57 protein-coding genes and 1 riboswitch (2 of these 58 cut by a window edge) are annotated in these 54,524 nt (G+C 66.2%); of the genes, 32 read left to right on the top strand and 25 right to left on the bottom strand.

Annotated features, from left to right (window positions below):
* Window positions 1-315: the 5' portion of a flagellar basal-body rod protein FlgG gene (gene flgG / locus BMW90_RS17730; RefSeq protein WP_048535270.1), read on the bottom strand. 471 nt of this gene lie to the left of the window's left edge; the window shows 315 of its 786 coding nt (coding positions 1-315); it begins with the start codon at window positions 313-315; its stop codon lies beyond the left edge, outside the window.
* A 14-nt stretch (window positions 316-329) separates the two neighbouring features.
* A complete protein-coding gene (locus tag BMW90_RS17725; protein WP_074837719.1) occupies window positions 330-1,079 on the bottom strand; it encodes a flagellar hook-basal body complex protein in 750 nt (249 codons plus the stop codon).
* Between the two features lie 95 nt (window positions 1,080-1,174).
* Between BMW90_RS17725 and BMW90_RS17720 the strand changes: the two genes are divergently transcribed.
* The 4 genes from BMW90_RS17720 (at window position 1,175) to BMW90_RS17705 (ending at window position 6,995) form a co-directional block, all read left to right on the top strand.
* Window positions 1,175-3,025, top strand: coding sequence for a hypothetical protein (locus tag BMW90_RS17720; RefSeq protein ID WP_074837718.1), 1,851 nt, complete (start codon window positions 1,175-1,177; stop codon window positions 3,023-3,025).
* A 155-nt stretch (window positions 3,026-3,180) separates the two neighbouring features.
* Window positions 3,181-4,482, top strand: coding sequence for a flagellar hook protein FlgE (locus tag BMW90_RS17715; protein ID WP_048535264.1), 1,302 nt, complete (start codon window positions 3,181-3,183; stop codon window positions 4,480-4,482).
* 45 nt (window positions 4,483-4,527) lie between these two features.
* A complete protein-coding gene (flgK, locus tag BMW90_RS17710) occupies window positions 4,528-5,937 on the top strand; it encodes a flagellar hook-associated protein FlgK (RefSeq protein WP_074837717.1) in 1,410 nt (469 codons plus the stop codon).
* Between the two features lie 11 nt (window positions 5,938-5,948).
* Entirely contained in the window at window positions 5,949-6,995 is a 1,047-nt protein-coding gene (locus BMW90_RS17705; protein ID WP_074837716.1) for a flagellin, read from the top strand.
* Here the strand turns inward: BMW90_RS17705 and BMW90_RS17700 are convergent.
* Window positions 6,960-7,715: a winged helix-turn-helix domain-containing protein gene (locus tag BMW90_RS17700; protein WP_244526543.1), complete on the bottom strand. Its 756-nt coding sequence runs from the start codon at window positions 7,713-7,715 to the stop codon at window positions 6,960-6,962. The two genes, BMW90_RS17705 and BMW90_RS17700, sit on opposite strands and share 36 nt — an antisense overlap.
* A 192-nt stretch (window positions 7,716-7,907) precedes the next feature.
* Here BMW90_RS17700 and BMW90_RS17695 point away from each other — a divergent pair, with 192 nt between their 5' ends.
* The 7 genes from BMW90_RS17695 to BMW90_RS17665 all read left to right on the top strand — a co-directional run bounded on the left by BMW90_RS17695 (window position 7,908) and on the right by BMW90_RS17665 (window position 12,583).
* The gene (locus BMW90_RS17695; protein WP_074837715.1) at window positions 7,908-9,020 is read left to right on the top strand and encodes a flagellar basal body P-ring protein FlgI; all 1,113 of its coding nucleotides are present in this window, start codon (window positions 7,908-7,910) and stop codon (window positions 9,018-9,020) included.
* 9 nt (window positions 9,021-9,029) lie between these two features.
* Window positions 9,030-9,353, top strand: a complete 324-nt coding sequence (locus tag BMW90_RS17690) for a hypothetical protein (RefSeq protein ID WP_139211450.1) — start codon at window positions 9,030-9,032, stop codon at window positions 9,351-9,353.
* 5 nt (window positions 9,354-9,358) lie between these two features.
* Complete coding sequence (locus BMW90_RS17685; protein WP_139211448.1) at window positions 9,359-9,760, top strand: hypothetical protein; 402 nt, start codon at window positions 9,359-9,361, stop codon at window positions 9,758-9,760.
* 112 nt (window positions 9,761-9,872) lie between these two features.
* Window positions 9,873-10,817 carry a flagellin N-terminal helical domain-containing protein gene (locus BMW90_RS17680; RefSeq protein ID WP_074837714.1) on the top strand — a complete coding sequence of 315 codons (945 nt, stop codon included), beginning with the start codon at window positions 9,873-9,875 and terminating at the stop codon, window positions 10,815-10,817.
* Between the two features lie 143 nt (window positions 10,818-10,960).
* Window positions 10,961-11,398, top strand: coding sequence for a flagellar biosynthesis regulator FlaF (locus tag BMW90_RS17675; RefSeq protein ID WP_074837713.1), 438 nt, complete (start codon window positions 10,961-10,963; stop codon window positions 11,396-11,398).
* Window positions 11,367-11,771, top strand: coding sequence for a flagellar biosynthesis repressor FlbT (locus tag BMW90_RS17670; protein WP_048535251.1), 405 nt, complete (start codon window positions 11,367-11,369; stop codon window positions 11,769-11,771). Before BMW90_RS17675 ends, BMW90_RS17670 begins: the two co-directional genes overlap by 32 nt.
* Entirely contained in the window at window positions 11,768-12,583 is an 816-nt protein-coding gene (locus BMW90_RS17665; protein WP_074837712.1) for a DUF1217 domain-containing protein, read from the top strand. The genes BMW90_RS17670 and BMW90_RS17665 overlap by 4 nt, the downstream gene beginning before the upstream one ends.
* On the opposite strand, the gene BMW90_RS17660 is transcribed toward BMW90_RS17665, so the two are convergent.
* From BMW90_RS17660 to fliF, 5 genes are read right to left on the bottom strand one after another with little or no spacing between them, the layout of a single operon-like run.
* Window positions 12,584-13,633 (bottom strand): flagellar motor switch protein FliG, encoded by a 1,050-nt coding sequence (locus BMW90_RS17660; protein WP_048535247.1) that lies wholly within the window; start codon window positions 13,631-13,633, stop codon window positions 12,584-12,586.
* A 22-nt stretch (window positions 13,634-13,655) separates the two neighbouring features.
* Window positions 13,656-14,474 carry a flagellar type III secretion system pore protein FliP gene (gene fliP, locus BMW90_RS17655; RefSeq protein ID WP_074837711.1) on the bottom strand — a complete coding sequence of 273 codons (819 nt, stop codon included), beginning with the start codon at window positions 14,472-14,474 and terminating at the stop codon, window positions 13,656-13,658.
* Window positions 14,471-14,848: a FliM/FliN family flagellar motor switch protein gene (locus BMW90_RS17650; protein ID WP_048535381.1), complete on the bottom strand. Its 378-nt coding sequence runs from the start codon at window positions 14,846-14,848 to the stop codon at window positions 14,471-14,473. Before BMW90_RS17650 ends, fliP begins: the two co-directional genes overlap by 4 nt.
* 5 nt (window positions 14,849-14,853) lie before the next feature.
* The gene (locus BMW90_RS17645) at window positions 14,854-15,528 is read right to left on the bottom strand and encodes a FliH/SctL family protein (RefSeq protein WP_074837709.1); all 675 of its coding nucleotides are present in this window, start codon (window positions 15,526-15,528) and stop codon (window positions 14,854-14,856) included.
* Window positions 15,525-17,207, bottom strand: coding sequence for a flagellar basal-body MS-ring/collar protein FliF (fliF, locus tag BMW90_RS17640; protein ID WP_074837742.1), 1,683 nt, complete (start codon window positions 17,205-17,207; stop codon window positions 15,525-15,527). The genes BMW90_RS17645 and fliF overlap by 4 nt, the downstream gene beginning before the upstream one ends.
* Window positions 17,208-17,354: 147 nt before the next feature.
* On the opposite strand from fliF, the gene BMW90_RS17635 reads away from it, so the two are divergent.
* The 5 genes from BMW90_RS17635 to BMW90_RS17615 all read left to right on the top strand — a co-directional run bounded on the left by BMW90_RS17635 (window position 17,355) and on the right by BMW90_RS17615 (window position 20,401).
* Window positions 17,355-17,915 carry a flagellar basal body-associated FliL family protein gene (locus tag BMW90_RS17635; RefSeq protein ID WP_074837708.1) on the top strand — a complete coding sequence of 187 codons (561 nt, stop codon included), beginning with the start codon at window positions 17,355-17,357 and terminating at the stop codon, window positions 17,913-17,915.
* Complete coding sequence (locus BMW90_RS17630) at window positions 17,912-18,853, top strand: flagellar motor switch protein FliM (protein ID WP_074837707.1); 942 nt, start codon at window positions 17,912-17,914, stop codon at window positions 18,851-18,853. The genes BMW90_RS17635 and BMW90_RS17630 overlap by 4 nt, the downstream gene beginning before the upstream one ends.
* Window positions 18,837-19,229: a hypothetical protein gene (locus tag BMW90_RS17625; RefSeq protein ID WP_048535237.1), complete on the top strand. Its 393-nt coding sequence runs from the start codon at window positions 18,837-18,839 to the stop codon at window positions 19,227-19,229. The genes BMW90_RS17630 and BMW90_RS17625 overlap by 17 nt, the downstream gene beginning before the upstream one ends.
* Complete coding sequence (locus BMW90_RS17620) at window positions 19,229-19,843, top strand: MotE family protein (RefSeq protein ID WP_074837706.1); 615 nt, start codon at window positions 19,229-19,231, stop codon at window positions 19,841-19,843. The genes BMW90_RS17625 and BMW90_RS17620 overlap by 1 nt, the downstream gene beginning before the upstream one ends.
* Before the next feature lie 120 nt (window positions 19,844-19,963).
* On the top strand, window positions 19,964-20,401 hold the full coding sequence (locus BMW90_RS17615; RefSeq protein WP_048535233.1) for a PACE efflux transporter: 438 nt from the start codon (window positions 19,964-19,966) through the stop codon (window positions 20,399-20,401).
* 146 nt (window positions 20,402-20,547) lie between these two features.
* On the opposite strand, the gene BMW90_RS17610 is transcribed toward BMW90_RS17615, so the two are convergent.
* From BMW90_RS17610 to BMW90_RS17600, 3 genes are all read right to left on the bottom strand, one after another.
* Window positions 20,548-21,867 (bottom strand): type II toxin-antitoxin system HipA family toxin, encoded by a 1,320-nt coding sequence (locus BMW90_RS17610; RefSeq protein WP_074837705.1) that lies wholly within the window; start codon window positions 21,865-21,867, stop codon window positions 20,548-20,550.
* A complete protein-coding gene (locus tag BMW90_RS17605; RefSeq protein ID WP_074837704.1) occupies window positions 21,867-22,133 on the bottom strand; it encodes a helix-turn-helix transcriptional regulator in 267 nt (88 codons plus the stop codon). The genes BMW90_RS17610 and BMW90_RS17605 overlap by 1 nt, the downstream gene beginning before the upstream one ends.
* 81 nt (window positions 22,134-22,214) lie before the next feature.
* Window positions 22,215-22,877: a TetR/AcrR family transcriptional regulator gene (locus tag BMW90_RS17600; protein ID WP_048535379.1), complete on the bottom strand. Its 663-nt coding sequence runs from the start codon at window positions 22,875-22,877 to the stop codon at window positions 22,215-22,217.
* A 120-nt stretch (window positions 22,878-22,997) separates the two neighbouring features.
* Between BMW90_RS17600 and BMW90_RS17595 the strand changes: the two genes are divergently transcribed.
* Window positions 22,998-25,034 carry an NADH:flavin oxidoreductase gene (locus BMW90_RS17595; RefSeq protein WP_074837703.1) on the top strand — a complete coding sequence of 679 codons (2,037 nt, stop codon included), beginning with the start codon at window positions 22,998-23,000 and terminating at the stop codon, window positions 25,032-25,034.
* Between the two features lies 1 nt (window position 25,035).
* Window positions 25,036-26,064: a trans-3-hydroxy-L-proline dehydratase gene (locus BMW90_RS17590; protein WP_074837702.1), complete on the top strand. Its 1,029-nt coding sequence runs from the start codon at window positions 25,036-25,038 to the stop codon at window positions 26,062-26,064.
* Window positions 26,065-26,103: 39 nt separating this feature from the next.
* On the opposite strand, the gene BMW90_RS17585 is transcribed toward BMW90_RS17590, so the two are convergent.
* Entirely contained in the window at window positions 26,104-26,460 is a 357-nt protein-coding gene (locus BMW90_RS17585; RefSeq protein ID WP_074837701.1) for a VOC family protein, read from the bottom strand.
* A 146-nt stretch (window positions 26,461-26,606) separates the two neighbouring features.
* On the opposite strand from BMW90_RS17585, the gene BMW90_RS17580 reads away from it, so the two are divergent.
* Window positions 26,607-27,305, top strand: a complete 699-nt coding sequence (locus tag BMW90_RS17580; RefSeq protein ID WP_074837700.1) for a helix-turn-helix transcriptional regulator — start codon at window positions 26,607-26,609, stop codon at window positions 27,303-27,305.
* A gap of 58 nt (window positions 27,306-27,363) precedes the next feature.
* Here BMW90_RS17580 and BMW90_RS17575 read toward each other — a convergent pair whose 3' ends face one another.
* The 4 genes from BMW90_RS17575 to BMW90_RS17560 form a co-directional block, all read right to left on the bottom strand.
* Window positions 27,364-28,308 carry a D-ribose ABC transporter substrate-binding protein gene (locus tag BMW90_RS17575; protein WP_074837699.1) on the bottom strand — a complete coding sequence of 315 codons (945 nt, stop codon included), beginning with the start codon at window positions 28,306-28,308 and terminating at the stop codon, window positions 27,364-27,366.
* 95 nt (window positions 28,309-28,403) lie between these two features.
* The gene (locus BMW90_RS17570) at window positions 28,404-29,468 is read right to left on the bottom strand and encodes an ABC transporter permease (RefSeq protein ID WP_048535221.1); all 1,065 of its coding nucleotides are present in this window, start codon (window positions 29,466-29,468) and stop codon (window positions 28,404-28,406) included.
* 15 nt (window positions 29,469-29,483) lie between these two features.
* Window positions 29,484-31,802 (bottom strand): sugar-binding domain-containing protein, encoded by a 2,319-nt coding sequence (locus tag BMW90_RS17565; protein WP_170850579.1) that lies wholly within the window; start codon window positions 31,800-31,802, stop codon window positions 29,484-29,486.
* Complete coding sequence (locus tag BMW90_RS17560) at window positions 31,802-32,383, bottom strand: DUF2291 family protein (protein WP_244526542.1); 582 nt, start codon at window positions 32,381-32,383, stop codon at window positions 31,802-31,804. Before BMW90_RS17560 ends, BMW90_RS17565 begins: the two co-directional genes overlap by 1 nt.
* Window positions 32,384-32,845: 462 nt before the next feature.
* On the opposite strand from BMW90_RS17560, the gene BMW90_RS17555 reads away from it, so the two are divergent.
* From BMW90_RS17555 to BMW90_RS17535, 5 genes are all read left to right on the top strand, one after another.
* A complete protein-coding gene (locus BMW90_RS17555) occupies window positions 32,846-34,414 on the top strand; it encodes an FGGY-family carbohydrate kinase (protein WP_074837697.1) in 1,569 nt (522 codons plus the stop codon).
* Window positions 34,415-34,417: 3 nt separating this feature from the next.
* The gene (locus tag BMW90_RS17550; protein WP_074837696.1) at window positions 34,418-35,926 is read left to right on the top strand and encodes a glycerol-3-phosphate dehydrogenase; all 1,509 of its coding nucleotides are present in this window, start codon (window positions 34,418-34,420) and stop codon (window positions 35,924-35,926) included.
* 1 nt (window position 35,927) lies between these two features.
* Window positions 35,928-36,860, top strand: a complete 933-nt coding sequence (locus BMW90_RS17545; RefSeq protein ID WP_074837695.1) for a sugar phosphate isomerase/epimerase family protein — start codon at window positions 35,928-35,930, stop codon at window positions 36,858-36,860.
* 52 nt (window positions 36,861-36,912) lie between these two features.
* A riboswitch (FMN riboswitch) is annotated at window positions 36,913-37,051 on the top strand.
* 70 nt (window positions 37,052-37,121) lie between these two features.
* Window positions 37,122-37,559 (top strand): 6,7-dimethyl-8-ribityllumazine synthase, encoded by a 438-nt coding sequence (locus BMW90_RS17540; protein ID WP_074837694.1) that lies wholly within the window; start codon window positions 37,122-37,124, stop codon window positions 37,557-37,559.
* Window positions 37,560-37,725: 166 nt separating this feature from the next.
* A complete protein-coding gene (locus BMW90_RS17535) occupies window positions 37,726-38,700 on the top strand; it encodes a sugar-binding transcriptional regulator (RefSeq protein WP_074837693.1) in 975 nt (324 codons plus the stop codon).
* 21 nt (window positions 38,701-38,721) lie between these two features.
* Here BMW90_RS17535 and fsa read toward each other — a convergent pair whose 3' ends face one another.
* Window positions 38,722-39,375: a fructose-6-phosphate aldolase gene (gene fsa, locus BMW90_RS17530; protein WP_074837692.1), complete on the bottom strand. Its 654-nt coding sequence runs from the start codon at window positions 39,373-39,375 to the stop codon at window positions 38,722-38,724.
* Between the two features lie 315 nt (window positions 39,376-39,690).
* Between fsa and BMW90_RS17525 the strand changes: the two genes are divergently transcribed.
* The 3 genes from BMW90_RS17525 to derI are packed head-to-tail and all read left to right on the top strand — an operon-like array spanning window position 39,691 to window position 41,708.
* Complete coding sequence (locus tag BMW90_RS17525) at window positions 39,691-40,470, top strand: DeoR/GlpR family DNA-binding transcription regulator (RefSeq protein ID WP_048535204.1); 780 nt, start codon at window positions 39,691-39,693, stop codon at window positions 40,468-40,470.
* Window positions 40,467-41,234, top strand: coding sequence for a triose-phosphate isomerase (locus tag BMW90_RS17520; RefSeq protein ID WP_074837691.1), 768 nt, complete (start codon window positions 40,467-40,469; stop codon window positions 41,232-41,234). Before BMW90_RS17525 ends, BMW90_RS17520 begins: the two co-directional genes overlap by 4 nt.
* An 18-nt stretch (window positions 41,235-41,252) precedes the next feature.
* Window positions 41,253-41,708, top strand: a complete 456-nt coding sequence (gene derI / locus BMW90_RS17515) for a D-erythrulose-4-phosphate isomerase (RefSeq protein ID WP_048535199.1) — start codon at window positions 41,253-41,255, stop codon at window positions 41,706-41,708.
* Between the two features lie 158 nt (window positions 41,709-41,866).
* On the opposite strand, the gene BMW90_RS17510 is transcribed toward derI, so the two are convergent.
* From BMW90_RS17510 to dctP, 6 genes are all read right to left on the bottom strand, one after another.
* Window positions 41,867-42,463, bottom strand: coding sequence for a carboxymuconolactone decarboxylase family protein (locus BMW90_RS17510; protein WP_074837690.1), 597 nt, complete (start codon window positions 42,461-42,463; stop codon window positions 41,867-41,869).
* Window positions 42,460-42,969 (bottom strand): OsmC family protein, encoded by a 510-nt coding sequence (locus tag BMW90_RS17505; RefSeq protein WP_083416109.1) that lies wholly within the window; start codon window positions 42,967-42,969, stop codon window positions 42,460-42,462. The genes BMW90_RS17510 and BMW90_RS17505 overlap by 4 nt, the downstream gene beginning before the upstream one ends.
* A gap of 11 nt (window positions 42,970-42,980) precedes the next feature.
* Window positions 42,981-43,871: an SMP-30/gluconolactonase/LRE family protein gene (locus tag BMW90_RS17500; RefSeq protein WP_074837689.1), complete on the bottom strand. Its 891-nt coding sequence runs from the start codon at window positions 43,869-43,871 to the stop codon at window positions 42,981-42,983.
* A gap of 15 nt (window positions 43,872-43,886) precedes the next feature.
* Window positions 43,887-45,197 carry a TRAP transporter large permease gene (locus BMW90_RS17495; RefSeq protein ID WP_048535192.1) on the bottom strand — a complete coding sequence of 437 codons (1,311 nt, stop codon included), beginning with the start codon at window positions 45,195-45,197 and terminating at the stop codon, window positions 43,887-43,889.
* A 9-nt stretch (window positions 45,198-45,206) separates the two neighbouring features.
* Window positions 45,207-45,755, bottom strand: a complete 549-nt coding sequence (locus BMW90_RS17490) for a TRAP transporter small permease subunit (protein ID WP_074837688.1) — start codon at window positions 45,753-45,755, stop codon at window positions 45,207-45,209.
* Window positions 45,756-45,845: 90 nt separating this feature from the next.
* A complete protein-coding gene (dctP, locus tag BMW90_RS17485) occupies window positions 45,846-46,850 on the bottom strand; it encodes a TRAP transporter substrate-binding protein DctP (protein ID WP_074837687.1) in 1,005 nt (334 codons plus the stop codon).
* A gap of 208 nt (window positions 46,851-47,058) precedes the next feature.
* Between dctP and BMW90_RS17480 the strand changes: the two genes are divergently transcribed.
* The 5 genes from BMW90_RS17480 to BMW90_RS17460 all read left to right on the top strand — a co-directional run bounded on the left by BMW90_RS17480 (window position 47,059) and on the right by BMW90_RS17460 (window position 52,603).
* Entirely contained in the window at window positions 47,059-48,042 is a 984-nt protein-coding gene (locus BMW90_RS17480) for a LacI family DNA-binding transcriptional regulator (protein WP_074837686.1), read from the top strand.
* A 28-nt stretch (window positions 48,043-48,070) separates the two neighbouring features.
* Window positions 48,071-48,841 (top strand): HpcH/HpaI aldolase family protein, encoded by a 771-nt coding sequence (locus BMW90_RS17475; protein ID WP_074837685.1) that lies wholly within the window; start codon window positions 48,071-48,073, stop codon window positions 48,839-48,841.
* 175 nt (window positions 48,842-49,016) lie between these two features.
* On the top strand, window positions 49,017-50,474 hold the full coding sequence (locus BMW90_RS17470) for a sulfatase family protein (protein WP_074837684.1): 1,458 nt from the start codon (window positions 49,017-49,019) through the stop codon (window positions 50,472-50,474).
* Window positions 50,475-50,549: 75 nt separating this feature from the next.
* A complete protein-coding gene (locus BMW90_RS17465; protein WP_074837683.1) occupies window positions 50,550-51,464 on the top strand; it encodes a dihydrodipicolinate synthase family protein in 915 nt (304 codons plus the stop codon).
* Window positions 51,461-52,603: a mandelate racemase/muconate lactonizing enzyme family protein gene (locus BMW90_RS17460; RefSeq protein ID WP_074837682.1), complete on the top strand. Its 1,143-nt coding sequence runs from the start codon at window positions 51,461-51,463 to the stop codon at window positions 52,601-52,603. Before BMW90_RS17465 ends, BMW90_RS17460 begins: the two co-directional genes overlap by 4 nt.
* A gap of 75 nt (window positions 52,604-52,678) precedes the next feature.
* On the opposite strand, the gene BMW90_RS17455 is transcribed toward BMW90_RS17460, so the two are convergent.
* Complete coding sequence (locus tag BMW90_RS17455; protein ID WP_074837681.1) at window positions 52,679-53,926, bottom strand: sulfatase family protein; 1,248 nt, start codon at window positions 53,924-53,926, stop codon at window positions 52,679-52,681.
* Between the two features lie 12 nt (window positions 53,927-53,938).
* A protein-coding gene (locus BMW90_RS17450; RefSeq protein ID WP_074837680.1) for a sulfatase family protein crosses the window boundary here: on the bottom strand, window positions 53,939-54,524 show its 3' end. Its footprint extends 632 nt past the window's final position; 586 of the gene's 1,218 nt are visible here — the last part of the coding sequence; its start codon lies beyond the right edge, outside the window — the gene reads right to left on this strand; its stop codon occupies window positions 53,939-53,941.

Raw genomic sequence — 54,524 nt, 5'->3', positions numbered from 1 at the left:
GACGGTGAAATAGCCGCGCCCGTCGATCGCCATGTCGAGCTGGTTCTGGGTCTGCACCAGCCCGCCCTGGGTGTTGAGCCGGACCGTCCCCACCGCCTGCACGCCGAGGCCGACGTCGAGGCCCACCGGCCGGGTGTTACCCTCTTCCGCCGTCACCGCCCCCTCGCGTGAGAGGTTCTCGTACACCAGATCGGTAAAAGAGGCGCGGGCGGTTTTGTAGCCGGTGGTATTGGCGTTGGCGATATTGTTGGAAATCACGTCGACATTGGTCTGCTGCGCCATCATGCCGGTGGCGGCGATACCCAGGGCTTTCATCTGCGTCTCCCTCTCTAGCTGGTCTGGCCGATGCGGCTCAGCATCTCTTTTTTCAGGTCGTCCTCTGACGAAATCAGGTTGAGCGCGTGCTGATAGGCCTGCTGAATGTCGATCAGCCGCGTCACTTCGCTCACCGCCTGTACGTTGCTGGCTTCCAGCGCGCCCTGGATCACTTCGGTGCCGGTGTCGTCGGGGGCAAGCTGGGCGGTGCCGTCCTCGGGGACGAACATGCCGCCGCCGGCGCGGCCCAGGGACTGGCGGTCGGGCAGGGCGAAAATGCCGATCTGACCCAGCACGCCGCCCTGCTGCGACGAGATCACCCCCTCGCCCGAGATCGCCACCGTCGCGGCCAGGGCCGGCGGCAGGGCCAGCGGCGCGCCGCCCGCGTCCAGCACCTGGGCGCCGCTGGTGGTGACAACGCGGCCCTGCGGGTCGAGCACGAAATTGCCGTCGCGGCCAAAGGCCTGCTGGCCGTCCTCCAACTCGTAGGCAAACCAGCCGGCACCCGAAAGCGCCATGTCGAGCGGGTTGCCGGTCTGGAGCACGACGCCGGAGCGGTCATCGAGATAGGAGCCGCGATCGATCAGGTAGCTGGTGCCCTCGCCGGTGACGTCGGTGCTGTCGGGGTTCAGGTAGCTTTCGAACAGCACGCGTTCGGCCTTGAAGCCGGTGGAATTGGCGTTGGCGATATTGTTGGCGGTGACGTCAAGCTGACGCTCCAGCGCAGTGAGCTGAGACAGGGCGACATAGGTGGAATTATCCATCGATCATCTCAATCAATTCTTGTTCTACCGCTTGCGTGACGCTCTTTTCTTGCTGACAATGCGTTTTCATTTGGTGTACATCAAGAACAATCATGATGAAACGGCGAAAAAACTCGGCCTATTCTTGTTTTCTCGGCGCTGTCGCGGCGCTGACCCTGGGGCTGCCCCAATCCTCTGCGGCGGCCACCGAGACGGTGCGCGCGATGCCCGCGGTGCAGGGGCTGGAGGCGCCGATCTGGGGGATCGAGCCGCCGGTGCTTTACCTCGCGCCGCGCGAGTCGCAGCCGTTTCTGGCCGGGCGCACGGCGCTGATGGCGGCGCTGCTGCGCGCCGGCGAAACCGGGCCGGCGCGGATGCGGGTGCTGATCGAGCTGGCCGAATTTCACTTTGCCCACGGCATGATCCCGGAGGCGCTGTCGATCCTCTCGGAGGTGCGCGGGCCGCAGGTGCCGCCGGCGCATGGCCTGCGTGCGGCGGCGCTGGAGCTGGCGCTGGGGCTGTTCGATCCGCTGGGCCGGCCGCTGACCGAGCGCGCCGCCAATCTGCTGGCGCCGCATTACGCCAAATGGCCCGATCAGCCGCTCTTGCTGGTGATGTCGGATCTGCGCGCCGGCGCGTGCGCCAAGGCCGCGCCGGGGCTGCGCGCCGCCTTCGAGCGGCTGCAACGGTTCCCGGAGGTGGCCCGCGAACAGGCGCTGCCGGCGCTGCTGGAATGCGCCATCGACGACCGGCAATGGCAGCTTGCCCGCGATATCGCCAGCCGGTTCGAGGATCATGTCACCCTGCACGACAGCCCGGCGCTGCATTTCCTGCTGGGCAAGGTGGCCGAAGCCGGTGATGCGCCGTTGGCGGCCTTCGACAGCTATGCGCTGGCACAATCGGGCTCCGATCGCTGGGGCCACCGGGCGCGGCGGGCACTGGTCGATCTCGGGTTACGCCAGGATGCGCTGAGCTCTGCCGAGGCCGCCGACCTGCTGGCGCTCGAAACCGAGATCTGGCGGGGCGATGCCGCGGCGGCGGACACCCTGGGCGATCTGGCGGCGCTGCAAGAGATCGCGGGCGATCCGGTCGCGGCGGTAGAGACCTATGGCCGGCTGCGCCAGCGCCATCCGGGCACCGACCAGGCGCAGGGAGCGCAGCAGAAAGCGCAACATCTGATCGGCAAGCTCTACGAACAGGGCGCCAGCGGCGAGATCTCGCTCTCGGCCTTCATGGCGCTGCACGCCCGGATTGCGCCCTGGTTCCGCTTTACCGCCGATTACGCCCTGTCGGCCGAGCGGTTCGCCGACGGGTTCCTGGCCGCAGGCGCCACCACCGTCGCGGCGCAGGAATTCGCCACGATCCGCGACCACCTGACCGCGGCGCAGGATCTGGGCCTGTTTGCGCCGCTTCCCGGCCAGCTCGACCGGTTGGCCGTCAAGGAGGCCGAGGCGCTGTTGCAGGGCGGGCAGTTCGAGGCGCTGGGCCTGCGGCTGGCAGAGCCGCCCAGGCCCGAGGAGCCGGCGCTGGCCGCGCGACTGGCGCTGGTCTCGGCGCGCTATCTCGACGAGACCGGTCAGCGCGCCGCGCTCTTGTCGGCCAGCGCGGCGGAGGCGCCCGAACAGGTGCTGCGGCTGCGCGCCCAGGCCCGGTTCGAACGCGGCGAATGGCCCGAGGCGCAGGCCGCCTATGCCGCGCTGGCGGCGCGCACCGGGGCCGATCTGCCGCTGCCCGACGCGATCCGCTATCTGCTTGCCGCCCATCGCAGCGGCGACGTGGCCACCGCCGCCGATCTGGTCGGTCGCTTCGCCGCCCTGACCGACCTGCCGGAATGGACCGAGATTGCCGCCACCCTGACCGCCCAGGTGCCGGAGCTTCTGCCGCTGCGCCAGGACGCCGCCCGCCGGCGGATCGACAGCGCACAGGACATGCTCGACACGCTGTCGGCACCGCGCAGCGTCAATTGAGGCCCCGCGCCGGCAGCCGCAAAAACAGGCAAGGATCAGCGAAGCGGTTGTAAAACATCGCCAAGAACAGCCGTCTTTAAACTTGGTGTAACCAGGCTGGTCTATATGTAGGGGCAACGGTGACCCAACACCGGCACGGCAAAGACGAGGCGGATATGAGCATTACCAACGCGATGGCGTCGGGCGTCAGCGGGCTGCTGGCGAATTCCACGGCGGTCAGCAGCATCTCTTACAATATCGCGAATGCCGATACGGTCGGCTATCGCCGCAGCTTCGAGCAGATGGTTACCGCCGGGGCCTCGGGCGCCAGTGGCGCCATGGCCACCGGCGTGCAGACCACCTCGATCCACAGCAACACGGTTGACGGCAATTACCTCGACACCGCGATCGCCACCAATCTGGCGATCACCGGCAACGGCTTTTTCGTGGTCAACTCGAACATCGATGCCTCTTACACCAACGGCAACCTGTTCACCCGCGTCGGCAGCTTTGAGCCCGATGACAACGGCAATATGGTCAATTCAGCCGGGCTCTACCTGATGGGGTATGCCTATGGCGCCAACGGCGCGCTTGGCGCGGTCGACCGCAACAGCTTTGCCGATCTGGTGCCGGTCAATGTCGCCAACCAGACGATTGCCGGGTCGATCACCGGCAATATCGCGATTGGCGGCAACCTGCCGTCGCAGGAAACCGGACAGGCCGCCGCCGGCGATCCCTTTGTCTCTTCGGTCGAATATTACAACGCCCTCGGCGCGGCCGAGCGGCTGACCCTGTCGTTCCAGCCCACCACCACGCCCAACAGCTGGCAGGTGACGATCAGCGACGCCAATACCAGCTACGGCGAAGTCACCATGAGCTTTGCCGACAGCGGCCCCAACGCCGGCGCGCCGCTGGCCTATGCCAATGCCACATCGACCGCCACCGCCCCGGCGGGCTTTGCCTTCAACCCGGCAACCGGCGTGATGACGCTGACCGTCAACAACGGCACCACGCCGCAGGTGGTCGACGTCTCGCTCGGCGCGCCCGGCAGCTTTGACGGGCTGAGCCAGTTCTCGGGCGATTACTCGCCCCTGACCATCGAGGCCGACGGCTCCGAGAGCGGCACGCTGACGCGGGTGGAATTCGACGAATTCGGCAATGTCTGGGGCGTGTTCGACAATGGCACCCGCTCGGCGCTCTACCAGGTGCCGCTGGCCACTTTCTCGAACGCCAATGGCTTGCAGACCACCAACAATTCGACCTTCTCCACCTCGATGGACTCCGGCGATTTCTATCTCGGCCAGGCCGGCAGCGGCGAAACCGGCACCCTGACCTCCGGTGGCGTGGAATCCGCCAATGTCGATATCGCGCAGGAGCTGACCAGCCTGATCCAGCGCCAGCGCGCCTATTCTTCCAACGCCAAGATCATCACCACCGCCGACGAAATGCTGTCGGAAACCGTGAACCTGAAACGCTAACCGGCCAGAGCGGCAATCAATGCGTCGGCCTGACAGGAGAACGCCATGAGCCTGACTTCCGCGCTCAGCGTCGCCGGCGCCGGGCTGACAACCACCTCGCGCTGGGCCGAAACCGTGTCGGGCAATATCGCCAACGCCGGCAATGCCAGCTATGCCCGCCGCGATCTTGCGGTCACCACCGATCCGCAGGGCGTGCCGGGGGTGTCGACGATCGCCCGTGCCGTCGACAGCTCGCTCGATGCGATGTATCGCAACGAGGTGTCGCGCACCGCGACCCAGGACGCTATGGCCACGGGCCTGTCGCCCTATACCGCGATCCTCGGCGACAGCGAGAGCAGCGACACCATCCTGACCCGGCTGACCGAATTCCAGAACGCGCTTGACCTCGTGTCGGTCGCGCCCTCGGATGCCAGCCTGCAACGCAGCGCGGTCGATGGTGCCCAGGGGCTGGCGCTGGCGCTGAACCGCGCCGGTCGCGCGCTGGCCGACACCGCCAAGGACACCGCCGCCGCGATCGGCGCCGATGTGGACGCGTTGAACGCCAGCCTGACGCGGCTGCAAGGGCTGAACGAGCGGATTGCCGGCGGGCTCGAGGGCGAGGCGCGGTTGGCGCTGGAAGACCAGATCACCGCCGAACTCGATGCGCTGGCCGAGGTCACCGACTTCACCCTGCGCAAGGACACGGATGGCCAGGTGGCGCTGTTCACCACCGGCGGCACCGCATTGCTGTCGGACAATCTGCGGCAGCCGCTGCGGTTCGAACCCACGACCGGCACGCTGTATGCCGGCGAGATCGAGATCACGCCGGGCAAGACCGGTGTGCGCGGCATTTCCGAAGGCGCCCTGGCCGGCCGGATCACGCTTTATTCCGAGACCTTGCCCGAGATGCAGGCCCAGCTTGACGAGGTCGCCCGCGCGCTGATCGAGGGCATGGCCGGGGCCGATCCCAGCCTGGCACCGGGCGAGGCGGGGCTGTTCACCGATGCCGGCGCGGCGCTGGCGGATCCGGCCGCGCCCGGCCTGGCCGCGCGCATCGCGGTGAACCCGGCGGTGCTGCCCGAGGCCGGCGGCGGCTATTGGCGGATCCGCGACGGCATGGGGGCCACCGCGCCGGGCACCTCGGGCGACAACAGCCTGATCCTCGATTTTGTCGACACGCTCGATGCGACAACTGCGTTTGACGCGGCGGCGGGCCTCGGTGGCAGCGACCGGCTGCCGGAGTATGTCGCCGCGCTGATCGCCGGCCAGAACGCCACCCGCGCCAGCGCCGGATCGGCGGCGGAATCGCTGGCCGCCGGGGCGGTGGCGGTGCAATCCAGCCGCATGGCCTTTGCCGGCGTCAACATCGACGACGAGCTGCAACAGCTCACCGCGATCCAGCAATCCTATGCCGCCAACGCCCGGGTCCTGACCGTCGCGTCGGAGATGATCGACACCCTGCTCGGCGCCGCCTGAGGAATGCACAGATGATCTACAACATGACAAACGGCCCCTCGACGCTCTACAGCAACCTGCTGCGCCGCAATACCAATGCCGAGCTGCAAAACCGTCTTGCCCAGGCCGAGCAGGAGCTGGCCACCGGCGTCCAGAGCGACATCTACGCCTCGCTCGGCGCCAGCGCCTCGGAGGCGCTGGCGCTGAATGCCGCGCTCGACCGCGACGCGGCCCAGGTCACCGCCAACACCCTGCTGGGCGGTCGGTTCGACAGCATGAGCCGCGCCCTTGGCACCATCCGCGAGAGCGTGCAGCCGGCGTTCGATCTGGCGGTGGCCAACAGCACTGTCGGCGGCTCCACCGGCAGCGGCTTGCAGCTTCAGGCGCGGGTCGCGCTCGATGCGCTGATCGGCCAGGCCAATGCGACCCACGCCGGGCTGGCGCTGTTTTCCGGCAGCGCCAGCGACACCCGGTCGCTGACCCCCTGGGATCAGACCAGCACCAGCAGCGGCGAGACCCCCGGCGCGGCAATCGGCGCGCTTCTGGCCCAGGGGATGGGGACCGGTGTCGAAGTTACCGCCCGGATCGCCGAGATGGATGCGCTGTTCGACAATGCCGACGGCAGCTTTGACGCGCTGTTTGACACCGGCGGCGGCAGCGCCGTCACCGTCAATATCGGCGACGGCGAAACCCTGCGGCTTGACGTGCAGGCCAATGATCCGGCATTTCGCGATGTGCTTCAGGGGCTTGCCATGCTGGCGGCCACCGATGCGCAGGAGATCAGTGATCCCTCCGCCTATGCCGACTGGGTCGGCGCCGCCACCGCGCGGCTGGCCTCGGGCATGGAGGGCCTGCTTGACAGCCAGGTCCGGCTGGACGCCGGTTCGGCCCGGATCGACGCCGCCAACACCCGGATGCAGGACCGCGCACTGGTCTATTCCACGCGGGTGAGCGATCTGATTGGCGTCGACAGCTATCAGGCGGCGACCGAGATCACCGCGCTGGAAACCCAGCTTCAGGCCAGCTATGCGGTGACCGCGCGGCTATCCCAGCTGAGCTTTCTGAACTACATGGGTTGATCCGCGCGGCGGCAGCGGGGCGGTCGTCTCGTCGGACTCCGCCGGGTCGAGCTTGTAGCCGCGGCCGCGCAGGGTGCGGATATGCGGATCGCCCAGCGGCGACATCTCTTCGATCTTGCGCCGGATGCGGTGGATGTAGACGTCGATCACCTTGTCGAAGGGCTGATCGTCGGCCATGCCGTAGACCGCATCGTAGATCCGCGATTTCGACACCACCCGTGGCGCCGCCAGGGCGATCTGCTGAAAGATCGCCAACTCGCGCTGCGAGAGCTTCATCGGCTGGCCGGCGACTTCCGGGTCGCGGCCGTCGAAAAACGCGGTCACATCGCCGACATTGATCGAGGCCGCCGCATGGCCGTGGAACCGCCGGGTGATGGCATTGACCCGGGCGCGCAGCTCATGGCCGGTCAGCGGGCCGACGATATCGTCGTCGGCGCCGGCATCGAGGGTTTCCATCGCCGCTTCCGGGTCGCGCGTGCCGCGCAGCACCAGCACCGGGTTGCAGCATCCGGCCCGGCGCAGGCGGGCGATATGCTTGACGGCGCGGGAATGGGCCCACATCAGCACCGGCCGGTCGGCACAGCCCTCGGGCGCGAGCAGGTCGAGCTGACGTTCGAAGAAGTCGTCGGTCACCGTCACTGGCTGCCAATCCGCATCGGCGAGACCGAACAACAGACCGCCGAGGGCGTTCGTTCGCGCGTCGTAAAGGTAGATATGCACCACGCCCCCTGACCGATTTTTGACTTCGCCATGCTTTGACAAGCATACAATGCGCAAAACCTGTGGTGCGGTCAAGCATAACACAAGAATAGAATGGTTAATCAAGAATTAAACATTGCGATTTTCTTCGCTCCGATGTTTACTCTTGGCAATGGGTCCCGAGCGGCCCGGGCCAGCCAGTTTCGGAGCGTCATGCGTATCGCCGCCCTCTTTGCCGCCCTTGCCACCGCGCTCTTGCCGGCCCTGCCGGGCTGGGCCGAGGTGCGGATCAAGGATATCGCCACCTTCGAAGGCGTGCGCGAGAACCAACTGGTGGGTTATGGCCTCGTGGTCGGGCTCAACGGCACCGGCGACACCCTGCGCAACAGCCCCTTCACCGAGAAAAGCATCGAGGCGATGCTTGAACGGCTGGGGGTCGGCAACCTGTCGGAAGACAGCATCAAGACCGCCAATACCGCCGCTGTCATGGTCACCGCGATGCTGCCGCCCTTTGCCCGGCGCGGCTCGCCGATCGATGTGGTGGTCTCGTCGCTGGGCGATGCCTCGTCGCTGCGCGGCGGCACCCTGATCGTGACGCCGCTGACCGGTGCCGATGGCGAGGTCTATGCGGTGGCGCAGGGGCCGATCGCGGTGGCCGGCTGGGCGGCGCAGGGGCAGGCGGCCTCGGTGGTCGAGGGCGTGCCGACGGTAGCGCGGATCGAGAACGGCGCCACCGTCGAGAACGAGATCGAATTCGAGCTGACCTCGCTGCGCAACATCCGGCTCAACCTGCGCAACCCCGATTTCACCACCGCGGCCCGCGTCGAAGAGGTGATCGAGGCGCGACTGGGTGGGAATGCCGCGCGGGTGCTCGATCCGGCGACGGTGGAAATCGCTCTGGGAAGCGCCGACAAGCTGGATGTGCCCGGCGTGCTGGCCGACGTCGAAAACCTGCTGGTCACCCCCGACAGCACCGCCAAGGTGGTGATCGACGCGCGCTCCGGCACCATCGTGATCGGGGCCAATGTGCGCATTGCGCGTGTCGCCGTCAGCCAGGGCGGGCTGACCGTGATGGTGCGCGAGGATCCGCAGGTCAGCCAGCCCAACCCGGTGACCATTGGCGGCACCACGGTGGTGGTGCCCCGAACCTCGGTCGAGGTCGAAGAGACCGAAACCCATTTCACCATTCTCGAGGGCGCCGATGTCAGCCTGCAACGGCTGGTCGATGCGCTCAATGCCATCGGCCTGACGGCGACGCAGACCATTTCGATCCTTCAGGCCATCAAGGCCGCCGGCGCGCTGCATGCCGATCTGGAAATCATCTGAGGAGGCCACATGGACATTGCTACCAATATGGCGGCGCTTCAGGTCACCGGCGCGCAGGCGGCCGAGCCGGGCAAGGCCGCGCCCGACGCGGCGCAATCGGCGGCGCGCGAGTTCGAGGCGATGTTTCTGAGCCAGATGGTCGACGAGATGCTGGCACAGGTCGATATCGGCGATTTCGGCGGCGGCCAGGCAGAGGAACACTGGCGCTCCTTCATGGCCGAGGCCTTTGGCCGGCAGATCGCCGAACAGGGCGGCGCCGGCATCACCGCCAGCCTGCGCGGCGCGCTCGAGGCCTATGCCCAGACCAAGGCAGAGCAGGAGCAGGGCGGATGAGCGAGATGACACCGGCCCGCGCCACCCAACTTGTCGATCAGCTGGCCCGGCTGCTGCGCGACGAGATCGCGGCGATCGGGCAGGGGCAGCTGGCCCGGGTCGAAGAGCTCTATCCCCGCAAGACAGAGCTTTTGGGCGAAATTGAGGCCGCCTTTGAAAATCAGGAAAAATTTTTATCCGGCAGCGCACCGGCGACGGTTGCCCTGCGCCGCAAGCTCGAGGAGCTGCACGGGCTGATCCAGACGGATCTGTCGCTTTTGCAGCGCATGACCGAGGCTACAGGCGCCGTAGCGCAGGAAATCGACCGCATTCGCGACCGTCAGAGCCTTCGCGGGCTCTATGATCGGGGTGGTGCGCGAAAAACCGGGGATGTGACTCAACCGCAACGTTTGGATCAATCGGTTTAAGACAAACGCTTTTTTGGCCTTCTGCTCGGCCGGACCCGTGTTACCCATGGCGCACGGCAGTGCCGTTTTCGTCAGAAAGACGAAGACCAACGATAGAAAATCGGAGCAGTAAATGTCTTCAATCAATACGAACAGCAGCGCAATGGCTGCACTCGCAACCCTGCGCAACATCAACGACGACCTGGGCAGCACCCAGAACCGGATCTCCTCGGGTCTCAAGGTGGAATCGGGCAAGGACAACGCCGCCTATTTCCAGATCTCGGAAACCATGAAGAGCGACAGCTCGGTCTATTCCTCGATCAACGAAGGCCTGACCATCACCAAGAGCTCGGTGTCCACCGCGCGTCTCGGGGCCGAAAGCGTTCAGGATCTGGCGCAGGAATTCCTTGATCGCGTGGCCTTTGCCCAGGGCGCGACCAGCGGTCTCGACGAGATCGAGAACGACCTGAACGAACTGGTCAAATCGATGGAAACCACGCTGAGCCAGTCGACCTTCAACGGCGACGACATGCTGGGCGCGGGCGCCTATTCGGACGGTGATGTCACCGCGGCCACGCTGGATGCCACCAACGGCACCTTCAGCGCCGCGGCGGCGCAAACCGACACCGCCGTCGGCGTCGACCGCAACACCGTGACCGGCGTCAGCCGGGCCGGCGGCACCTATGCCACCACCTCGATCACCGTGGGCACCCACGACCTCGGCATCCTGGTGTCGGACTTCAAGACCATCGCGACCAACTTTGGCACCAACGCCAGCAACGCGACCAACGGCGCCGCCTTCCTGAGCGGCGTGCTGGCCACCACCGAGACGACCCTCAGCGGCGTCACCGACATCGCCACCAAGCTGGGCCAGTCGGAAAAGTCGGTCGAGACCCAGCAGACCTTCCTGCAAGCCGTTGTCGACAACATCGACGGTTCGGTGGGCTCGATGATCGATGCCAACATGGAAGAAGAGGCCGCGCGTCTGCAAGCGCTCCAGGTGCAGCAGCAGCTGGCAACCCAGTCGCTGTCGATCGCCAACCAGGCGCCGCAGAACATCCTGTCGCTGTTCCGCTAACGGCATTTGCGGGCGCCCCCGGGCCCCGGCAAATCTGACAACGGGGAGGCGCCCGGCGGCGCCTCCCTTTCGCCGGAGTGACGGACATGCCGTGCCCGGCCAGAAATCCCCCCGCAACGACGGGGAAAGAGGCAGAGCAGCACATGAGCATCAACGCATACAAGAGCACGATCCGCGAGAGCGCCAGCCCGCGGCAGATCGAAGCCCGGGTCTTCGCCCGCATCACCGGCGCCATGAGCCAGCATCTCGAGGCCTGGGCCAAGGCCGGAGACAAGGCCGAACGCGCCAATATCCTCGCGCGGGGCCTGCGCGCGGACATCGCCGAAAACCGTCAGCTCTGGGCGCGCCTTCAGGGCGATCTTGCCGGCGCCGGCAACCAGCTTCCCGCTGCACTCAAGGCCAATCTGATTTCGCTGTCGCTCTGGGTCGACCGGGCCTGCGGCGAAGTGCTGGGCGGCGGCGACGGGCTGCAAGCATTGATCGACGTCAATCAGAACATCCTGGGCGGTCTTTCGGGGCGTCGCCCGGCACCGACGGCATTGGAAACCGATGGCACTCAATCTCACGCTCAAGCCGTTTGAACGGATCATCGTCAACGGCTGCATGTTGCGCAACGGCGGCCGCAAGAGCACGCTGACGGTCGAGACACGGGCCGACATCATCCGCGAGACCGACCTGCTCGGCCCCGAGGCGGCGACCACGCCGGTAACGGCGGTCTATTTCCTGATCCAGAGCGCGCTGATCGATCCCGAAACCCGCGACAAGACCGCCAAATCGGCGCAGAAGCGGCTGGCGGTGCTGGCCACCACCTTCGGGGCCGAGCTGCGCGGCCATGTCTTCGAGACCGCCAACAACGTCAGTCGCGGCGAATATTTCACCGCCCTGCGCAACCTGCGGCCCTTGCTCGCACGCGAGACCGAGATCCTCGGCGCGCGGCAGGAGGTGAGCGCATGATCTCGGTCGCCGGCATGTCGGGCAATGTGGCGCTGCGGCTGGTGGATGCCACCGAGACCAAGGAACAGGAAATGATGCGCGACGCGCCGCAGAACGCCCGCGCCATCGCCTATTTCCTGGAAAATATCGAGACGGTCGAGACGGTCGACGACCTGATGGCGGATTACGAGCTCTACAGCTTCGTGATGAAGGCGCATGACCTCGAAGATCAGATCTTCGGCAAGGCGATGATGGAAAAGATCCTCAAGAGCAACATCGAAGAGGAAGACGCGCTGGTGAACAAGCTGACTGACAGCCGGTTCACCGAGCTTTACACCACCATGGGCTTTGGCACCGACGGCATCGGCAATATCAACACCATGCTCGGCAACTGGAAGACCCGCATGGTCGACAAGTTCATCGACACGCAATATGTCAACGAAAAGGCCGACGAGAACGAAGCCCTTGGCATTGCACTGGATTTCCGGCGCAAGGCCGCCGACATCAACACCGCCTACGACATTCTCAAGGATTCCGACATCTCGCAGTTCGTGCGCACCGTGCTCGGCCTGCCCGACGCGGTGGCGGCGCTGGATATCGACCGTCAGGCCGAATTCATCGCCGAAAAGCTCGACCTCGAGAGCCTGAAGGATCCGGCCGAGGTCGAGAAGCTGGTCACCCGCTACGTGGCCATTTCCGACGCGACCTCGGACCTGACCGCAAACAATGCCGCCTTGCAGATCCTGAGCAGCGGTGTCGGCTCGGGCAGCTTCGTGCCCGTCACCCTCGATATCAGCGCGGTCACCGGCTTCAGCGGCTACAAGCTGCGCTGATCAGATCATGTCGTCCTCGTCGTCGTTGAGCGGCAGGCGGATCTGTTCGTCCTCGGCCAGCGAGCGGGCGTAATCCAGCGCCAGCGCCTGCGCCGCGCTGACCTCGCGGCGGCGCACCGGGCCCATCGCCTGCATCTCGTCCTGCAACATGTCGCGCGACCGCTGCGGCAAAGCCGCCAGAAACGCCTCGCGGGTGTCCTGGCTGGCGCCTTTCAGCGCCGTCGGCAGGGTGTTGCCCGGCATGTTGCGCATCACCTTGGCCAGATCCATCGGTTCCAGCTTGGCCAGGTCTTCGAAGGTGAACATCTTGGCCTTGATCGCCTCGAAACTGTCGGGCACCGAGGCGGTCAGCGCCGTCGCCATCGCGTCAAAGGCCACGCGGTCGAGCTTGTTGAAGAGATCGGCCATGCGCTGGTGCTGTTCATTGACGGTGGGCTGGGCGCCGGCGTTCATGATGTCGGCCTGAAGCGATTCCTCGATCTGCGCCATCATGTGGTGCGGCACCGCCTCCATGCGGATCATCCGCTCGACCACATCGTTCATCTTGTCCGCGCCCAGCAGCGGCAGAACCTTGGCCGCCACATCCGTCTTGACGTTCGACAGGATCGCCGCAACCGTCTGTTCGTGCTCGTTTTTCAGATAGTTGGCGATGACGTTTTCCGACAGGGCACCAAACCGCGCCCAGAGATCGCGCTCTTTCAGCGGGCCACGGATGTCCTTGAGAATGCCATCGACCTGCTCGCCCGGCAGGAGCGAACGCAGCATGTTCTCGGCGACCGAGAACGAGCCCACCACGCCGCCGCCGTTGGTGATGTCATCGACAAAATCCGACATCACCTGCTCCACCGTCTCGGAAGAGATCGAGCCCAGCCCCGACATCGCCCGGGTGACCTGCTGAATCTCGAGATCGTCAAGCCGCTGCAACAGCGCCGAGCCGCGTTTCTCGCCGAGGCAAAGAAACAGGATCGCGGTCTTCTGCGGCCCGCTGAGCTTGCGCCGCCGGGGGCGCGCATCGGTTGCACTCTTGCGCTTGAGGTCTGCAACGGCCATGGCTCTGCTCCTTACCGTGGTGTCAGCCGCCCGTGACCGGGACGTAGCTTTCCATGAGACTGCCGGCCAGCATGTACCAGCCGTCGATGAGAACGAAGAAGATCACCTTGAACGGCAATGAAATCAGCACCGGCGGCAACATCATCATGCCGGCGCTCATCAGCACCGAGGCGACAATCAGATCGATCACCAGAAACGGCAGATAGATCAGAAAGCCGATGGTGAAGGCGCGGCGCAGCTCCGAGATCATGAAGGCCGGCACCAGCGTGCGCCAGTCGGCCTCTTCGGCGGTTGCGGCCAGCGGCACTTGTTCGGCGGCGTCGCGCCCGGCGATCTCGTGGAACAGCGCCAGATCCTTTTCGCGGGTGTTGACGAACATGAAGGCGCGGAACGGATCACCGATCCGGCGCAGCGCCTGTTCCTCGCTGATCGCATTGTCCATCAGCGGCTGAACGCCGCTATCCCAGGCGTCCTGAAACACCGGTTGCATGACGAAGAAGGTCATGAACAGCGCCATCGAGCTCAGCACCATGTTGGGCGGTGTCTGGTTCAGCCCCAGCGCCGAGCGCAGCATCGAGAAGACGATGACGAAGCGGGTAAAGCTGGTCATGATCACCAGCAGCCCGGGCGCCAGCGACAGCACGGTGATCGCGGCGACAAGCTGGATGATCCGGCCCGAGAGGCTGGCGCGTTCGTCCGATCCGGCGGGGGCGTCGCTCAGCGCATCGCCGATCGCGCCAAGCAGGTCGCTGCCGGCCTGCTGCGCGCCGGCCGGCGCAGCGGCCCAGCCCAACAGCAGCACGGCGACAAGGCCGACCGGAAGGGCCCGCGACCGGGTCATTTCTCGGACACGTAATCCTTGACGATCTCGGTCAGCGAGACCCCCAGACGGTCGTCGGACAGCTTGACCAGATCGCCGCGCGCCACCAGCCGGTCGCTGATCACCACCTCGACCGGCTGGCCGATCGCCTTGTCCAGCTCGATGATCGAGCCGCGGCTGAGCTTGAGCAGCTGGGCAATCGGCATCTTGGCGCGGCCCAGCACGATCTGCACGTCGAGCCCGACATTCAGCATCGCATCGATCCCCGATCCGCCGCCCATGGCCGCGGCTGCGGCGGCGGCCGCCGCCGTTCCGGTATCGGCCTGCGGGGCCTCCGGCGCCTCGAGCGCGGGGGGGCCGTCTTCGGTGACGGCCTCGCCGCTGGTGTCGGTCATTTCGTTCATGACGGCTCTCCTGTGAGTTTCTGCCCCAGCCTCTGCTCGATCTCCTGCCGCGCCAGGCCCAGCGCTTCGAGGATGCGGGCGCAAATCTCGGCAAAGCTGTAGGCCATCACACCCTGGTCCCAGGCGGCCCGCACCGCGCCGGCCTGCAACGTCGGATCGGGGCGCAGCGACAGCCGGCCGCCAAAGCCCGCCTCGCGCGCGGCGGCCTCAAGCTCGGCTGTGGCGGCTTCGAGGCTGTCGGGCGGGAAATAGAGCGTCAACTGCGCCGCCCCCAGCGCCATCCGCACCGCCGAACGCGCCTCGCGCCGCGCCTGCCCTTCGGCCAGTGCCGCGCTGACATCGGGGGCCAGCTGCTCGAACACCGACAGCACGAAATCGATCATCTGCGCCTCGAGCGCGGCATGATGCGCTTCGGCATCGGCAAACAGATCGCGCAGCACCGGCACCACCGCCTCGGCCAGTTGCAACCGGCGCGTGGCATCCGAAGCGAGCGCCGCCTCCTGCGCCTCGGCCCGGCCTTTCTGATACCCCGCCTCGAAGGCCGCCGCCCGCGCTTCTGCCAGCGCCAGTTCGTGATCGGAGCGGGTGAACAGCGGTTCCGGGGCAGGGGCCGCCTCTGGCGTCAGGGCCTCGGTCTCGGCGTCGAAATTGCGATCGAAAAGATAGCTCATGCGCTCGGCCCCTCTGCCAGCCAGCCGCGCAGCACCTTGACCGCATCCTCGGGCTCATGCTCGATCAGCTGCCCGACGGTGTTGATCCAGCCGCGTTGCACCCCGCCCTGAACCGAGGCCAACGCCACGGTATCGCCTTCCGATCCCGGCGGCAGCGGATCGAGGATCGTGCCACTTTGATACACCGGCCCCGCGTCGGCCGCAGCCGGGCCATTGCCGGTGGCCGCGCCGGTTGCCGTGCCGCCGGCCAGACGGGCGGCATCGGCGGGCGGGGTCAGGGCGTCGCCGCCTTCGGGCAGTGCCTGGGGTTGCAGGATGCGGTTCAGCGCCGGGCGCACCCCCAGCAGCAGCACCGAACCCACCAGCGCCAACGCAAAGGTGCCGCGCAGCGCGGTGCCGAGATTGTCGGTCAGCAGGCGGGTAAAGCCGCCGCCGATCGGCTCGCCCACATCCATCGAGTAATCCATGAACCGCAGGCTGACCACTTCGACGCTGTCGCCGCGCGTCTGGTCAAAGCCGATGGCGCTCTGCACCAGCGCCTGAAGCTGCGCCAGCTCGTCGGCGCCGCGTTCCTGGTAATCGACCGCGCCGCCGCCCTGCACGTTGTAGATGCCATTGACCAGCACCGCGACCGAGACCTTCTCGATCTCGCCCGGCTCCTGCACGATCTCCGAGGTGGTGCCGCCGATCTCGTAGTTGATCACCTCGTTGGTGCTGTTCGAGCTGTTCGACGCGCCACCGGGCACATCGGCGGCCAGCGCGGCGGGGATGTTGTCGGCAACGCCGACTTCGCCGCTGGCGGCGCGCTGGTCCTCGCGGCTTTCCTCGCGGGTCTCGGTCGAGCGGACGACACGCTGGGCCGGATCGAAGGTCTGCTGGTGGATCACCCGCCGTTCGGTCGAGAGATCGACGCTGACCTGCACGCGCGCATTGCCGGCCCCGACCCGCGCCGTCAGGATCTGGGCGATGCGCTGCGACAGCCGGTCCTCGATCTGCGCCCGCGCCGATTGCAGCGAGGCCTCGCTGCCCGGCGCGCCGTCTTCGGCCAGGATGGTCTCGCCCGAGGCCGAGAGCACCGTCACCTGGGTCGGCGAGAGGTCGGGCACAGCCGAGGCCACCAGCGACCGGATCGCTTGGGCCTGCCGGGTGGCGATCTGGCGCGCGCCGCGCACGATGACCGAGGCCGAGGGCCGGGGCCGCTCGCGGCTGAAGGGTTCGCGTTCGGGCAGCACCAGATGCACCCGCGCCGCCTCGATGCCGTCGATGGTCTGGATCGACCGGGCTAGCTCGCCCTCGAGCGCGCGCAGCCGGTTCACCCGCTGCATGAAGCTGTTCATCCCCAGCCCGGTGCCGCCGTCGAACAGCTCCCAGCCGGGGGTGCCATCGCCGGGCAGGCCGGCGCCGGCCAGCACCATGCGGGCGCGCGCCAGATCCTCGGCCGGCACGTTGACGGCGGTGCCCGCCGCCTCGACCTGCGCCGCGATATCGGCCTGTTCCAGCGCCTCGACGATCGGCCCGGCCTCGGCTGGCGACAGGTCGCGATAGAGCGCCACGTAATCGCGCGAGCCGAGCATCGTCAGCCCCACGAAGACCGCCAGCACCAGCGCCAGCCCGACCGCCCCGAGAGCGATCAGCCGCGGTCTGCCAAGCGATTTGAGGTTTTCGATGACTGCCTGCACGTGGAAATCTGCCCGCAACTATTTCTTGTAGAAACTAACCACATCTATTCTTGTCTATCAAGGATATTATACTGTTTTATACTTGCCATACCGGCGATGTTTTCGCATCATGCACCAAGAACTGGATGAACTCGGAAGCATTGATCCATGGCGGCATCCTCGGCCAATCAGGCACCCAAGGCGCCCAGCAAGGGCGGCCGGCTGCTGCGCGTTTTCGCGCTGCTGCTGGCCTGCGGGCTGGCGCTGGCGGGCGGGCTGGTGGTGTCGATCGGCCCGCAACGGGCCCTGTCGCTGCTGCCTCTTGGCGATGCCGAAGCCGCCCCCGAAGAGGCAACGGCCGATGCCGGGCCCGAGGCGGCTCCGTCCGCCGACACCCCGGCCAAGGACAACGTGGTTGTCACGCCGTTTCAGGAGATCATCGTCAATATCACCGCGACCACCGCCACCGGCCGGCAGACCTCGCGCTTTCTCAAGCTCAACATCGCCCTGGCCTATGACGCCACGCTGCCCGGCGCCGACAATATCGAGACCCGCAAGCTTTTCCTGCGCGACAGTTTCCAGGAGTACCTGCGCCAGCTCAATGAAACCGACCTGCAAGGCAGTATCGGCCTGGTGCGGCTGAAAGCCGAGCTCTTGCGCCGCGCCCGGGCGATTTCGGAAAGCGACGCGCCGCAGCAATTCCTAATCGCGGACCTGATCATCCAATGACCGCCGACACCGCCCAGACCAGCACCACCCGCGCCGTGCAAGAGCTCATGGTGCAGCGCGCCAAGGAGTCCTATGCCCGCCTGCCGATGCTCGAAGTCGCTTTCGACCGCTTCGCGCTGTCCTTGGCGCAGGTGCTGCGCAGCCATTTCGGCGGCGTCGCCGAGACCGAGCTGAAGAGCATCGACTACCTGTCCTGCCAGGAGGCCATCGCCGATCTGCCGGATGTGGCGCTGATCGCGGTGACCGAGGCCGAGGATTGGGGCGGCACCATCGCGATGATCGTCAGCCCCGAACTGCTGTTCAACATCGTCGAGGTCACCTTCGGCGGGCGCATGTGCCCGGCCGGGCGGCCGCAATCGCGCAATTTCACCGGCATCGAGAAACGCGTCGGCCGGGTGTTTTGCGACACCGTGCTGACCGACCTTTCGGCCGCCTTCGACAAGGTGTCGCCGGTCAGTTTCCGCATCGACTATCTCGAGACCAACCCGCGCGGTCTGTTGATCGCGCCGCCGGCCAGCGCCTGCGTGCGCGCGGTGGTCAGCGTCGAGATCGACGAACGGATCGGCGAGCTGATCTTCCTGTTGCCCAACACCGCCTTTGAACAGGTGGCCGACGTGCTGTCGCAGAATTTCACCGGCGGCCAGCTGGGCGGCGACAGCGGCTGGCGACAGAAGATGACCGACATGCTGGGCGGCACCAGCGTCGAACTGGCGGCGGTGATGCATCAGGCGGCGCTGCCGCTGCGCGACGTTCTGGCCTGGACGCCGGGGCAGGTGCTCGACCTCGGGCTTCAGGCCGAGGATCCGGTGACGCTGCGCTGTTCCGGTCTCGATATCGCGCGGGCCGAGGTCGGGCGGCGCAAGAACGGGCGCGTGGCGCTGAAATTCACCGAAAAACTCTATCAGGAAGAGGAGCTGTCAGATGTCCTTCGCGATTGATATTGCTGTCCTTGTGCTGCTTGTCGGGACGCTGGGCTATGCCTGGCTCGTCGACCGCCGGGTGCGCCGGATGATGGAGGCCATGCGCGAGATGGAGCCGATGATCGGCAGCTTCAGCCAGGCGGTGGACCGCAGCGAAAGCACCGTGTCGGCCCTGCGCGCCGCGCGCGAGGTGGCGCCGCTGCGCAAACGCCCCGAGCCACCTCGGCCCGAAGCCCGCGCCGAGGCCGCGCCGGAGACCTCCGATCCGGGCGCCGAGCCGGCCTTTCGCAGCAAACGCGAACCAGCGCCACGGCCGGCCGATGCGACGCCGATTTCCGGCAAGTCCGAGCTGATCCGCGGCTTTTTCGACACCGTTCGCCAGCGCGAGGCCTGATGCGTCCCTTCACCCTCATCCTGCCGGCGATTGCCGCGTTGGCGCTTGCCAAGGCGGCGACCACCTTCCTCGACCGGTCCGACCCCGGGATGCCGCCGGCGCTGGCCGGTTTCATCTCGGCCGCCTCGGCCGCCACCGACGAGGCCCCTGCGCCGCAGGCCGCTAGCACCGCGCCGCAGAGCTGCGAGGCGCCGGAGGCGCTGCTGGCCTCGATCCGTCGCGAGCGCGAGCTGCTGGAGGCGCAGAAGGCCCGCGGCGCCGAACGCGCGGCCGAACATGACCTGGCCTCCGAAACGCTGGAAATCGAACGCCAGCGGCTGGCCGACCTGAAAACCGAGCTGGAAACCCTGATGGCGCGCATCGAGGCGGCACATACCGCCGATGTCGACCGGCTGGTGGCGCTCTACCGCAACATGAAGCCCAAGGATGCGGCGGCGATCATGAACGATCTCGACCTCGAGGTTTCGGTGATGGTGATGGGCACGATGGACGAACGCGACGCCGCGCCGATCCTTGCCGCGCTCGATCCGGTGCGGGCGCGGGCGATCTCGCAGATCATCCTGGAACGCTCCAAGCTGCCCGGCGACCAGCGGCTCGACGATATCCGGCTGTAATCCGGAACGGGCCGGGCCCCTTGACGGCGCGGCCCGGGCTTCCTATCTGCCGATACGCGAGGACGACCTCCCCAGAACGGACAATTTCCGGGACGACCCGGCACCATCTCAGAGGTTGCCATGCGCTCTCCGCTTGATCGTCTTCGCCATGCCATCAGTTTCGAACTGCTCGCCCTGATCCTGATGATCCCGCTCGGGGCGACGGTCTTTGCCATGCCGATGCAGGACATCGGGGTTGTCGGCATCGTCGGCGCGACGCTCGCAACCCTCTGGAATATCTTGTACAATTATATCTTTGACTTGGCCATGCGGCGGCTCTCCGGCACCACTTTGAAAACCGGCCGCCTGCGCATTCTGCACGCGGTGCTGTTCGAGGTCGGGCTGCTCGTTATGCTGATGCCGTTCATTGCCTGGTATCTCGGCATCTCGCTCTGGCAGGCCTTTGTGATGGATGTGTCGTTCGCGCTGTTTTACATGGTCTATGCCTTTGGCTTCAATTGGGCCTACGACAGGCTCTTTCCGCTGCCCGAGTGGAAGGCGGCGCAGGCTTCGGAATAGCGGCCGCCGAGCTCGGGGCAGAGCGAGTATGGCGCGCGCCGCAGGCTTGTAAACGCATAGGACGAATTATGTAATATACTGATATCATAGAAAATAAACGCTTCCAAAGCAAACGTCGCTCTCTGGCCCCCGACCTTTCCGAACGCTCACCCCAGGTTGTCGGCGTATTCCGACAGCAGCCTCAGCCGGTCCGCGGCATACCGCAGGATCTGGTCGGCCAGGTCGGCGGGAAAATTCGCGGGCAGCGCATCGGGGGCGCGTTCGAGCGCCCCGGGCGCTGCCGCCGCAAGTTCCTTGAAAGCGCGGTGGCGGACCGCGAGCGGCACGCCGGCGCGCGCCGCCGTTTCGTCGAAATGGCGCGGCACGATCTGATCCAGGCGATAGTGCCCGCGCTTGCCCACCGACATCGCCAATTGCAGATCCTTGTGCCGGACATTCGAACGAAGCCGCGCCGGCGCCGCGCTGATGATGTCGTAGAGCGGCGCTAGGCGAAAACCGTCGCCCTCCAGAAAGATCGAGTAGTTCTTGGCATGACCATCGATCGCGGCGATCAACCAATTGAATATCTGCGCCTTCAGAAACCGCGTCTGATCGCCGATCGGATCATCGGCCTGCCGAAGCAGCGCAAAGCAGTCGGCCATCGACGGGCCGCCATGCTGCTGGTATTTGTCGCCGGAGAACAGGCCCAGGGCTTGCAGAAAATCCTCCTGCGGAACCCGCACCAGCCCCCCTGCCCGCCGCAGCCTCCGGTCAAACCGGGCGACAACCAGCGCGACCTGATCTTCGAACCGGTGTATTTCCGCCTGCGCCGCCTCGAGCCCCATGCCCCGGGCGAACGCCAGGCAAAAGAACTCGTTCTCGACGCTGCCCGACAGGTCCAACCCGCCGCCGACAATCCCCATGGGGCGTTTGAAAATATGCGTCGTGGGCGTCATCCCCGTCGGGCGCAACCAGACATTGCCCTGTCTGAGATAGGCGGTCTTTTCCTGCGCCCCGGCCAGCGAAATCCGAAACGGCGCCTCCGGGTCGATGCCCAGCGGCACGGTGCTCAGCGACCGGAGCGTCTCGGCGATCTGCGCGTCCGATTGCGGGGTGCCGTCGATCCTGAACGGATCGCCCGGTGCGACCCCATGCGGAAGGAACTGCATCGCCCCGACACATTCCTGGCCGATCGCGGCCAAAAGATCGTGCGGGCGATCGCTGCGCGCCTCGGTGCGCTCGGCGATCGCCTTGCGCAACTCCGGAACATCCGGCAGCAAGTTCTCGAACACCGCGCCCACATTGTCGCCCGCCTGGGTGTCGGGCGTCAGCGGCAGGGCGCGCGAAATCGGAAACCGGTATTCCCAGCCCAGCCAGGCGGCAACGTACCGAAAGCGCGCGCCGGCAGAGGGATGAAAATCATAGTACCCGGCAAGTCGCCCGTTGAGATAGACGTCAAGCCTGCGCCTCAGGGGTTTGCGCCCCATCAGAAGATATCCTCGGGCCGGGGCCGTGCCGCCCGCTCCGATCTGCCCTGCCGATGCACCAGGCCGAGATCCAGATCGAGCGCCGCGATCACCGCAAGCAGGAGGCTGAGCTTCGGTTCGTGCGCCGCCGTCTCGATACGCGAGATCTGGCGCGGATCGGTGCCCGCCAGGCGCGCCAGATCAGCCTGGGACCAGCCCCGCCCCTTGCGGGCAAGACGGATTTCCCGGCCCAGTCCTGTCACGTCTCGGAAAATGGTCACAACCATTGGCGTTTATTCCAAACTTGTAGTATCTGACGTTTATACCATTCTTGTAGAAACTTCAAGATACCACAAACTTGTAGAACTTTATCGGGGCGCGCGCCCGGCCCCGGGCTGAAACGCCAACCGGGCATGGAAACGCGCCATCTCGCTCGGCGTCGGATCCCGCCCGCAATAGGTGCGCACATAGCCCGGCACGCGGGCCATGCGCAGCGCGCGGTCCTCCTCGACCTGCATGGCGATATAGCCGATCTGCACGAGATAGACGGTGCGGGCCCGCACATCGGCATCCTCGGCATCAAAGCCGAAGCGCGTGAACAGGGCGTGGATTGCCGCCAGCCGGGTCTCGTCGGCGGCATTGATCCGCGCCGTGACCGCCTCGGACCGATGCGCCCAGCCGCGCACCGCAAAGTCGAGCCTCGGCTCGAACAGCGCCTCGTCGTGAAACACCGTGATGAGGTTCAGCATCGCTTCGGCAACGGTATCGGCATAGGCGGCGCAGGCGGTCTCGAAAGCGCCGGTGTTCTTGGTCTCCCAATCTTCCAGCAGCGCATCGAGAAGCGCATTCCGGTCCTTGAAGAACCAGTAGAAGCTGGTGCGCGACAGCTCGAGATGCGCCGCCAGCGGCTGGATTTTCACCGCCTCCACGCCGCCCTCGATCAGTGCCGCCTTGGCCGCCTCGAGCCAGAGCGCAGCCGATCCGCGCCAGCCCGTCGCCTTGTCCGGTTCGATGTCATCGGTGGTGTTCATGCCGCCAGAATAGGCCGCGCCGGCCGATGCCACAAGAAAATAGTCACTGATGAACTTTTAATTGACACAAGTGAACATTTTGCCGGAGGATGCCCACGAACGCCAAACGAGGCCCGTGTCATGTCCAATGATCCCCTTCTCCAGCCCTACGATCTGAAGCACCTGCGGCTGAAAAACCGGCTGATGATCACCAGCCACGAACCGGCCTATCCCGAGGACGGCATGCCCAAGGACCGTTACCGCGCCTATCATGTCGAACGCGCCCGTGCCGGCGTGGCGCTCACGATGACGGCGGGCTCGGCCTCGGTGGCGCGCGACAGCCCGCCGGTCTTCAACAACATCCTCGCCTGGAAGGACGAGGTGGTCGGCTGGATGAAAAAGCTCGCCGACGAATGCCACGATCACGATTGCGCGGTGATGATCCAGCTCACCCATCTCGGCCGCCGCACCCGTTGGGACAAGGCCGACTGGCTGCCGGTGGTCTCGTCGAGCTTTGAGCGCGAAGCCTCGCACAAGGCCTTTCCGAAGAAGGCCGAGGAATGGGACATCGCCCGCATCGTCGAGGATTACGCCGATGCCGCCGAACGAATGAAGGCCGCCGGTCTCGACGGCATCGAGTTGCAGGCCTATGGCCACCTGCTCGATCAGTTCTGGTCGCCCGCCACCAACGATCTTGACGGCCGATACGGAGGCGACCTCGAAAACCGCATGCGGCTGTCGATGGAGGTGCTGTCGGCGGTTCGCGCCCGGGTGGGGGCCGATTTCCTTGTCGGAATCCGCTATGTCGCCGACGAGGACATGGCCGGCGGCATAACCAGGGAAGAGGGATTGGAGATCTCCCGCCGGCTGAAAAACAGCGGCCTTGTCGATTTTCTCAACGTGATCCGTGGCCATATCGACACCGATGCGGCGCTGACCGATGTGATCCCGGTGCAGGGCATGCGGTCGAACCCGCATCTCGACTTTGCCGGCGAAATCCGCGCCGCGACCCAGTTTCCCACGTTCCACGCCGCCAAGATCCAGGACGTGGCCACCGCCCGCCACGCCATTGCCTCGGGCAAGCTCGACATGGTCGGCATGACGCGCGCGCATATGGCCGACCCGCATATCATGGCCAAGATCCTGCGCGGCGAGGAAGAGCGCATACGGCCCTGCGTCGGCGCCAATTACTGCCTCGACCGCATCTACCAGGGCGGCATGGCGCTCTGCCTGCACAACCCGGCAACAGGGCGCGAGCTGGAGCAGCCGCACAGCGTTCCCGCGGCCGGGGCGCGTCGCCGCGTGGTGGTGATCGGTGCCGGTCCCGCCGGGCTGGAGGCGGCGCGGGTCGCCGCCGAACGGGGCCACGAGGTGATCGTGCACGAGGCGGCCAACGATCCCGGCGGACAGGTCCGGCTGACCGCGCAGACACCGCGCCGGGCCGAGATGATCCAGCTCATCCAGTGGCGCTTCGAGGAATGCACCCGGTTGGGCGTGACCTTCCGCTTCAACAGCGTCGCCGACCCCGAGACGGTGCAAGCCGAGCGGCCCGAGGTGGTGATCGTGGCCACCGGCGGCCTGCCCCACACCGAGGTGCTCTCCGACGGCAACGGCCAGGTCGTCTCGACCTGGGATATCCTGTCGGGCGACGTGACCCCGGGCGAGACCGTGCTGATCTATGACGATGCGGGCGATTACGCCGGCCTCCAGGCGGCCGAGAAGATCGCCGCCACCGGTGCCAGGGTCGAGATCGTCACCCGCGACCGCAGCATCGCCTCCGAGGTCATGGCGATGTCGCTCACCCCCGCGATGCGCGAATTGCAGCAACGCGACGTGACCTTCACCGTGACCTGGAAGCTTGACGCCGTGAGCCGCGAGGGAAATGCGCTGCGCGCCGTTCTGGGCAGCGATTACGGCGGTTTCACCCGCGAACGGCGCGTCGATCAGGTAGTGGTCAACCACGGCACGCGGCCGCTGGACGAGCTCTATTTCGAACTGCGCGACGGCTCCAGCAACCACGGCGAGGTGGATTACGAGGCGCTGATCGCGGGCCGCCCGCAAACAGTGATCCGCAATCCCCAGGGCGCCTACCAGCTCTTTCGCATCGGCGACGCCGTGGCCGCGCGCAACACCCACGCGGCGATCTACGACGCCTTGCGGCTTTGCAAGGTGCTCTGACATGCGCTCGGTCAAGACCGTTCACGTGATCTCGGCCCATGCCGAGGGCGAGGTCGGCGACGTCATTGTCGGTGGCGTGCTGCCGCCGCCGGGCGAGACCGTCTGGGAACAAAGCCGCTGGATCGCCGGCGACGAGACGCTGCGCAACTTTGTCCTGAACGAGCCGCGCGGCGGGGTCTTTCGTCACGTCAACCTGCTGGTGCCGCCAAAACACCCCGAGGCGCAGGCGGCCTGGATCATCATGGAGCCCGAGGACACGCCGCCGATGTCCGGCTCGAACGCGATCTGCGTCGCCACCGTGCTTCTCGATGGCGGCCTGGTGCCGATGCAGGAGCCGGAAACCCACCTTGTGCTCGAAGCGCCGGGCGGTCTTGTCCGGGTCCGGGCCGCGTGCCGGAATGGCAAGGCCGAACGCATCTTTGTCCAGAACCTGCCCGCCTTTGCCACCCGGCTCGATGCGCCGCTGGAGGTCGCGGGCCTCGGTGCGCTGACGGTGGACATTGCCTATGGCGGCGACAGTTTCGTGATCGTCGACGCCGCCGCCTTGGGGTTTGCGCTGAGCGAGGACGAGGCGCATGACATCGCGCGCCTGGGCGTCCGCATCACCAATGCCGCCAACGCCCAGCTCGGGTTCGCCCACCCCGAAAACCCGGAGTGGCGCCACATCTCCTTTTGTCTTTTCGCCGGGCCGCTGAAAGAGGGGGCGGACGGCTTGGAAACCGGGGCCGCCGTCGCCATCCAGCCGGGCAAGGTCGACCGGTCCCCCACCGGCACCGCGCTTTCGGCGCGGATGGCCGTGCTGCATGCCCGTGGCCGGATGAAGACCGGCGACCGGCTGACCGCGCGCTCGCTGATCGGCTCGACCTTCGGCGGCACCATCCTCGGCGAAACGACGCTGGCCGGCCACCCGGCGATCCGGCCCGAGATCTCGGGCCGGGGCTGGATCACCGGCATTCACCAGCACATGCTCGACCCTGACGATCCCTGGCCACAGGGCTACCGCCTGTCCGACACCTGGGGCGCGCGCTGACTGGACCCGCGCCGCCCGGATCGCGGCCGGGCTTTGCGCTCAGTCGGAAAAGCACAGCTTGTTGCCGTCCAGGTCTCTCACATAGGCCGAGAACTTCGGCCCCCGCTGATGCGGCGCGCCCTCGCAAGTGCCGCCGAGATCGATGGCCAGCGCATGCAGGCGTTTGACGGCGTCCGCCGCTCCGACGCAGAACCCGACCATCGTGCCGTTGCCGGTGGTGGCCGGTTGCCCGTCGAAAGGGATCGCAGTTGCAAATGCGAAATCCTCTCCGAGCCAATAGGTCATCCGCTCGGACGCCGCCATGGTCTGAAGCCCGGACTGCGCAAACAGCGCGTCGTAGAAGGCCCTTGATGCCTGCATGTCGTTTGCACCGACAACGAAGTAATTCATTTTCATCTGTATGCTCTCTCTTCCGTTCTGGGGTCATGCGGGCCCGGTGGCTGCCTTGGCCCCGGCCGCGGGGCCGTCATATTGTTAAATAAGACAGTTTATGTCATATTTGTTCGATGACACGGGCAAATGCGCATGACCGGCTGAGACGGATGGAGATGCTTGCCGTCCAGCTGAAGCAGGACGTGCATTGCACGGTCGGAGAGCTTGCGCGCCACCACGGTGTCAGCACGCGAACAATTGCGCGGGATCTGTCGCTCATGCGCGAGCAGGGCATGCAGATCGACGCCGATCGCGGGCGCGGCGGCGGGGTGCGTCTTGATCGGAACTGGGGCGTCGGCAGGTTGAACCTGGCCTATGCCGAGGCGGTCGATCTTCTGATCAGCATCGCGGTCGCGGAACGCATGAATTCGCCGATGTTCCTGGCAAGCCTGGGGTCCGTCCGGCGGCAATTGGTGGCGTCCTTCTCACCGGAAAAGCGCCAGAAGGTGAACCGGCTGAAATCCCGCATTCTGATCGGGGTCACCGCATCAACCTTCGTTCAGGCCGGCGCTACAGCCCCGCCGAAACGCGTCGTCCAGACCTTGCACCAGGCCTTTGTCGATCAGGAAATCTTAGAAATACGCTACAAGAGGGAGGATGGCGACACCTCCGCTCGGCAGATAGAGCCTCATTACCTTTTGCTGAAATATCCGATTTGGTATGTCGTGGCCCTTGATCATCTCAGACAGGGGCCGCGCATCTTTCGCTGTGATCGCATGGTGTCAGGCAAACTAACCGGCGCTCATTTCCGCTTGCTGCCAAAGCAAGCCTTCGAGCCCTCGCTGGCCGACGACGACCTGTCCCTGTGACCGAACAACAAGAGACGGGCGCGCGGTCGAACCCGCGCGCCCGTTGCAAGGGTTGCGATTACGACAGCGTGAAGGCCGCAGTGTAATCGGCCACATTGTCCGGGGTGATCAGCAGGCAGTCGAACAGCTGCTTTTCCTCGCTGACCATCGGCGTGCCATTCTTGATGTAATAATCGGCCTGGATCACCGCTTCGCGGGAAAAGACGGCGACCGGTTGCAGGACCGTATAGGCCATTTCGCCGGCCTTGACCGCTTCCACCGCATCCGGCGAACCGTCAAAGCCGCCGACAACCACACCCTCGAGCTTGCCGGCCTCTTTCAGCGCGGCAATCGCCCCCAGCGCCATTTCGTCGTTGCCCGAGATCACCGCGTCGATCTCCGGGTTGGCTTGGATGATCGACTGCATCTTGTTGTAACCTTGGGTGCGGTCCCAGTTGGCCACTTCCTCGGCGGCCTTTTCGAGGTCGGGATACTGGCTCAGCACGGTCTCATAACCGTTCGACCGGGTTGCGGCGTTGTTGTCGGCGGGGTTGCCGAAGAATTCGACATAGGTCGCCGCATCCCCCACCAGCGACTGGAACTGAACCGCGCCAAGCGCCGCGCCCTGCGCGTTGTTCGACACCAGCTGCGCGATGGCAATGCCGGACTCGTTGATCTCGGCGTTCACCAGAAAGACCGGGATGCCGGCCGCGGTGGCCTTGCGGACCACGCCGACGGAGCCGTCGGCATTGGCCGGGTCGAGGATGATCGCCTTGGCGCCATTGGTGATCGCGGCATCGATCAGGTTGGATTCGACGTTGGTGTCCCCCTTGTGCGCCGCCACGGTGGCGTCATAGCCCAGCTCTTCGGCGGTGGCCTTGGCGACTTCGCCTTCAGTGAACCAATAGGGGTTGGCCGGGTCGGTGACGATGATCGAGATCAGGCCCTCGGCCCAGGCCGAGCCCGCCATCAGCGGCAGCGCGGCGGCCGCGGCCAGAAGCGTGCGTTTGGTGAATGTGATCATTGGTTCTCTCTCCCTTGGGTTTGGTGGGCGCCGGCGAACCGGCGGGTCTTCGCGTCGGGTCTCTTCGCCCGAAGATGCGCGAAACTGCGGCGGGATCAGGCCTTGCGGCCCTTGCTCCCGTATTGGATGGAGTTGAGCATCACGGCGAGCACGATGACCGCGCCGGTAAAGACGGTCTGCCAGTAGGACGAGACGCCGATGATGACGAGGCCGTCCGACAGAAAGCCGATGACGAAGGCGCCGAGCAGCGTGCCGCTCACCTTGCCGCGCCCCCCCATCAGCGATGCGCCGCCGACGACAACCGCGGCAATGGCGGTCAGCTCATAGGTGGTGCCGGCGGTGGGGCCGGCCGAGGTCAGCTGTGATGACAGCACCAGCCCGGCGATGGCGGCACAGACGCCCGAGAGCACGTAAACCGTGATCTGCACCTTCTTGACCGGCACGCCCGAAAGCTCTGCGGCACGTTCGTTGCCGCCCGAGGCATAGAGCCAGCGGCCAAAGGCGGTGCGCGCCAGCAAAAGCCCGGCGGCAATCGCCACCCCGGCCAGCACGATCACCCCGATGGGCACGCCGCCGATACGGTTGAAGCCGAGCCAGTTGAACCCGGTGTTGCCGAATTCGGGCGTGCCCGAAAGATTGTTGAAGGTCAGCCCGTTGGTCATCAAGAGCGCCACGCCGCGCGCCACATAGAGCGATCCCAATGTGGCGACGAAGGCCGGCACCCGGAAAAAGGCGATCAGTATGCCGTTGATCGCGCCGACAAAGGCGCCAAGGGCAAGCGTCAGCACCACCACGGCCCAGACCGGCGGATAGAGGATGACCCCGGCCGATTCCAGCTCGACCCCCTGCATCAGGAAGCCGGCAAAGACACCGGTCAGCCCCAAGACCGATCCAACCGACAGGTCGATCCCGCCATTGAGGATCACCAGCATCATGCCGATCGACAACAGGCCGAAGATCGCCACGTGATTGGCCATGATCAGAAAGTTCGACACCGTGGCATAGTTTGGCGACAGTACGGAAAAGATCAGGATGATGGCGATCAGCGCAAAGAAGGCGCGGCCTTCCAGAAGGATCTGGACGAGATTGGCGTCCTTGCCAAAGAGCTGCGCCCTCAGCCCGCCGGAGCCGGGTTTCTTGGTGGTGGTGACATCGGTCATGTCGAGGATCTCCGTTCAGTGCTGCGCCGGTGCGGGCGTGTCGAGGTCGACAATCGCGCGGGCGGTGTGTTCGTCGATGATCAGCCCGCTGAGCAGGCCGCTTTCCAGAATGGCCTTGATGGCATCGGTCTTGAGGGTGCCGCCGGCCACGGCGACGATGCGGCGGCCACTGAGCTGGTCGAGCGGCTGGGTCAGGATACGGTCGCTGATCTCCCGGCCGACGGGTCTGCCGCGTTTGTCAAAGAAATGGCCGAGCATTTCGCCGACGCCGCCGGCACGGGCGATACCGGCCATTTCCTGCGGCTCGATCATGCCGGTGGCGACCAGTTCGGCCTCGGGCACCGTGGTGCCGATGCCGACGATCATCAGGTCGGCCTGCCGGGCCAGGTCGGCGGCCGCGCGCGCCGCCTTCTGCTCCAGAAGCACCGCGCGGTCGGCGGTGGAATTGGCGATGAAGGGCACCGGCATCGAGACCGGCTCCGCGCCGGTCAGCGCCGCCAGTTTCGACACGATGGCATGCGGGTTCAAATCCGCCCCGCTGGTCAGCGCGCCCATCAGCGACACGACTTTCAGATCCCCTGCCGGCCCGGCGTCGAGCCTGTCGACGCAGGCCAGCAGCGTCCGGCCGTGCCCGACGCCGATCACCTTGTTGCGCCCGGCGGCGATCTCCGCCGCGAGGAACTTTCCGCCGGCCCGGCCGAGCGGGCCGAGCGCCAGATCTTCCTGGTGCAGATCGGTGACGACCTCGCAGAAATCGAGGCCGAAGGTCGTGGTCAGGCTCTGCTCAAGATCCACCTCGCCCGAGGCGGCCATGATCTGTTCCTTGGTTGCATCGGGGCCGAAGCTGGCCGAGATCTTGCCCTTGTGCATGACGATGATGCGATGCGCGATGGACAGGCATTCGCTGACCTCCGAGGTGGAATAGACCACCGCGAGCCCCTGTTTCGCGCCTTCGGCCAGAAGCCGGAACACCTCTGCCTTGGCACCGATGTCGATGCCGCGCGACGGTTCGTCCAGCAGCACCACCGACGGGTCGGTGGCCAGCATCTTGCCAATCACCACCTTCTGCTGATTGCCACCTGACAACGAGCCGATGGCGGCGCCGCCGCCGTCGGACTTGATGGTCACCTCGCGGATCGAACGGTCGATGATCTTCTGCTCGTCGGCCTTCGAGGTGAACAGCCCCCGGGTAAAGGCGCCGATCGAGGCCAGCGACAGGTTCTGGCCCACGCTCATGGTCTGCACCAGCCCGTCGCGCTGACGGTCTTCCGGCGTCAGCACCAGCCCGGCCGCGATCCGCTGGGCAATCGACATGCCGGCCAGATCGCGGCCATGCAGGGCGATCTGGCCGCCCGAGGCCGGCAGCCGCCCGGCGATGCATTCCATCAGCTCGGTGCGGCCCGCACCCATCAGGCCGTAGATACAGAGGATCTCGCCCTGGCGGACGTCCAGCGACAGCCGATCGACCACCGAATACCCCGATTTGCCGGACGCCGGCACGCTGAGGTTGGTGATCGACAAGGCGACCTCGCCAAAGGTCACGTCGGGCGGCGACCCGAGATCGAAATTCTCGCCCACCATGTTGCGCACGATCCATTCCAGATCGATCTCGGCGCGCGGCGCATAGGCCGTCATCACCCCGTCGCGCAGCACCACCGCGTGATCGGTGATGGTCAGCGCTTCTTCCAGATGGTGCGAGATATAGACGATGGAGACACCGCGATCCTTCAGGTCGTGGATCACCTTGAACAGCACCTCGACTTCCGAGGCCGACAGCGCCGAGGTCGGCTCGTCCATGATCAGGATGCGGGAATTGACCGAAAGCGCGCGGGCGATCTCGACGATCTGCTGCTGGCCGAGGCGCAGATCCTCGACCGGGGTCAGCGGGTCGATGTCCTCTTCCAGCTCCGCCATCAGGGCGCGGCACTGGCGCTCTTGCTCGGCAAAGTTCACGCCGCGCGGCCCCATGATCTCGCGCCCCATGAAGATATTGTCGCGCACGGTCATGTTGGGGGCGAGGGACAGCTCCTGGTGGATGATCGAGATCCCCAGCTCCCGCGCCGCGACGGTCGAGGTGATCTCGACCGGCTGACCGTCAAGGATCAGCGCGCCGGAGGTCGGCAGATGCACCCCCGACAGGATTTTCATCAGCGTCGACTTGCCGGCGCCGTTTTCGCCAAAGAGCGTGGTGACCTGGCCGCGATGCACGTCGAAGTTCACCCCCTTCAGCGCATGGACCGCGCCAAAGCTCTTGGTGACGTCGCGGGCCGCCAGCACCACTTCGGCCGCATCCGGAGCCTGCGCCGGGGCGGCGATATTGACCTGGGCCTGCATCACTGCACCTCCAGCGCCACCGGGGTGACCAGCCAGTTCCTGGGATTGATCATGGTAAAGGCCCCGGTGACGGTGATCGTCCGACCGGTCAGCGCCTCGCGGTCGAGCCCGTCGAGCACCGCGGCGGTCATGGCGCGGTTGATGCCGGCGCCGGCGTTCTGGTACTCGATCTGGTTCTTGAAGGCGCCGAACGCGATATCGCCGGTGATGTCGCGCAGCTCGGTGCCATTGATTGCCGGGCCGGTCTGCACGCGCACCCCGGTGCCCTCGGGCAACCCCTCGACCGCGACGCTGAAGATCCCCGACTTGCCCGCGCCGACGGTGCCGGTGAAGGTCACCGGCATCACCGGAAAGGCCCCGGCCATGGTGCCATGGGCGGCAATCGCGGCGGACTTGTCGGCGGCCAGCTCCCGGGCCAGTGCCTCCGCCTCGGGCGCCTTGCCGGCGACATACTCCTGGATGCGCGGAAACTCCTGCTGACCAAAGCGGTCAGGGTCGAAGGCCTGCTGGCGCAGATCCTCTTCGCCGCCGATCGTCACCACCTTGGTGTCGATGGCAATTGCGCCGGCCAGAACAACCATAACGATAGCCGTGATTGCCTTGCGTCGCGTCGCCCTGGAAGCGCTTGCGGATAAGGTGCCGATCGTGGCCATTGCGGACATGTCCTTTCCTGTCGGGTCCGGCGCGCCGAACCCTGGTGATTCTGCGCCAGCCACGGCCGGCGCGGTCATGTTGTGGAAATGGCCAACAGCTTGATGCTGAACCCTTCCTCCCCTGACGTTGGCCCGGGACCTCCTCAATCCCTGCTCGGGGCCATCGACTCACCGCGGATGACATCCACGCTGATTGACCAAACCATATTCGAAAAAAATTACGTTGTCTGCAAAAAATTTCACACCGAGAATTTTTTCTGTGTTACACCCTATGCAACCTGGCGCGGTACGGCCTGCCCTTCGGCAGCCGGGACTGCGCCGCGCGAACGGCGCGAAAAGCTGGATTTCGGAGGAGAAAGCGGTGGGCAACAACGGCAAGGGAGGCAGGACATGGCCGATTCGTCCGACCTGATCATCGGCATCGACGCCGGCACCTCGGTGATCAAGGCAGTGGCCTTCGACCTGGGCGGCCGCCAACTGGCCACATCGTCGGTTCGCAATGCCTATGTCATGGGCGCCGATGGCGCGGCCACGCAGTCGCTGCCGCAGACCTGGGCCGATTGTGCCGCCGCCCTGCGCGGGCTCGCCGACAAGGTGGACGGGCTGGCACGGCGCACCGCCGCCCTGGCGCTGACCGCCCAGGGCGATGGCACCTGGCTGGCCGGCAAGGGTAACGAAGCGGTGGGCGACGCCTGGCTCTGGCTCGATGCAAGGGCGGCCCCGACGGTGCGGCGGCTGGCCTCGGGCAAAGACGAACGCGCCCGGTTCGCGGCCACCGGCACCGGGCTCAACACCTGCCAGCAGGGCAGCCAGATGGCACATATGAACGCCACCTGCCCCGAGCTGCTGGACCGCGCCGAAGTGGCGCTGCATTGCAAGGACTGGCTGTTTCTCAACCTGACCGGGGTGCGCGCCACCGACCCCTCGGAAGCCAGTTTCACCTTCGGCGATTTCCGCACCCGACGCTACAGCGACACGGTGATCGCCGCGCTGGGGCTGGAGACCCGCCGCCATCTCCTGCCCGAGATCCTCGACGGGGCGCAGGACACCCGCCCCCTGACCGCCGAGGCTGCCGCGCTGACCGGGCTCAGGGCCGGCACGCCGGTGTCGCTGGGCTATGTCGACATGGTGATGACGGCGCTTGGCGCCGGCGTCCATACCGGCGATGCCGGAGCGGCCTGTTCCACTGTCGGCTCGACCGGGGTGCACATGCGGGCGATGAACTCCGGCGATGTGCATCTCAATGCCGAGGGAACCGGCTACGTGATCTGCCTGCCGGTGCCGGATCTGGTGACCCAGGTCCAGACCAACATGGCCGCGACGCTCAACATCGACTGGGCGCTGGCCTTGGCCGAAGACCTGATGGGCGAGGTCGGCCAGGCGCCGTCACATGCCGAAATGGTCGCCAGGATCGACGGCTGGATGGCGCGGTCGCAGCCCGGCGCGCTGGTCTACCACCCCTTTATTTCCGAGGCCGGAGAGCGCGGCCCCTTTGTCAACGCCGATGCCCGCGCCAGCCTTGTCGGGCTGACCGCCACCCACCGTTTCGCAGACGTGATCCGCGCGGTGATCGAAGGCCTCGGCATGGCAGCCCGGGATTGTTATTCGGCAATGGGCGAAATGCCGCGCGAGTTGCGCCTGACTGGCGGCGCGGCACGCTCGGCCGCGCTGCGCCGGGTGCTGGCGGCCGCGCTCGACACCCCGGTCCGGGTCTCGGCGCGCGACGAGGCCGGCGCGGCGGGCTGCGCGATGATGGCAGCGGTCGCGATCGGCGCCTACGACACGATGGACGCCTGCATCGCGGATTGGACAACCCCGCTTCTGGGCGAACCGGAAGCGCCGGACCCGGGCCTCGTGCCGGTTTATGACACCCTCTTTACCAACTACCGGCACGCGCGTGACGGCCTGGCCCCGGTCTGGGACGGGCTGGCCGCGGCGCGCGCCTCGCAAGGAGCCTGAACCATGAGCGATATCCAGAAAGTCGACCTCTTCGTGATCGGCGGCGGCATCAACGGCGCGGGGATCGCCCGGGACGCCGCCGGCCGGGGGCTGAGCGTCGTGCTCTGCGAAAAGGACGATCTGGGCCAGGGCACCTCGTCGCGCTCGGGCAAGCTGGTGCATGGCGGGCTGCGCTACCTGGAATATTTCGAGTTCCGCCTGGTGCGCGAGGCGCTGATCGAACGCGAGGTGCTGATGAAGAACGCGCCGCATATCATCTGGCCGATGCGCTTCGTCCTGCCACACAGCCCGCAGGACCGCCCGGCCTGGCTGGTGCGGCTGGGGCTGTTTCTCTACGACCACCTCGGCGGGCGCCGGAAACTGCCCGGCACCCGCACGCTCGACCTGCACCGCGATCCCGAGGGCGCGGCGATCAAGGATCAGTACCGCCGCGGCTTCGAATATTCCGACTGCTGGGTCGACGATGCCCGGCTTGTGGTGCTGAACGCCGTCGATGCGGCGGAACGCGGGGCAACGGTGCTGACCCGGCAGCCCTGCACCTCGGCCCGGCGCGAGGGCAACCGCTGGCGGGTGACAACACAGAACACGGTCACCGGCAAGACGCGGGAGTTCGAGGCCAGGCTGCTGGTCAATGCCGCCGGCCCCTGGGTCACCGACGTGGTGACCCGGGTGGCGGGATCGAACTCGCCCCGAAAGGTGCGGCTGGTCAAGGGCAGCCACATCATCGTGCCGAAATTCTGGAAGGGCGAGAATGCCTATCTGGTGCAGAACCACGACAAGCGGGTGATCTTCGTCAACCCCTATGAACGCGACAAGGCGCTGATCGGCACCACCGACATCGCCTATGATGGCCGCGCCGAGGATGTGCAGGCCGACGAGACCGAGGTGCAATATCTGATCGACGCGGTGAACCGCTACTTCAAGGAGCAGCTGACCCGCGACGACGTGCTCACCACCTTCTCCGGCGTGCGGCCGCTGTTCGACGATGGCCGGGGCAACCCCTCGGCGGTGACCCGCGATTATGTCTTCGACATCGACGAGACCGGCGGCGCGCCGCTTTTGAACATCTTCGGCGGCAAGATCACCACCTTCCGCGAGCTGGCAGAGCGCGGCTTGCACAGGATCGGCAAGTACTTTCCGCAGATGGGCGGCGACTGGACCGAAGCGGCCCCCCTGCCCGGCGGCGACATCGAGGCCGCGGATTACGAGAGTTTCCGCGACAGGATGAAACGCGATTACCCGTGGATGCCGCGCGGTCTGCGGCAGCACTACGGCCGGCTCTACGGCACGCGGGTGGCCGGGATCGTCGGCGAGGCCCGCGCACTCGACGGGCTGGGCCGGCACTTCGGCGGCCATCTCTACGAGGCCGAGGTCGCCTATCTGGTGGCGCATGAATGGGCGCAGACCGCCGAGGACATCCTCTGGCGGCGCACCAAGCACCGGCTGCATCTGAGCGCGGACGAACAGGCGGCCTTTGCCAAGTGGTTCGAAGCCCAGCGCGAGGCGGCATGACATGACGCTGACGCTTTCGCTCAACACCAATCCGCTGGTCAACCGCTTTGCCGAACCGGACGACCTGATCGACGCCATCGCCCGCGACATCCGCATTCGCGACATCCAGCTGACCCATGAATTCATCAACCCGTCCTGGCCTGCCCCGGTGATCCGCCGCCTGACCCGCGACATGGGCGCGGCGCTGCGGCGCACCGGCGCGCGGGTGACCTCGGGCATGACCGGGCCTTACGGGCGGCTCAATCACTTCGGCCACCCCGATCGCGACGTGCGGCGCTATTACGTCGACTGGTTCAAGACCTTTGCCGATATCATCGGAGATCTCGGCGGAAGCTCGGTCGGCACGCAATTCGCGATCTTCACCTACCGCGATTACGACGATGCCGAGCGCCGCGAAGAGCTGCTCAAGATCGCCCTGGACTGCTGGGCCGAGGTGGCCGATCACGCCAAGGCCGCCGGGCTCGGCCATGTGTTCTGGGAGCCGATGAGCCTGGGCCGCGAATTTGGCGAAACCATCGCCGAATGCATGAAATTGCAGGACCGGCTGACGGCGGCAAACATGGCGGTGCCGATGTGGATGATGGCCGATATCGACCATGGCGATGTCACCAGCCCCAACCCCGACGACACCGATCCCTATGCCTGGGCCCGCGCGGTGCCCCGGGTCAGCCCGATCATCCATATCAAGCAATCGATGCGGGACAAGTCGGGCCACCGCCCCTTTACCGCCCGCTACAATGCCGAGGGCGCGATCCAGCCGGAACCGCTGCTGACAGCTTTTGCCGAGGGAGGCGCGGTCGACAACGAGATCTGCCTCGAACTCTCCTTCAAGGAGCGCGAGCCCGATGACCGGCAGGTGATCGCGCAGATCGCCGAAAGCGTCGCCTTCTGGGCGCCGCATATCGACAGCGGGGCCGATGACCTGAATGTCTGAGGCCGCCCGGATGACACAGGCTTGCCTTTCGCGGCAATTGCGGTCATGTGGTTCGCGTTCTCAGGGCGGGGTGAAATTCCCCACCGGCGGTCATAGCCCGCGAGCGCCTTTCGGGTCAGTCCCGCAAGGGTCAGCAGATACCGGTGGAATTCCGGAGCCGACGGTCAAAGTCCGGATGGAAGAGAACCAGCCGTCGGGTGCCCTGCGCCCGTGCGGCTGGCATCGCCTTGGGGCCACTTTTGAAACGCAAAGGATGGTTCCATGACCGACACACTGAACATCGCCTTCATCAAGGCCCGCTGGCACGCCGAAATCGTCGACCAGGCGCTGGCCGGCTTCCAAACCCGCCTTGCCGCCACCGGCATGGCGGCCGAGGTCACGTCTTTCGACGTGCCCGGTGCCTTCGAAATGCCGCTGCTGGCGCAGAAACTGGGCCAAGGCGGCAAATATGACGCCATCGTCTGCGCCGCGCTGGTGGTCGATGGCGGTATCTACCGCCATGACTTCGTGGCACAAACGGTGGTCGACGGGCTGATGCGCGCGCAGTTGCGGACCGGTGTGCCGACCTTCTCGGTCTCGCTCACGCCGCATCATTTCCAGCCGACGGCCGAGCATGTCGGGTTTTTCCGCGACCATTTCGTCAAGAAGGGCGAAGAGGCCGCCGAGGCGGTACGCATGATCGCGGCGCTGGAGGTCTGAGCCATGCCGCCGCCCGCCTGCCGCCTTGCCCCCGATCTCCGCTGCGGCCGGGGCGCGGCGCGGCGGGCACAGGGTGCCGGGCGGGCGGCCCCTGCCTCTGGACGAAACCGCGCTGGCAGGCATCATGGTGAAGCTGCGATGCGCGTAGCGGAACGGAGGAAGTGACATGGCAAAGGACCGCGCTTCGGGAGATGCCGAACATTCCCTGGCAATTCGCGCCGCCTGGCTGCACTACGTCGGCGGGCTGCGGCAATCCGAGGTGGCGAAACGGCTCGGCGTCCCGTCCGTCAAGGCGCACCGGCTGATCCAGCGCGCGGTCGCCGAGGGCGCCATCAAGGTCTCGATCGAAGGCGACATCATCGAATGCATCGAGCTGGAACAGGCACTCTGTGCCCGTTACGGGCTCGACACCTGCGAGGTGGCCCCCGACCTGGAGGAAGATGGGCTGCCGCTGCGGGCGCTGGGCCTGGCCGGCGCCTCGCGGCTCCGGCGCTGGTTGGAAAGCGGCGAAGAGATGACCATCGGCATCGGCCATGGCCGGACCCTGGCCGAGGCGGTCCGCGCCATGCCGCGGTTTGCCACCACCGGGTTGAGCTTTGTGTCGCTGCTGGGCGGGCTGACGCGGAATTTCGCCGCCAACCCGCATGACGTGATGCATCTGCTGGCGGAAAAGACCGGCGCGCGGGCCTATGTGATGCCGGTGCCCTTCTTTGCCAACACCACCGAGGACCGCGAAGTGCTGCTGTCGCAACGCGGCGTCGCCGAAGTTTTCCAGATGGCCGAGACCGCGCCGCTCAAGATCGTCGGCGTCGGCACGGTCGAGGCCGAAACCCAGCTGGTGGCCTCCGGCATGATCGAACAATCGGAAATAGAGGCGATTTCCCGGGCCGGCGGCGTCGGCGAGATGCTGGGCCATTTCTTCGATGCCGACGGCACCGCGCTGGAAACGCCGCTGACGTCGCGAACCCTGGCGGTCTCGCTCGGCGATGGCCGCGACGACCGCATCATCGCGCTTGCCGGCGGCCCCGAAAAGCGCGAGCCGCTGCGCGCGGTGCTGAAAAGCGGGCGGCTCTCCGGCTTGATTACAGACGAACGCACCGCCCGCGCGCTGTTGGACGAGGCACCGGCCAGAACCCGCTGAGGGGCCCCGGCCGCCGGCCGGTCAGAGGATCGACTGCCCGGTTTCCGCCCAGTCCCTGGCGAACTGGTCGAGGCCCTTGTCGGTCAGCGCGTGACTTGCCAGGCCCTTGATCACCGAGGCCGGGATGGTCGCCACATCGGCGCCGGCGAGGGCCGCGTCCTTCACGTGGTTGGGGGACCGGATCGAGGCGGCGAGGATCTGCGTCTCGAAACCGTAGGTGTCGAAAATCGCACGGATCTCGCGGATCAGCGCCATGCCGTCGATGTTCAGATCGTCCAGACGCCCGACGAAAGGCGAGATATAGGTCGCCCCCGCCTTGGCCGCCAGCAACGCCTGATTGGCGGCAAAGCACAGGGTGACATTGGTGCGGATCCCCCCGGCGGCGAAATGCCGGCAGGCCTTCAGCCCGTCCAGCGTCAGCGGCAGCTTGATCACCACGTTGTCGGCGATCTTCGACAGGTGTTCGCCCTCGGCCACCATGCCGTCGTAATCCATCGCCGCCACTTCGGCCGACACCGGGCCATCGACCAATGCGCAGATCTCGGCGATCACCTCCTTGAAGTCGCGGCCCGACTTGGCAATCAGCGAGGGGTTGGTGGTCACCCCGTCGAGCAGCCCGTAGTCGTTCAACTCCTTGATTTCACTGGTGATGGCGGTATCGACAAAGAATTTCATGGTTCAGTCTCCTGCTGTCGGGCCGGCAGGCCCGGGGTGATGGTGACGGAGGGTCGGTGACGGGCCGCGGCGGGCTCACCCGACCCGGAGGCGCCAAAACCGGTGAACCCGATCACGTCCGGCTCGCTGGCGACATACCGGGCCCTGCGCGGGTTTGGCGGCAACGTGCCGGGGCAGCGAATCTTTGGGCATGGCGCTCCTCCTGAGCTGGGGGATGGATAGCGGACCACTCCAAACGTCGCAACACAATATCACAAAATCACATTCTTGACTGATATTGCGATACATGCCATGTTACAAACAGGAGGACAGGCGATGAAGCGAGACGACCGGCAAAAGGCAATCATGGATCTGCTGATCGCGGAGGGCGAAGTCGATCTCGACGCGCTGTGCGACCGCTATTCGGTCTCGCGGATGACCGCCCACCGGGATCTCGACGACCTCGAGGCGGCCGGCTTCCTGCGCAAGATCCGCGGCGGCGCGACGATCCGCTCCGGCCTTCAGTTCGAAAGCGATTTCCGCTTTCGCGAACGCCAGGACAGCGCGGCCAAGACCGCGATGGCCCAGGCAGCGCTGGAGCTGATCGAGCCGGGCATGAGCGTGATGATCAATGACGGCTCCATGGCCGCCACCCTCGGGCAGATGCTGGCCGGCAAACGCCCCCTGACGGTGATCACCAACAACGCCGCCGTGATCGAGGCGCTCAGGACCGAGGCCGGCATCACCCTGATCGCGCTTGGCGGGATCTATTCCGCCAAGTTCAACGCCTATCTCGGCAAGGTGACCGAGGATGCGCTGACCCGCCTGCGCGCCGATATCGCCTTCATCTCCTCTCCGGCGGTCTCCGGGCTGGAGGTGTTTCACATGGATGACAGCGTGGTGCGCACCAAGCGGGCGATGATCGATCAGGGCGCCACCCGGGTGCTGCTGGTCAATCATGCCCGGTTCGGTCGCGCCGCCCTGCATCATCTGGCCGAGCTGCGCGAGTTCGATCACATCATCACCGACAGTCAGCCCGCCGGCGAACACCTGGCCGCGATGCAGGAGGCCGGCGTGCGCCTGACCCTGGCCGACGCCCAGGAGGCCGAGGGATGACCCGGCCGCAGGTCTGGATCGGCACCAGCTGGAAGATGAACAAGACGCTGGCCGAGGCGCGGCACTTCGCCACCGCGTTGGCGGCGGCCGATGCCGCTCGCGACAGCCGCATCCAGCGCTTCGTGATCCCGCCCTTCACCGCCGTGCGCGAGGTGGCGCAACTCCTCGCCGACAGCTCGGTCAAGGTCGGCGCCCAGAACATGCATTGGGCCGATCACGGCGCCTGGACCGGCGAGATCTCGCCCGGGATGCTGACCGATTGCGGCCTCGACATCGTCGAACTGGGCCATTCCGAGCGCCGGACCCATTTCGGCGAGACCGACGAAACCGTCGGTCGCAAGACGCAGGCCGCGTTGCGCCACGGGCTCGTTCCGCTGATCTGCATCGGCGAGACCCTGGAGGACCGCGAAGGCGGCCGCGCGCAAGAGGTGCTTGCGGCGCAGCTGCACGGCGCGCTCGGCAAGCTCGACGCCAGCCAGAAAGACGCCGAGATCCTGCTGGCCTACGAACCGGTCTGGGCCATCGGCGAACACGGCATCCCGGCCACCTCGGATTATGCCGATGCCCGCCAGGCCGAAATCATTGCCGTGGCCGGGGACATTCTGGGCCGCCGCCTGCCCTGCCTCTACGGCGGTTCGGTCAACCCTGCCAATTGCCGGGATCTCATCCAATGCCCGCATATCGACGGGCTGTTCATCGGGCGCGCGGCCTGGAGCGTCGACGGTTATCTCGACATCCTGACCCGCTGCGCCGCAACCCTCTGACCCGAAGGAGACACCGCCATGAAAATTGCCATTGCAGGCGACAGCGCCGGCGAAAGCCTGGCCCGGATCCTCGCCGAGCACCTGAAGGATCGCCACGAGGTTGCCGAGATCTCGCGCACCGCCGAAGGCCCCGACGCCTTTTACGCCAATCTCTCTGACCGCGTGGCCTCGGCCGTGCTGGCCGGCGAATTTGATCGCGCCATCCTGTGTTGCGGCACCGGCATCGGCGTCTGCCTGGCCGCCAACAAGGTGCCCGGCATCCGCGCCGCCCAGTGCCACGACACCTATTCCGCCGCCAAGGCCGCGACCTCGAACAACGCCCAGATCATCACCATGGGCGCGCGGGTGATCGGCGCGGAACTGGCCAAGGACATCGCCGACGCCTATCTGTCGGCCGCGTTCGATCCGCAGGGCAAATCCGCAGGCAACGTCAAGGCCATCGACGAGGTCGACATCAAATACACCAAGGCCTGATCTCTCCCGGCGCCCGTGATCCGGGCCAGTCAATCGGCGATAACCGCGAACAGGATCGCAAAGCGGCCCAATCCGGCCAATTGAAAGACACGGCCCCCTGCATCCCGAAATGGAACGCGGGGGGCCGGCCGACCTGTCCGGGGAGCGCGAGACAGGTCTTAGGCGTGCTGGCCCACGGTCCAGCCCTTTTTGCCGATGGTCCGCTCGGCGCTGTCGCGGGGCGCCTGTTCCAGAGTGGTGGCAAGCGTGTCGTTCCATCGGTTCATGAAGCCCATGACCGAGATACAGGCCAGAAGCTCCACGATTTCGTCATCCGAGAAATGCCCGCGCATCTCGGCCATCATCTCGTCGGTGACGAGATTGGGAACCGAGGCCGCCGACATGGCAAAGCGCAGCGCCACGCGCTCGGCTTCGGAAAACAGGTCGCTGGTCTCGAACTCCCAGATCGTTTCCATCTTGCGCTCGTCCGCGCTCAGATCATCGACGATGCGCGCGGTATGGGCCTGGCAATACAAGCATCCGGCGGCATAGCTGGCGATATGCTGGACCATGCGGCGCAGGATCACCGGCGTCGTCATCTCGGGCGCCTGGATCACCGCGTCGGACAGGCGGACAAAGGCGGCGCCGACAGCCGGACGCCGCGCCATCACCTTGATCGAATTGGGCACAAAGCCCAGCACCTCTTCGCGCGCCTTCAGAAAGGCGCGGGTCTCCTCGGTGTAGCTCTCGGGATCGGCGGGCGGAATGCGGGTCATGCCGCCCCCTGTTGCCGGCTGCCGGTCTTCCAGATCACGTTCATCTCGACGTCGGCGCTTTCGAACAGGTTCATCACCGGGCAGCGCTGTTCGACATTGCGGCGCAGCAGCTCCAGGCGTTTCTCGCTCTCGTCGGTCTCGATCTCGATCACCATGTCGACCGTGGTGAAATAGGGCCGCACGCCCTTTACGCCGCGCGCGCCGCGCATGTCGGCGGTGCCGGTACACGTGAGCGTGAGATCGGTGAATTCGAAACCGATCGCCTTGGCCACCAGCTTCAGCACCACGCTTTCGCAGCCGACAAGCGAGCCGAGCAGGGATTCCAGCGGCGTCGGGCCCAGATCGGTGCTGCCCTTGTGCTCCGGCTCGTCGATGATCCAGCGATGCGACCGGCTGCTGACCGACACCAGCGTATGGCCGTGCAGCCGCGACGACACCTGAGGATGGATCAGCGTCGGGGTCTTGGTGTTCTCGATGGTGGGGGGAATGTCGAATTCGTCGCTCATGCGGGAACCTTTCAGAACATGGCCAGACCGGTCAGCGCGGTCTCGATGCGGTAGACAGAGGTGGAGGCAGTGATGAACAGCGTGCGGAACGCCGGCCCGCCAAAACAGAAGTTGGTGGATTTCTGCAGCGTCAGGATCACCCCGAGGCAGGTGGCATCGGCATCGAACAGATGCACCCCGCCCGGCCCGTTGCAGAGGATGTGGCCTTCGGTGGTGGTCTTCATGCCGTCCGGCACGCCTTCGCCTTCGCCGGTGACATCGGCCCAGACGCGGGCGTCGGTCAGCCTGCCATCCTCGGCCACATCCATCACCCGGATATGCCCGCCCCAGCTGTCATTGACGAAAAGCCGGCTTTCATCCGCCGACAGGCAGAGCCCGTTGGGCTGCTGGAAATCATCCGCCACCAGTGCCAGCGTGCCGTCCGGGTCGAGCCGGAACACGCCCTGATAGGGCAGCTCCTGATCGCGCAGGATCCCGAGGTCTTCGCGAATGCGGCCAAAGCTCGGATCGGTGAACCAGATCCGCCCCTTGCTGTCGCAGATCACGTCATTGGGGCTGTTCAGCTCCTTGCCCGCGTAATGCGTGGCCAGCGGCACCACCAGCTTGCCGTCATGCTCATGCCGCACCAGCTGCGACGCGGCATGTTCGCAGGAGATCACCCGGCCTGCGCGGTCAAAGAAATTGCCGTTGGCCTGGTTGGACGGGGTGCGAAAGACCCGGAGGCCCTCGCCCTCGCTCCACTTGTACTGGTGGCTTTCCTGAATATCGGAAAACATCAGCCAATGCTCCGAAGGATGCCAGATCGGGCCCTCGGTAAAGCCGAAATTCCCGGCGATCTCCTCGAGCTTGCTGTCGGCGGGAATGGCGGCGGTGAAGGCGTCGGAACGGATGTCGAACGGCATAGGGGTCTCCATGGGTCAGCCCGCCCCGAGAACGAGGTTGGGCAGGAACAGGGTGATGGACGGGAACAGGATCAGCAGGGCCACGGTCAGGATGTCGATCAGGACGAAGGGCCAGATCGCACCAAAGATGCTGGCAATCGGAATGTCGGGCCGGACCCCGGCCACCACATAGACGTTCAGCCCCACCGGCGGGGTGATGAACCCGATCTCGACCATCTTGATGACCAGGATGCCGAACAGGATCGGATCGATCCCCAGCTCGACCACCGCCGGAAAGATCACCGGCAGGGTCAGCAGCATCATGCCCGAGGCGCTGAGGAACATGCCGAGAAAGGCATAACCCGCAAGGATCGCGATCAGGATCGCCGTCGGCGAAAACGGCAGGGCGACCAGCCATTCGGCGATTTCCGTGGGCAGACGGGTGAAGGCCAGGAACCGGGCAAAGATGAAGACACCCCAGAAGGTGGAAAAGATCATCACCGTCAGCTTGGCGGTCTCGACCAGGGAATCCTGCAATCCGGCGAAATCGATCCGGCGGCGGAACAGCGCATAGACAAAGACGATGGCCGCGCCGGTGGCACCCGCTTCGGTGGGCGTCGTCCAGCCGGTCGACATGCCGCCCAGGATCATCAGCATGACCAGGATGATCGGCATCACGTCGAGCAGAGATTTGCCGCGTTCCGCCCAGTCGATACCGGTGATCGGGCGGCCGAGCTCGGGATTGCCGGCAAAGCGCAGCATGATGAACCCGGCATAAAGCAGCGCCGAGAAGACGCCCGGAATGAACCCGGCGAGCAGCAGCCGTCCGATGCTCTCATCGACGATGGCGCCATAGACCACCAGCGCCGCCGAGGGCGGGATCAGCGAGGCCAGCGTACCCGCCGCCGCCACCGCCGCGGCCGAGATCGAGGGCGCGTATTTCAGCTTCAGAAGCTCGGGGATCGCCACCCGGGCAAAGACCGCCGCCGTGGCCTGGCTCGCGCCCGACACCGCGCCGAAGGCCCCGGCCGCCAGCACGGTCGAAACCGCCAGCCCGCCGGGCATCCAGCCGATCCAGGCCTTGGCGGCGCGATAGGCGCCCTGCACCATGCCGGAGGTGCTGGCGAAAAAGCCGATCAGGATGAACATCGGCAAGACGCTGAACAGATAGTTCGAGCCCGCCGAATGCGGGATGATGCCGGCGATATTGACCGCCACCGGCCAGCCCTTGAGCGCTACAATGCCCAGAAAGCCGGTGATGGCGGTGGCAAAGACGATATGAACGCCGGTCATCACCATGATGACAAGGGCCAGAAAGCCAAGCGCGCCGATAGTCGAGGGATCCATGATATGTCCTTACGCGTCCATGTCTTCGAGGGGGTTGGGCGGTTCGGGGATGCCGACCGGCGCGAGCCTGTCGTTCAGGATCAGCCGGCCGAAAACCCAGATCTCCAGCCCCAGCCGCAGGGCGAGGATGCCCAAGCCGACCGGCGCGGCCAGTTTCGACGGCCAGGTCGGCAGGCCCACGCCGATGGTGGTGTCGCCCAGATCCCAGGCGCGCATGAAATGCGTCCAGGTGCCCGGCAGGATGGCCACCACCACAAACAGCGCCACCAGCGTGGCAAACAGATGTGTGACCCAGCCCAGCCGGCCGCGGGCCAGCTTTTGCAGCATGTCCATGCGGATGTGCCCGGCCTGCCGGTAGCAATGCGAGATGCACAGCAGGCTGAAGGTCACCATCGCCATGGAAATGAAATCGATCTGCCCCTGGATCGGCGCGTTGAAGAGGCGCCGCATCAGCACCTCGGCGGTGACCAGAAGCATGACGACAAAAATCGTCAGCCCCGCGATCCAGGCGGTCAGATACTCGACCCGCATCAGGGCCCTGTCCAGCTTATCCAGCATGAAACCTCCGGCGTGCCCGGCCGCGGGCACCAGCGTCAGAAAAATGGGCGGGAGAGGTCCGGGGACAGGCTCCCGCCCAGGCGGGGAGCATCACATGCCGGCGTTCAGCACCAGGTTCAGCATCTCCTGGCCGGGCAGGCCCTTGCCCTCGAGATCGGCGACATAGGCATCCCAGACCGGCTGGGCCGCTTCCTTGCGCAGGGTCGCGATCATCTCCGGCGTGATCGTCACATGGGCGAGGCCGCGCTTTTCCAGCTCGGGCTCGTATTGCGCGGCGGCGGCGTTCTGGGCCTCGATGGTTGCGGCATTGGCATGGGCCTTGGCCTCCGCCAGCAGCGCCTTCATGTCGTCGGGCAGCGCGGCATAGGCCGCCTCGTTGCCCACCAGCGTCACATGCGCGGTGCCCGCCGCCATGCCGGTGGTGTACCAGTCCGACAGCTCATAAAGCTTGTAGCCGCCATGCGCCGAAGGCGTGGCCGCCACCGCGTCGATCACCCCGGTCTGAAGCGCGTTGTACTGCTCCGGCCCGCTGACATTGACAAGACTGGCGCCATAGACCGCCAGCGCATTGCCGATGCCGCTGGTGGCCTTCATCCGCATGCCATCAAACGAGGTGAGCGCCGTCGGCGCCGCGCCCTTGCCCATGACTTCATAGTTCGGCTGCACCACGGTCATCACCGGGACGACCCCCCATTTGGCGAATTCCTTTTTCACATGCGGGTTGTCATAGACCAGATCGGCGACGGCCAGCCGGTCTTCCATGGTCGGGATCGGCAGGAAGGGCAGGTCGAGCACCGAAAGCAGCGGGTTCTTGCCCGGATGGTAGCTGGAAATCACATAGCCCAGCTCGAAGGCGCCGATCGACACATTGTCCAACACCTCGCGGGTGGGCGAGAGCGTGCCGTTGTGGACGGTGATCTCCATCTTGCCGCCGCTGTTTTCATTGACGTATTCGGCAAAGCTTTCGCCGGCGACGCGGAACGCCGGGCTGCCGTAGAGCGCCAGATCCCAGGAGATCTCCTGCGCCTGCGCGCCGGAGGCCAGAATCGTCAGTGCCGCCGCGGCGCCGAGGGCTTTGATCGGTTGGTGTTTCATGCGGTGTCCTCCCAAAAAGCGATCTCTCCAATGATCGCGCGTTCATCAGAGTTGCAATAATTCGCCCATATGCGTCAAGCCTGCTGTTTTTTCATTGAGAAAATTTCACTGCACGCGGTTTCATTCACTTGTCTGGACAAGCCCACCGAAATGCGCCATTGTCCTTGCAAATCAGCAGCAAAGCGATGCCTGGATGCCAGAGGAAAGAGTGACCGCAGACGATGTCGCCCGGCGGGCCGGGGTGTCTCGGGCGACCGTGTCCCGGGCGTTTTCGCGCGGTCATTCGGTGCAGGAGCAGACCCGCCAGCGAATCCTGAAGGCGGCGCGGGAGCTGGGGTATCAGCCGAATGCGCTGGCCCAGGCGCTGACCTCGCGCCGGTCGCAGATCGTCGGCATTCTGATGGGCCAGCTGAAGAATCCGATCCATGCGGTCCTTCACCAGACGATCTCCATGGCCTTGCAGCAAAACAACTTTATCCCGATCTCCGGTCAGATCGGCGGCGCGGATGACCTGCCCCGGCTGATCGCGACCTTTCGGCAGTATCAGGTCGGCGTGGTCATCCTGACCTCGATGAACATCTCGCCCGGCCTGGTGGAAGAATTTCGCGATGCCGGCTTTCAGGTTCTGCTGCTGAACCGGATCGACGACGATTCGGTGACCGCCTCGGTCTGCGCCGATCTGACCCAGGGCGGCAGGCTGGCCGCGAGGCGGTTGGTTGAACGCGGTTGCAACCGAATTGCAGTCGCTCGCGGCACCCTCGGCCACTGGACCAGCGCCGCGCGGCTGGCCGGGCATGTGGCGGGGCTGGAACATCTGGGCCAGGCGCCGGCAGAGGTGTTCGACGGCGGCTACACCTATGCCGACGGCGCACGGATTGCCGAAACCCTTCTGGCCAAGGGCGATGCCCTGCCCGACGGCTTCCTCTGCCCCAACGACCTGTTTGCGATCGGGCTGATGGACCGGCTGCGCGCCGCGGCCGGGCTGCGCTTTCCCGAAGACATGAAAGTCGTCGGCTTCGATGACATTCCGATGGCGGAATGGGAAAGCAACGATCTCACCACGATCCGCCTGCCGGTTCAGGCCATGGCGAAACGCGCCACCGATGTCATCAGCCGGATTGTCCTCGAGGACGAGACGGTAGAAGAAAAGATCTGGATCCCCTGTCGGCTGATCGAACGCCGCTCGGCCTGATCCCCCAAGTCACAAGCGAAAGACCCACATGCCCACATTCAAGCAACGCATGGCCTCCGGCGAGATTCTGACCGGAACCTTCCTCAAGACCCCCGCACATGAAATGATCGAGGTGCTGGCGAAATCGAAGCTCGATTTCGTCTGTCTCGATGCCGAACACGCGCCTTTTGATCGCGCGCGGATGGACATCTGCCTTGCCATGGCGCGGGCGCTGGACTTTCCGGTGCTGGTCCGCCTGCCGGTGGGCACCCCGGTCGAAGTGCTGAAAGCGCTCGACAGCGGCGCAGTGGGCGTCGTCGTGCCGCATGTCGACAGCGTCGACAAGGCCGAAGCCATCGCCCGCGCCGCGCGGTTCGGCGAAGGCGGGCGCGGCTATGCCGGATCGACCCGCTGGGCGGGCTTTGCCACCCGCCCGATGAAGGATGTCCTGCAACAGAGCACGGACGAAACCATCGTCATCGCCCAGATCGAAGAGCCCGCCGGCGTCACTGCCGCCAGTGCGATCGCCTCGGTCGACGGGATCGACGGCCTCTTCGTCGGGCCGGCAGACCTGGCCGTCTGCTATGGCAAGACCGACATGTCCGATCCCATGGTGATGGACGCCATGCGTGACACCGGCGCCGCCGCACAGGCGGCGGGCAAGGCCTTCATGACCTTCGCGGCGAATGCCGACGCCGCGCCGGCGCTGCTGGATATGGGGGTGACCATGTTCTTTGTCGCTTCCGAACATGCCTTCATGCTGCGCGGCGCGAACGCCGAGGCCGAAGCCTTTCAGGCCGCCGGCGCCGACAGGGCCTGAGCCGCACGGAACATCGAAGCCCCGCTTCGGTGTTCCGTCCTGATCGGAGCGCAAATCGCCATTCGGTATTCCGTCTCGGAATACCAAGCCCGCCACATCGACGTTGTTGCGGCTTCCCCCACCCGACAGAATGAAACGGCGACCCGAGACCCGATTTCAACACGGTGGAGACAGAATGGCAGACCGCCCGTCCGGCGCGCCCGAGGATGCGGCCCCGAGGAACCTGGTGTTCCTCCTGTCCGACGAGCACAACCGTGATGTGCTGGGCTGCTATGGCCACCCCTTCGTGCAGACCCCGAACCTCGACGCACTGGCGCAGGCCGGGGCGCGGTTCGGCGCCGCCTATTGCAACAGCCCGATCTGCGTGCCCTCGCGGGCCTCGCTGGCCACCGGACGGCAGGTGCACGAGCTGGGCGCCTGGGACAATGCGGCGCCCTATACCGGTGCGCCGCGTTCCTGGCATCACCTGCTGCGCGACGCCGGTGTCGATGTCGCCTCGATCGGGAAACTGCACTATCGCGGCGGTGACGACTATGGCTTTACCGAAGAGCTGATCCCGCTGCATGTGCTGCATGGCAAGGGCGACCTCAAGGGGCTGTTCCGGCGCGATCCCCTGCCCAAGACCGGCACCGGAAATCTCGCGGCACAGGCCGGGCCGGGCCGGTCGGCCTATTCCGACTATGACACGCGGATCGCCCGGACGGCCTGCGACTGGCTGACCGACCGGGCCGACCGCCGCGATGCCCCCGGCTTTGCCCTGTTCGTCAGTTTCGTGATGCCGCATTTCCCGCTGATCGCGCCAGACGCGTGTTATGCGCTCTACGAGGGCCGCGATCTCGACGAACTGCGCTTTGGGCTCGACGCGCCGGTCGATGGCCATCCGGTGCTGGACCACATGCGCCGGGTTTCCGACTACGACGCGCATTTCACCCCGGAAACCCGCCGCCGCGCGCTCTGCGCCTATTTCGGCATGGTGACCCGGCTTGACGAGCTGATCGGCACCGTCCTGCAAACGCTCGAGGACACCGGGCTCGGCCCATCGACCAGCGTGATCTATTCCTCGGACCATGGCGACAACCTCGGCAGCCACGGGCTCTGGGGCAAATCGGTGATGTATGAGACCGCGGCGGCGGTGCCGCTGATCCTGCGCGACCCGCGCCTTGCGCCCGGAACGGTTGTGGATGCGCCGGTCTCGCTGGTCGATATCGCCCCGACGGCGGCGGCGATCTGCGCCCCTGTGGTCTCCGATCCGGCCTGGGCGGGCACCTCGCTGCTCGACATAGCCCGCAACCCGCCGCCGAACCGCCCGGTCCTGTCGCAATATCACGCCACCAGTTCCAATACCGGCATGTTCATGATCCGTCAGGGGCGCTGGAAATACATCCATTATCCCGGGTTCGCGCCGCAGCTCTTCGATCTTTGGAGCGATCCGCAGGAACGGCACGATCTTGGCCAGGACCCGTCCTTTGCGGCGGTGCGCCAGCGCCTCGATACGGTATTGCGCAGCCAATGCGACCCCGAGGCCGTCAACGCCGGCGCCTTTGCCGATCAGGCCGCACGGATTGCGGCCAACGGCGGCCGCGCCGAAATCGCGGCCTCCGCCGACATTCCCTTCACCCCGGCCCCGGCATGACGTGAAACCGCGGGCATTCCGCCGCCGCCGGAGTCGCGGGGATGCGCCCGCGCGATCTTGACCGAAAGGGCCGCCATGACACTGGATTTCGCCGCCGCGCTGACCGGCATTTCGGGCATTCTGGTCACCCCTTTCGACAGCTCCGGCATGGTGGCGCCTTCGCGCCTTGCGCCGCTGCTGGACCGGGCGCTTGCGGCCGGGGTCCACCTGCCGGTGGTCAACGGCAACACCGGCGAGTTCTCCGCCCTGTCGTGTGACGAGGCCTGCACGATGGTCCGCGCGGTCGCCGTTCTGGTGGGAAATCGCGCGCCGCTTCTGGCCGGCGTCGGGCGCAGCCTGCCCGATGCCTGCCGCCTGGCCCGGGCCTCGGCAGAGGCCGGGGCCAGCGGGCTGATGATCCACCAGCCGCCCGATCCCTTTGTCAGCCCGCGCGGGACGGTTGATTACATCCGCGCGATTGCCGATGCGGCCGACGGGCTGCCGCTGGTGCTCTACCTTCGCAACGACGCTATGGGGACGGCGCGGATCGCAGATCTCTGCGCCATACCGGGCGTCCGGGGCGTGAAATGGGCCACGCCGAACCCGCTGAACCTCGCCGCCGCGATCGCCGCCTGCGATCCCGGCATCATCTGGGTCGCCGGTCTGGCCGAGGTCTGGGCACCGCCGCTCTATGCCGTGGGCGCGCGCGGTTTCACCTCCGGGCTGATCAATGTCTGGCCCGAACGCTCGGTCGCGATCCATGCCGCGCTGGCGGCCGGCGACTATCCCGGCGCCTCGGCGCTGATCAACGGAATGCGCGCTTTCGAGGATATCCGCGCCGAAGAGCTGAACGGCACGAATGTCACCGCCGTCAAGGCCGCGCTTCTGGCGCAGGGGCATGCCTGCGGCCCGACGCGCCCGCCCTCGGCCTGGCCGCTGAGCCCGTCGCAGGCCCGGCGGCTCGAGCACTTCCTTGCGGCCAACGCCCTGATCCGAGAAGGGACAGAATGACCAAGATCGACCGAATCCGCTGTTTCATGACCCGGGTCGATGACCGCCCGCGCCTGCTGGTCTCGATCACCACCACGGACGGGCTCACCGGCTGGGGCGAGGCCTACAACCACGGGCCCGACCTTGCGCTTGCCCCGGTCATCGACTGGCTGGCGCACCAGCTTGCGGGCGAGGATGCGACGCGGGTGACCTATCTCAACCAGAAGCTTCTTCAGCATTGCCGGTTTCCGCCCGGCGCGCTCGGGCTGGCGGCGATTGCCGCCATCGACCACGCGCTCTGGGACATCGCGGCCAAGGCCCTGGACGTGCCGGTCTACAGGCTTCTGGGCGGCAACGTCCGTGACCGGGTCGAGGTCTATTGCGGTGTCTATACCGCGCCAGATGTCGGCGAGACCATCGATATCGTCACCCGGTTGCGCGCCACGGCAGGCTATCGCGCCTTCAAGCTGTCGCCCTATCGGCGCAACCCCCATGCCGGGCGATGGGGGGTCACCTGTGCCAGCGCCGCACACTGGTTCGGCGCGATCCGCGAGGCCCTGCCCGAAGATCTGGAATTTGCCTTCGACGCCCATGCGATGATCTTCGAGCCGATCCGCGCGGTGCAACTGGCGCAGGCGCTGGCGCCTTACGATCCGCTGTTTCTCGAAGAGCCGATCCGGCCCGAGCATATCCCGGCCTGGACCGCGCTGAAATCCAAGGTGGCGATCCCGATTGCCACCGGCGAATGCCTGTACAACCGGTTCGAGTTCCTGTCGCTGCTGGCCGCCCAGGGCGCCGATATCGTCCAGCCCGACATTGCCGTCGTCGGCGGGCTGACCGAGATGCGCCGGATCGCCGATCTGGCCGATGCGCATTACGTCTCGGTGATGCCGCATAATCCGATGGGCCCGCTGGCGACGGCGCATAACGTGCATTTCGCCGCCGCCCAGACGAATTTCCGCCTGCTGGAATACCGCCCGCCGCATCATGCGCCCTGGGCGGTCGATCCCTATGAGCCTGTCGATGGCTACCTGGGCCTGCGCCCGGACCGCCCCGGCTGGGGCATCGAGATCGACGAAACGGCGCTGGAGACCTCGGGTTACCTGCATTGGGAACGCCGGGTCGAAACCCGCGCCGACGGCTCAACGACCTATCCCTGACACCGGCCGGACAGCCACCCCGAGACAGGCCGGCGCCGGGTCTTCTCCGTCAGGACCGCCGGGGCGCGTGCCGGCTCATGACGCCAGCGCCGCCCGCCCGCCAAGCGCCGCTTCGGCCAGCTTGCATCCCAGCGGATCGTCAAGCCGCGCCGCCTCGGCCCCGAGACGGCCCGCCAGACGCGCGACCTCGGCGGGGTTCGCGGCCGAGACGTCAATGCGCTCTTCGGGGTCCGCGGCGAGATCGAACAGGATGGCCTGCCCATCCTCGAGGATGAGCTTGTGGCGTCCGTCGAACACCGCCCGCTGGCGCCGCCGCGCCCTCGGGTCGGCATCGCTGTCGCGCATGATGTTGTGGGTCTCGTTCTCGATATAGGCGATGTCGCGCCAGTCCGGCGCCTCGCCGCGGATCAGAGGCATCAGGCTGCGGCCTTGCAGGTCCGCCGGCGCCGCCACCCCGGCGATATCCAGCATCGTCGGCATCAGGTCTTGCAGGCCGATCAATTCGTCGATGACCAGATTGTCGGCAATGCCCGGCCCCCGCATCAGAAACGGCACATGCACGGAATCCTCGGTGCAGACGAATTTCGATGTCACCCCGTCGCGGGCGCGAAAGGTCTCGCCGTGATCGGAGTAGTAGAACACGATGGTATTCCCGGCCTGCCCGGTCTCTTCCAGCGCCGCCATGATCCGGCCGACACAGCGGTCGAGCGCGGTGACCGAACCGTAGTAGCCCGGGCACGGCACGCCCATGCGCCGGTAATGGTCCATCGTGTCCAGCGGGCAGGAGAACGGATCATGCGGCGGATACCAGGAGATCACCGAACAGAACGGGCGCGTCGTCTCGCGTTCGCGCAGCCAGGTGATCATCGCGTCGGTGTCGCGGTCGGGAATATAGGTGCCGCCCTGAAAATGCTGGCGGTGATCCTGCCAGTGCCCGCCCCAGGAATTGAACGCATGCCATTCGTCGAACGGCCCCGGGTTGGCCTCGCCCAGATGCCATTTTCCCCAATAGCCGCATTGATAGCCGGCGCCGCGCAGCAGGGCAAAGACGGTCCGATCGGTCAGCCCGCGGTCGGCCAGCAGATCGGGCACGCCATAGACGTTTTTCTCGATGCCGTGGCTGTGGGGGAACTTGCCGGTCCACATCGAGGCCCGCGCCGGGGTGCAGACCGGAAACACCGTCCGGCACTGGCTGAACCGCGCGCCATCGCGCGCCATCCGGTCAAGGTAGGGCGCCGAGACGAAGCTGTTGCCATAGCTGGGCAGGCTGTCGGCGCGCTGCTGATCGCTGAACAGGACGAGGATATTCGGTTGGTCTGTCATGGGGCTCTCCTGTCAAAGATGATGAAACGGTGTGCCGGCCGGCCGGTGCAGCGGATCGGCCGAGCGGGCGATCTCGCGCGCCAGATCCGCGCCCGCCCGGTCGCCAACCCGCTCGGCAAGCGCGGCCATCTCCTGCGCCAGTTCCCGAACCAGCGGCATGGTGTCCTTGAACCTGGTGAGCTCGTCCATCGGCGTGCGCCGGTGCGGCGCGCCGAACAGATCGAATTCCTCTTCCGGGTCGATGCAGGTGTCGAACAGGCTGTGCCGGCCCTTGTCGAAGCTCAGGATCAGCTTGTGGCGCCCGGTCCAGATGGCGCGCTGATCCCAGGACGGAAAGGTGCCGTAATAGGCCCGGCCCTTCTCGGCCTCAAAGGTCACCGCGATATGGCGCAGGTGGCGGTTGTGGATATAGAGCGCCCGGCGCCAGGCCGTCGGCCGGCCGGCCATCAGCGGCAGAAGGCTCTCACCATCGGCATCCGCCAGATCGGCCCCGGCCATCGCCGCGATGGTGGGGGCCAGATCGTGCAATCCGACAATCTGCGCCAGCCGCACCCCCGCCGGCCCGCCGGGCCCCCGGATCACCAGCGGCACCCGGATG

It is taken from the genome of Marinovum algicola (genome assembly GCF_900109145.1).
Classification (GTDB): domain Bacteria; phylum Pseudomonadota; class Alphaproteobacteria; order Rhodobacterales; family Rhodobacteraceae; genus Marinovum; species Marinovum algicola.
Note: the sequence above shows the minus strand (reverse complement) of the source record. Positions and strands in the feature narration are given on the sequence as shown.

Excerpts from the sequence above, each read along its gene's own strand:
- BMW90_RS17725 (WP_074837719.1), bottom strand. The coding sequence starts at position 1,079 with ATGGATAATTCCACCTATGTCGCCCTGTCTCAGCTCACTGCGCTGGAG.
- BMW90_RS17720 (WP_074837718.1), top strand. The coding sequence starts at position 1,175 with ATGAAACGGCGAAAAAACTCGGCCTATTCTTGTTTTCTCGGCGCTGTC.
- BMW90_RS17715 (WP_048535264.1), top strand. The coding sequence starts at position 3,181 with ATGAGCATTACCAACGCGATGGCGTCGGGCGTCAGCGGGCTGCTGGCG.
- flgK (WP_074837717.1), top strand. The coding sequence starts at position 4,528 with ATGAGCCTGACTTCCGCGCTCAGCGTCGCCGGCGCCGGGCTGACAACC.
- BMW90_RS17705 (WP_074837716.1), top strand. The coding sequence starts at position 5,949 with ATGATCTACAACATGACAAACGGCCCCTCGACGCTCTACAGCAACCTG.
- BMW90_RS17695 (WP_074837715.1), top strand. The coding sequence starts at position 7,908 with ATGCGTATCGCCGCCCTCTTTGCCGCCCTTGCCACCGCGCTCTTGCCG.
- BMW90_RS17690 (WP_139211450.1), top strand. The coding sequence starts at position 9,030 with ATGGACATTGCTACCAATATGGCGGCGCTTCAGGTCACCGGCGCGCAG.
- BMW90_RS17685 (WP_139211448.1), top strand. The coding sequence starts at position 9,359 with ATGACACCGGCCCGCGCCACCCAACTTGTCGATCAGCTGGCCCGGCTG.
- BMW90_RS17680 (WP_074837714.1), top strand. The coding sequence starts at position 9,873 with ATGTCTTCAATCAATACGAACAGCAGCGCAATGGCTGCACTCGCAACC.
- BMW90_RS17675 (WP_074837713.1), top strand. The coding sequence starts at position 10,961 with ATGAGCATCAACGCATACAAGAGCACGATCCGCGAGAGCGCCAGCCCG.
- BMW90_RS17670 (WP_048535251.1), top strand. The coding sequence starts at position 11,367 with ATGGCACTCAATCTCACGCTCAAGCCGTTTGAACGGATCATCGTCAAC.
- BMW90_RS17665 (WP_074837712.1), top strand. The coding sequence starts at position 11,768 with ATGATCTCGGTCGCCGGCATGTCGGGCAATGTGGCGCTGCGGCTGGTG.
- BMW90_RS17660 (WP_048535247.1), bottom strand. The coding sequence starts at position 13,633 with ATGGCCGTTGCAGACCTCAAGCGCAAGAGTGCAACCGATGCGCGCCCC.
- fliP (WP_074837711.1), bottom strand. The coding sequence starts at position 14,474 with ATGACCCGGTCGCGGGCCCTTCCGGTCGGCCTTGTCGCCGTGCTGCTG.
- BMW90_RS17650 (WP_048535381.1), bottom strand. The coding sequence starts at position 14,848 with ATGACCGACACCAGCGGCGAGGCCGTCACCGAAGACGGCCCCCCCGCG.
- BMW90_RS17645 (WP_074837709.1), bottom strand. The coding sequence starts at position 15,528 with ATGAGCTATCTTTTCGATCGCAATTTCGACGCCGAGACCGAGGCCCTG.
- BMW90_RS17635 (WP_074837708.1), top strand. The coding sequence starts at position 17,355 with ATGGCGGCATCCTCGGCCAATCAGGCACCCAAGGCGCCCAGCAAGGGC.
- BMW90_RS17630 (WP_074837707.1), top strand. The coding sequence starts at position 17,912 with ATGACCGCCGACACCGCCCAGACCAGCACCACCCGCGCCGTGCAAGAG.
- BMW90_RS17625 (WP_048535237.1), top strand. The coding sequence starts at position 18,837 with ATGTCCTTCGCGATTGATATTGCTGTCCTTGTGCTGCTTGTCGGGACG.
- BMW90_RS17620 (WP_074837706.1), top strand. The coding sequence starts at position 19,229 with ATGCGTCCCTTCACCCTCATCCTGCCGGCGATTGCCGCGTTGGCGCTT.
- BMW90_RS17615 (WP_048535233.1), top strand. The coding sequence starts at position 19,964 with ATGCGCTCTCCGCTTGATCGTCTTCGCCATGCCATCAGTTTCGAACTG.
- BMW90_RS17610 (WP_074837705.1), bottom strand. The coding sequence starts at position 21,867 with ATGGGGCGCAAACCCCTGAGGCGCAGGCTTGACGTCTATCTCAACGGG.
- BMW90_RS17605 (WP_074837704.1), bottom strand. The coding sequence starts at position 22,133 with ATGGTTGTGACCATTTTCCGAGACGTGACAGGACTGGGCCGGGAAATC.
- BMW90_RS17600 (WP_048535379.1), bottom strand. The coding sequence starts at position 22,877 with ATGAACACCACCGATGACATCGAACCGGACAAGGCGACGGGCTGGCGC.
- BMW90_RS17595 (WP_074837703.1), top strand. The coding sequence starts at position 22,998 with ATGTCCAATGATCCCCTTCTCCAGCCCTACGATCTGAAGCACCTGCGG.
- BMW90_RS17590 (WP_074837702.1), top strand. The coding sequence starts at position 25,036 with ATGCGCTCGGTCAAGACCGTTCACGTGATCTCGGCCCATGCCGAGGGC.
- BMW90_RS17585 (WP_074837701.1), bottom strand. The coding sequence starts at position 26,460 with ATGAAAATGAATTACTTCGTTGTCGGTGCAAACGACATGCAGGCATCA.
- BMW90_RS17580 (WP_074837700.1), top strand. The coding sequence starts at position 26,607 with ATGGAGATGCTTGCCGTCCAGCTGAAGCAGGACGTGCATTGCACGGTC.
- BMW90_RS17575 (WP_074837699.1), bottom strand. The coding sequence starts at position 28,308 with ATGATCACATTCACCAAACGCACGCTTCTGGCCGCGGCCGCCGCGCTG.
- BMW90_RS17570 (WP_048535221.1), bottom strand. The coding sequence starts at position 29,468 with ATGACCGATGTCACCACCACCAAGAAACCCGGCTCCGGCGGGCTGAGG.
- BMW90_RS17565 (WP_170850579.1), bottom strand. The coding sequence starts at position 31,802 with ATGCAGGCCCAGGTCAATATCGCCGCCCCGGCGCAGGCTCCGGATGCG.
- BMW90_RS17560 (WP_244526542.1), bottom strand. The coding sequence starts at position 32,383 with ATGGTTGTTCTGGCCGGCGCAATTGCCATCGACACCAAGGTGGTGACG.
- BMW90_RS17555 (WP_074837697.1), top strand. The coding sequence starts at position 32,846 with ATGGCCGATTCGTCCGACCTGATCATCGGCATCGACGCCGGCACCTCG.
- BMW90_RS17550 (WP_074837696.1), top strand. The coding sequence starts at position 34,418 with ATGAGCGATATCCAGAAAGTCGACCTCTTCGTGATCGGCGGCGGCATC.
- BMW90_RS17545 (WP_074837695.1), top strand. The coding sequence starts at position 35,928 with ATGACGCTGACGCTTTCGCTCAACACCAATCCGCTGGTCAACCGCTTT.
- BMW90_RS17540 (WP_074837694.1), top strand. The coding sequence starts at position 37,122 with ATGACCGACACACTGAACATCGCCTTCATCAAGGCCCGCTGGCACGCC.
- BMW90_RS17535 (WP_074837693.1), top strand. The coding sequence starts at position 37,726 with ATGGCAAAGGACCGCGCTTCGGGAGATGCCGAACATTCCCTGGCAATT.
- fsa (WP_074837692.1), bottom strand. The coding sequence starts at position 39,375 with ATGAAATTCTTTGTCGATACCGCCATCACCAGTGAAATCAAGGAGTTG.
- BMW90_RS17525 (WP_048535204.1), top strand. The coding sequence starts at position 39,691 with ATGAAGCGAGACGACCGGCAAAAGGCAATCATGGATCTGCTGATCGCG.
- BMW90_RS17520 (WP_074837691.1), top strand. The coding sequence starts at position 40,467 with ATGACCCGGCCGCAGGTCTGGATCGGCACCAGCTGGAAGATGAACAAG.
- derI (WP_048535199.1), top strand. The coding sequence starts at position 41,253 with ATGAAAATTGCCATTGCAGGCGACAGCGCCGGCGAAAGCCTGGCCCGG.
- BMW90_RS17510 (WP_074837690.1), bottom strand. The coding sequence starts at position 42,463 with ATGACCCGCATTCCGCCCGCCGATCCCGAGAGCTACACCGAGGAGACC.
- BMW90_RS17505 (WP_083416109.1), bottom strand. The coding sequence starts at position 42,969 with ATGAGCGACGAATTCGACATTCCCCCCACCATCGAGAACACCAAGACC.
- BMW90_RS17500 (WP_074837689.1), bottom strand. The coding sequence starts at position 43,871 with ATGCCGTTCGACATCCGTTCCGACGCCTTCACCGCCGCCATTCCCGCC.
- BMW90_RS17495 (WP_048535192.1), bottom strand. The coding sequence starts at position 45,197 with ATGGATCCCTCGACTATCGGCGCGCTTGGCTTTCTGGCCCTTGTCATC.
- BMW90_RS17490 (WP_074837688.1), bottom strand. The coding sequence starts at position 45,755 with ATGCTGGATAAGCTGGACAGGGCCCTGATGCGGGTCGAGTATCTGACC.
- dctP (WP_074837687.1), bottom strand. The coding sequence starts at position 46,850 with ATGAAACACCAACCGATCAAAGCCCTCGGCGCCGCGGCGGCACTGACG.
- BMW90_RS17475 (WP_074837685.1), top strand. The coding sequence starts at position 48,071 with ATGCCCACATTCAAGCAACGCATGGCCTCCGGCGAGATTCTGACCGGA.
- BMW90_RS17470 (WP_074837684.1), top strand. The coding sequence starts at position 49,017 with ATGGCAGACCGCCCGTCCGGCGCGCCCGAGGATGCGGCCCCGAGGAAC.
- BMW90_RS17465 (WP_074837683.1), top strand. The coding sequence starts at position 50,550 with ATGACACTGGATTTCGCCGCCGCGCTGACCGGCATTTCGGGCATTCTG.
- BMW90_RS17460 (WP_074837682.1), top strand. The coding sequence starts at position 51,461 with ATGACCAAGATCGACCGAATCCGCTGTTTCATGACCCGGGTCGATGAC.
- BMW90_RS17455 (WP_074837681.1), bottom strand. The coding sequence starts at position 53,926 with ATGACAGACCAACCGAATATCCTCGTCCTGTTCAGCGATCAGCAGCGC.